Genomic DNA, 57,671 nt, shown 5'->3' on the forward strand with positions numbered 1-57,671 from the left:
GCTTTGGGACAAACAGATTTAAACGCCTTGGAATCCCATGTGGCACCGGTTATTGGGCCAGTGGATGTGGCCACTCTGAACCACCACGGGAATAGGGATTCCCAAAATGCGTTCTTTGTAAAAACAATTAGACCAAGGGTTTGGGTCCAACAGAATTGGTCATCGGACCACCCTGGAGAGGAAGTGCTCAGGAGAATAACATCCAAGGCCCTATATCCCGGAGAGCGCGATCTGTTCTCCACGGTAATGTTACAGGCCAACAAGGATGTGATTGGCGATAAATTGAACCAATATAAAAGTCAAAACGGCCATATTGTAATCCGCGTGTATGACCAGGGAAGCCAATATGACATATACATCCTTAACGACGATACAAAAGAACGGGAAATAATAGCAAAATACGGACCTTATGAAGCAAGATAATTTGGGTATTGTTGCCCAGAACAAAAAAACCGAAGGAGATATTAATTTTACTCCGGCACGTGGGGCATGGATGGATTCGCAGATAAGTGGGGAGACCAGGGAGATTTTAGAAAGGGATGCCAGATATTTTCTGCATCAGTCCTTGTCCACTCCTTGTTTGGATGTGTTACAGGCTTGCGAGGGTCCCTATATTGAAAATATATCAGGAAAAAAATATCTCGATTTCCATGGTAATAATGTACACCAAGTAGGCTATGCCAATCCACAGATTATAGAAAAAATTATTGAGCAATTAAGGGTGTTGCCTTTTTCCCCAAGGAGATATACCAATATTCCGGCCATTGATTTTGCCGAGAAGTTGGCCTCCTTGATGCCATCGGACCTTAATAGGGTACTTCTAACGCCCAACGGAAGTTCTTCCATAGGGATAGCGCTAAAATTGGCCAGGGCCGTTACGGGCAGGTTTAAGGTGGTTTCTTTTTGGGACTCTTTCCATGGGGCCTCCTTGGATGCCATTAGCGTAGGTGGGGAAGCCGTTTTTAGGGAATCTATGGGGCCTTTAATGCCGGGCGTGGAGCGCATTCCTCCTCCAATAACCTATCGCGGAATTTTTGAGGACAATGAGGATAAATGTTTGGAATATTTGGAATATGTGTTTTCCAAGGAAGGTGATATAGGTGCTTTTATTGCGGAGACCATCAGGAATACGGATGTGCAATTGCCTTCCAAAAACTTTTGGAAGAAGGCAAGGGAACTTTGCAACAAATACGGGGTTTTGTTGATTCTTGATGAAATTCCGATAGCCTTGGGAAGAACCGGTAAAATGTTCGTATTTGAACATTATGATATTGAACCTGACATTTTGTGCATAGGAAAAGGTTTGGGCGGGGGAATATTTCCGCAGGCGGCAATTGTCACCAGGGATGGATACAACAAGTTTGGGGATATTTCACTTGGGCACTATACCCATGAAAAAAGTCCGTTGGGTGCTGTAGCGGGTCTGGGCACCATTGCCTTTTTGGAAAATGAAAATATTTTGGAAAAGGTCAAGGAAGATGAGCAGTACCTTAAATCCGCTTTGGCCGCATTGCAATTAAAATACCCCCTTATTGGTGATGTTAGAGGTATGGGGCTATTATGGGGGTTGGAATTGGTGAAGGATAAAAAAACCAAGGAAAAGGCTATTGAAGAGGCAGAAGTGGTCATGTACGAATGTTTAAAGCGTGGCCTTAGCTATAAGGTTTCTGCCGGAAATGTTCTGCAATTGTCACCGGCACTGACCATTAGCAGAAAGGAATTGAAAAAAGCCCTGGACATACTGGATGAGAGTTTGGCCATTGTACATTCGTAATTAAAAAGAGAATGTCAGGTCGAGCGCCCGCCCGTACCGAACGGCCCGTTCGGGCGGGGAGTCGAGATCTTAAGGATATTTAGTAAAATCAATTATGGATGTAATCAACTGAAAAATATAGATCAAAAAATGAAAATTAAGATTAAAGTAGCACTGTTTTTAATCATGGCATTCCATTTAATGGGAGGTGCCCAAAATGTTAAAGAAGAAATTTTAATTCAACCTTATCTACAGGATGCGGAACCCAATTCCATTAAAATTATGTGGGAAACTTCAGCGGGTGAAGAAAGCCTGGTGGAATGGGGATCAACTCCTAAATTGGGTAAGAGGACCAAGGGCATGGCGTATGACATCAATTTTAGTGAATCCCGCATCCATGAGGTTAAATTGGAAGGGCTGCAGCGCTTTACCGAATACTATTACCGTGTAAAAACAGGAAAAATGGTTTCGGATATATTTCAATTTAAGACCCCTCCTTTTGCCAGTGACCATGAGTCTTTCAAAATTGTGGCTATGAGCGATATGCAAATAGACCACAATAATCCCAATAAATTTTCCGAAGTGGTCAATGATGGCATCTTGCAATATTTGGAAAAGGAGTTCGGGGGCAAGCTTCCGAATAATTTGGCCATGGTAATGATCCCGGGCGATTTGGTGGAGAATGGTACCAAATATTACCAGTGGAAAGACCATTTTTTTAATCCGGCCGAAAAATTATTTGCCGAGGTGCCGGTCTACCCTGTATTGGGAAATCACGAAAAGAACTCTGTTTTCTATTTTAAATACTTTAGTCTCCCTGAAAACGGCACGCCTGCATATGCTGAACATTGGTGGTTTAAGGACTATGGCAATACTAGGATTATTGGGCTCAATTCCAACGATGGCTATAATAACAGTAGGGATCAGTATGAGTGGTTGCAAAAGCTTTTGGACGAAACCGCCAAGAGCGAGGAGGTTGATTTTGTTTTTGCACAATTGCACCATCCCCATAAATCGGAACTTTGGATTCCGGGGGAAGAAGATTTTACAGGAAAGGTGGTAGCCCTTTTGGAAGCCTTTACCACCAAGACCGGGAAGCCTAGCATTCATTTTTTTGGGCATACCCACGGCTATTCCAGGGGTCAGTCCAAGGATCACAAACACTTATGGATCAACGTTGCCTCAGCCGGAGGGGCCATTGATAATTGGGGCGAATTTGAAGGCAGGGATTACGATGAATTTACGGTAACCCAGGACGAATATGGTTTTGTGATGGTGGAAGTAGATGGTAGTCAGGAAGACCCTAAGTTTACCATTAAGAGAATTAGCCAGGGGAACGAGGAGTTGGAGCGGAAAAATGAACTTAGGGACAGTATTGTCATTTATAAAAATGAAAGAAAGCCCGGGGCACCCAGTGTTATCTCACCCAATAACGAAACGGTCAATTTTACCGGAACCACCTTAAAAGCAGGCAATTTCAACAGCACCTTTAGCAATGCTTTCCATGCAGCCTCCCATTGGCAGATTGCGGAGAGCAATGACTTTGAAAAACCAATTTTTGACAGCTGGAAACAATATGAAAATTGGTACTACAAGGAAAACAGGCAAAAGCATGATGACCTTACCGATGAAAAAACAAACAGATTAAAACCCAGAACCACCTATTATTGGAGGGTTCGCTACCGGGATCAAAATTTGAATTGGAGCGATTGGTCCCAAACGGCCAGTTTTAAGACAATTAATTAAGCATTAACCTCGAGTTACAACTATGAAGAATTTTAAAAAAAAATTAGTTTTTCTATTGCTCTTGGGGTGTTTTGGCTCCATAATCGCACAAGAAAAAACAACTCCTAATGTAGTCCTTATCACTTTGGACGGTTTTAGGTGGCAGGAACTTTTTAGGGGTGCCGATCCCTTATTGGTCGCAAACAAGGATTATGTTGGGGATACTACGGCATTGAAATCACAATTTTGGAGGGCGACCCTAGAAGAGAAAAGATCGTTATTAATGCCATTTTTTTGGAACGATATTTCCAAGATAGGCCAACTCCATGGCAACAGAGATGCAGGCAGTAAGGTAAATTTAACCAATACCATGTGGTTTTCCTATCCCGGATATAACGAGATCCTAACAGGTGCTGTGGACGATAAGCGCATTACCAGCAATAAGAAAATAAACAATCCCAATACAACCATTTTGGAAAGGGTAAATAATTTACCTAAATACAAAGGTAAAGTGGCCGCTTTTGGCAGCTGGGACGTATTTGCTTTTATTGTAAACGAGGAGCGTTCTGGAGTACCCGTCAATGCTGGTTTTGAGCTTGCCAAAGGGAAAGGCTTAACAGATAGGGAAATATTCCTAAATCGGCTGCAACAGCAAATTCCAAGTCCATGGGAGTCTGTGCGTTTGGATGCATTTACCCACCATTATGCCTTGGAGCATATGAAAAAGGAACATCCGAAATTGGTGTATATAGCCTATGGGGAAACCGATGATTTTGCCCATGACGGGGATTATGGGGCCTACCTAAATTCTGCTCATAACACCGATGGTTTAATCAAGGAGTTATGGCAGTTTGTACAACAGGACGATTTTTATAAGGACAATACCACCTTTATTATTACCACGGACCACGGTAGGGGCACCCAACCCTTGGATACCTGGAAAGGCCATGGCAGTGATATAAAAGGGGCGGATCAAGTATGGTTGGTAGTTTTTGGAAAAGGAATAAGCCCTTTGGGCGAGATTACTTTTCAGGAACAATTACATACCCATCAGGTAGCCCCAACAGTAATAGAGGCCATGAAGGTCCAACTAAAAAATCATGTTTTTGAAGGAGAGCCTATTGTGTTTCCATGAAAAAAGTTACACCTCCGACAAAGAAAGTGCTTCTATCTCTTGTTTAAAGCCTTCCAAGGTTTTTGATGCTTGGGTCAATTCCGCTAGAACGGCCATTTTTATATTTTCAAATGGTCCCCTAAGGTTGCCAAATAGTTGTTGGTAATAGGCAATGCCTCCATTTAAATTGTGGGTAAAGGTCAAGAGGTATTTCTCTTGCTTCTTATTCATGGATTCCCTGGATTCCTCAATTCTATTTTTAAGATAGTCCAAGTAGATACCGAGTTCCTTAATAAACATATGGGGCCTATCGGTTCTCGAAATAACATTGCCACGCCCGTAAATATGGTCTACCATTTCCTTTAAGGCCATTATTTTGGAATAATAGGCCATATTAGGTCCCGGACAGATGGAAACCCCTGGTCCTTCGGTTTTGGTATCCAATCCGTAAGCTATTAGGGCCGAGGTGCCAAGACCTACACAGGTACATGATTTCTCTGTTATTTTATTGAATTTTTCGGCATATTCCTTTTCAGTTAAACCTTGTTCATCCAACTCCTTAATTTTCAAATGTTGGTATTGCCTGGAGGCGGTACAGAGTCCTTTTTCCGAATAGTCCTTGTTCAGGGCCACAAATTTCTTGGGACAGGAACTTCCTGGGCGATTCTTATCTATATTTTTAAACTTTTCCAAATCCTTGGTGTTTCCACGAAGATTATGGAAGGGCACTCCCAATGGGGAGATATCGCTTAAGTACAAATCCTCTTCCTTGGCGGCGACCAATTTCTCCATGGTAGCCCTGTCTACTGTAGTGGCCTCCGGAACCAAGAGAAATGGGGTTCCCCAACCTACAGAATCCACCTTGTAATGATCCATAAGAAATTGGTGTTCCTCAGCGGTACCAACACCTCCCTGGGCGGTTATTTTTAAGGAAAGTTGTTGTCTGGGCACTTCGCGGCCCTTATTGGCAAGTGCCGGAATTAAAATATCATGGATTTCATTGATATAGGCTTGTTTGTTGTCCCTGAACTCCGCCAGAATAGGGCCCATTAAGTAGCCGTCGGTGGCAAAGGCATGTCCCCCGCAATTTAGGCCGGATTCTATCCTATACTCCGATACCCAAATTCCTTTTTTGGCCAAAAACTTTCCTTGTATAAGTGCCGATCTATAATCACTTACCTTTAGGACTATTTTCTTTTTGATATTGCCGTCAGCGTCCGGAAAAAAATCATTAAAACTTTCAAGATAGCTATAAAGTCGGGGGTTCATCCCAGCGGAAAGAATAAGGGAGGAAATTAATTCACTATTGGCATAACCCCGTAAGGCTGCATGGGCATCATTAAATTCAGTAGGTAGTTTAACCTTTTTAATAAAGTTTTCCTTGTCCACTTTGGTCATAATATTGACATCGATGCTGCCCATGGAGAAATTTTCCCTTACCCATTTTTTAATTTCCACAGCACTGAAATCATTGGAAGTCAGTTTTTCAAATTCATCCTTTAGATGGGAGGCATTGGGTAGGAGACTTAAATATTCCTTGATTTCTTTTCCCGTGTTGTGGACAGAATTAATGAGATCTTCAAATTTTTTGTGGGCCAAGTCATTGATCAAGTTGAGGTAACTCGTAATTCTTTTGGCCCTGAAATCTTCCAATTTATCCGAAATTTCCTGATAGGGAAGTTCAAATTTTTCACAGTACATTTTCCTTAATTTTTCAATTAGGATGTCATCGACCAAGGAAATTACCGAATCGATACCGTTATGGGCAACTTTTAGGGGGGTATCTATGGTGAATCCAATTCCCATGACCGGGATATGAAAGTTATGTTTTGTCATTTTTTATTTTTTGCCGGACCTATTCCTATTAAAACCGCTATAAATGCACAAGAAGTTTCCATGTTGTAGGACGGTCCAAATATGGATCGACAAATTTTAGACGAAATAAATTCTTGGAATATGATAATTATCAGGAAATGGATAAAATGTAAGACCGGAGTTTAGGGGGTTGGGAGATACAGCATTTCCTACAGGTCCGAAGCTTTCATTATCTAGCAAAGTTGGCAGTAGCAGTTTACAGTTGGCAAAAAATGGATTTCACTGCCCACGGCACACTGCTCACTGCCAATTTATCATCCGGTTCTTGTCAAGTAATTTCATTCTGTTCCAAAACCCTTGCCTGGCCAGCAAAAGCAGCCCTTCCTTTGTCGGCAGACATGTAATTTTATTGCACAAAAGGAGTAGTTTAGTTTTGGTAATGTTAGCTTATAGTTTAGTTAACCTCGGGACGGTTTATTAATGCGATTTTTGTCTTGAAAAGTTTGAGTTAGTATTAGTTTGAGTTAGTCTAGTTGAAAAGCTGGTGCATAGCACCGGCTTTTTTTGTTTATCTGAAAAGAATCAAAAAAGCACCAATGGCCGTCAGAACCAGAATCATCTTGCGATAGAACTGTTCTTTTATAATTTTCACCAGTCGTACCCCAACAATAATCCCAAGAATAATTCCGGGCACCAATTTTAGATTGATTAACAGGGTTTCTGGAGTGATGGTTTTCCATATAAAAATATGGAAGGGCAGTTTAAAGATGTTTACTATAAAAAATAACCATGCCGCAGTTCCTATAAATTCGTTTTTCGGTAATCTCATAGCCAAAAAATAGATATTGGAAAAGGCTCCGGCCAAATTGCCTATCATGGTAGTAATCCCCGCCATAGTTCCTATAAATCCGGCAAAGGCCCAATGGGTGGGCACGTTTTTGGATTTTTTTCTATCCCACCAATACATCATGATAACCGTTCCCAATATTATGACGGACATGCTGATCTTAAAAGTGGTTTCCGGCAAATCCTTTCCAATGGCCGTCCCAATTAGTACACCCAGGATCATCCAGGGTAAAAATGCCGCTATATACTTCCACTGTGCATGTCTATTGTAATAAATTACGGCAAAGGCATCCCCCAAAACAAGCAGGGGCACGATCAGCCCTGTTGATTCCTTGGCCCCGAAGGCCAATGCCATTAACGTAACATTAATGATAGCGATTCCCTTGATCCCAGCTTTCGAAATCCCTATTACAAATGCGGCGGTTAGGGCAAGTACCCATGCCGTTACGGTTATATCTAGTGTTATTAAGAGTATCATATGTGACATTTGGCGAACAAAGGGCAAAAATATCCCAAAAAAAATTATCTTTAGCTTTCAATTCTCAAACCTAAGCCAAACTGATGGAATTAAGTACCCTCGATTACAGTTTTATTGTCGTTTTTTTCTCGATCGTTTTATTTATAGGAGTTTATGTCTCCAAGAAATCCGGGGCCAGTTCATCGGAATATTTCCTTTCCGGTAGAACCATGCCATGGTGGCTATTGGGGCTTTCCATGGTAGCCACCACCTTTTCTACGGACACGCCCAATCTGGTGACCGATATAGTGCGTACCAATGGAGTTTCAGGAAACTGGGTATGGTGGGCTTTTCTGCTGACCGGGCTACTTACTGTTTTTGTCTATGCCAAACTTTGGAGGAAATCCAATGTCAATACGGATTTGGAATTTTATGAACTTCGCTATGGGGGTAAACCGGCAAGCTTTTTAAGAAAATTCAGGGCGGTTTATTTGGGGGTGATATTTAATGTGATCACCATGTCTGCCGTTACCTTGGCAGCCATTAAGATTGGCGGTATTATGTTGGGTCTGGAACCATGGGTAACCGTGGTGAGTGCAGGTTTGATTACCGTAATTTTTAGTGCTTTGGGCGGATTTAAAGGAGTGGTCTATACAGATTTCTTACTGTTTTTTGTAGCGATGAGCGGTGCCATAGGAGCAGCCTACTATTTGGTGAATATTCCGGAAGTTGGTGGTATAACTGCCCTGATGGCCAATGAACATGTAGTGGATAAACTTTCCATTGTGCCCGACTTTAGCAATACAAATGCTTTAATAACCCTATTTATTATCCCGCTTGCAGTACAATGGTGGAGTTCTTGGTATCCAGGGGCGGAGCCTGGCGGTGGCGGTTATATCGCACAACGTATGTTGGCTGCCAAAAATGAAAATCATGCCATAGGCGCAACTTTCTTCTTCAATATAATGCATTACGCACTACGTCCGTGGCCATGGATTTTGGTTGCCTTGGCCTCTTTGGTCGTTTATCCGGACATAGCTAGTATCCATGAGGCTTTCCCTAACGTGGCAGTAGATAAACTGGGTCATGATCTGGCCTATTCCGCCATGTTGACCAAATTGCCCAGTGGATTATTGGGATTGGTGTTGGCTTCCCTTATTGCGGCTTATATGAGTACTATTTCTACCCAATTGAATTGGGGTTCCTCCTATATTGTATATGACTTCTATAAACAACAGATAAACCCTAACGCTTCCGAGAAAAGATTGGTGGCCGTTGGTAGAATTTCAACGGTTATACTAATGGTATTTAGTGCAGCATTGGCCCTGCTTTTGCAGAATGCCTTGCAATTGTTCGAAGTGTTGTTGGTATTTGGTGCGGGAACCGGACTTATATTTATCTTGAGGTGGTTCTGGTGGAGGATCAATGCATGGAGCGAGATTACGGCCATGTTTGCCTCGGGAATAATCTCCATTATCTTAAAATTAACGGCGGTGGGTCCCTTCTTATTTGCTGCTGAAACCGGTGTTTTCCCAGATTGGGCGGAATATCCTTTTGTAGTTCTGGTTACTACGATTATTTGGTTGACGGCAACCTATATGACCCAGCCAGAATCAAAACAGGTATTACAGGATTTTTATAAAAAAATACAACCCGGAGGGCCAGGATGGTCCAAAGTGATCAAGGAAGCGAAAGACGAAAATGTGGAGATTGTGAACACCAAAGAAAAATGGAGTGTTCCCGCTGGTATCACTGCCATGTTGCTAGGGTGTGTATTAATCTACTCCTGTATGTTTGCCACTGGGTATTGGATATATGGAAAGACTAGCAGTGCACTTGTTCTGACCGTTGTGGCCGTGGTGTCCGGATTCTTATTGTCAAGGGCTTGGAATAAGATGAAGGACCATATCCTTTAGGGGAAGGTCTTATAATAGGAAATTAGGAACATAACCAGGCATGAACATGCAGAATAGAATAGTATCCGTGGATATCTTTAGGGGGCTTACCATTGTCCTTATGATATTGGTAAACACCCCTGGAACCTGGTCCCACGTGTACGCTCCTTTTTTACATGCTCCCTGGCACGGATATACCCCAACCGATCTTGTATTTCCGTTTTTCCTCTTCATAGTGGGCTGTTCCATCGTTTTTTCGTATCAAAATAGGGCAGTGGATTCCGGCACCTATAAAAAAATTACAATAAGGGCCTTAAAATTAATAGGCCTGGGCCTCTTTTTGGGAGCGTTTACCATTTATTTTCCCTTCTTTAAGGATTTTGAAAAAATACGTTTCCCCGGGGTGCTGCAACGTATTGGTGTTGTATTCTTTTTCGCCTCGATTTTATTTATCAATTTTAAATGGAAAGCCTTGGTGGGTATCTGTGCCTTTCTCTTGATAGGGTACTGGTTGCTGATGGGCTATGTGCCGGTCAACGGAGTGGCACCTACCTTTGATCGTGCCCCTAACAACTTGGCCAATTATTTAGATGTACTCGTATTTGGGACACATAGCTATAAAGCAGATTATGACCCTGAGGGCTTATTGAGTACCTTGCCGTCTATTGCTACTGCATTAATGGGCATTTTTACCGGACTTGTGCTGCGCTCCAAAAAGGCAAAAAAGGAATTGTTGCTCTTCGGAATGGGAATTTTAATGTTGGTCGTAGGTCATATCTGGGATTTCGTTTTTCCAATTAACAAGGCGCTATGGAGCAGTAGTTTTGTATTGGTTACTGCAGGATGGGCCAATATGCTCCTGGCATTGATCTATTATCTGTCCGATGTAAAGAAGATCAGGTTCGGTAGTATATTTAAATATGCGGGGGCCAATGCCATAACGGTGTATTTTTTATCCAGTTTTATTTCCAAATTGTTTTATTCCATAAAAGTGGACGGGGAGACTTCGGTGCACGGTTGGTTGTTCAAGACCCTATACGTACACGATTTTATGGCTATGGAAACCTCTTCCTTGCTGTATGGACTTTCCGTAGCGGCGTTCTATGTGCTTTTGGCCTATATCCTGTATAAAAAAGGGATATTTATTAAGGTATAGTCATAGATCTTTGCGCTGTTGGCACCAAAAATGGCTGTTCGGGAAAGTAAATGGGGTCATTATTGAGATAAATGTTCTAATCCGATATGCTGCTGGAATCTTTTTTTTATTGCAAGGGAGGTTCCGGGATCCGGTTTCTTCTTCTTTAACCTCTGATTTCCAATAACCGGGAAACGTACTTGCCTATTACGTCAAACTCTAGATTGACCCGTGTCCCTATAACATAACTTCCAAACCGGGTATGTTCATGGGTGTAGGGGATTATGGCGACACTAAAACTGTTTTTTTGGGAATCCACTACCGTTAAACTGGTACCGTCTATGGTTATGGATCCTTTTTCTATAGTAACGTTATTTTTCATAGGATCATAACGGAAGGTAAAGAACCAACTGCCATCCTTTTCTTTAATATCGGTACATTCCCCCGTTTGGTCTACGTGACCCTGTACAATATGGCCGTCCAACCGGGCTCCCAGTACCATGGCACGCTCCAGGTTTACAAGGTCCCCTTCCTGAAGATCGTTCAAGTTGGTTTTGTCCAGGGTCTCCTCTATGGCGGTTACTGTATAATGGTCAGCGGCAATTTTTACGACTGTGAGACAAACTCCGTTATGTGCAACACTTTGGTCTATTTTTAGTTCTTGGGTAATCTTGGATCTTAAGGTAATATGAAGATTGCCCCCCTCTTTTTCCAATTTTATTATTTCTCCCAAAGTTTCAATAATCCCAGTAAACATGTGTCGTTTTAATTAAGTAGTTTTGTGCTGTAAATTTAAGGGTTTATTTCATATTAAACGAAAAGACAAAATGCAGGAAACCGGACATATAAAATTGGGGATATCCATTGGGGATTTAAATGGGATTGGGTGCGAAGTGGTGCTTAGGACATTTGAGGATTCCCGGATGTTGGATTTCTGCACACCGGTTATTTTTGCATCCAATAAAACGGTCTCCCACCAAAAATCGGAGCTGGGTCTGGAAATAAATTATAATGGCATCCAAGATGCTTCCAAAGCAATAGACGGAAAGATAAATGTAGTGAACGTGTGGAAGGAAACCCCTGTTGTTAATTTTGGGGAGCCAACCCCTGAGAGTGGGAATTATGCCATAGAATCGCTTAAGGCTGCAGTGGCGGCCCTAAAGAGTAATGAGATAGACGTTTTGGTCACTGCACCGATCAACAAGAACAACATACAGGCAGAGGATTTTAAATTTCCCGGACACACGGATTATTTGGCCCAAGAATTGGAAGGGGAAAGCCTAATGTTTATGGTGGCCGATGGGCTAAGGGTTGGGCTGCTTACCGATCATGTTGCGGTAAAGGATGTTGCGGCCAGTATTACCCCGCAGTTGATACGCTCTAAAATCACTACTATTTTGAACTCCTTAAAGATGGATTTTGGAATTGGGAAACCTAAAATTGCACTTTTGGGAATTAATCCCCACAGTGGCGATAATGGGGTAATCGGAAAGGAAGATGACGAGATCCTAAGACCGGCAATCAAAGAAATGTCCGAAAAAGGGCATTTGGTATTTGGACCCTATTCTGCGGATAGCTTTTTTGGGTCTGACAATTATAAAAATTTTGACGCTATTTTGGCCGCCTATCATGATCAGGGGCTAATACCGTTTAAAACCTTATCCTTCGGGAAAGGGGTAAACTTTACCGCAGGACTAAATAAAGTGCGTACTTCCCCAGACCACGGAACGGCATATGAAATTGCGGGGAAAGGGGTTGCAGACAATAGTTCGTTTAAGGAGGCCGTGTTTATGGCGCTACATATATTTAAAAATAGGCAGGAATATAAAGAATTAACAGGGAATCCCTTAAAAAAGCACAAGTTAAAAAGACAGGCTTAGTCTTGCTTCTATAAAGTAGGCTACCGTGCAATGGATCAATGATTTGAGGTAATTTTATTTGGGCTGTATTTATTTCTTTCTATTTATTGGCTTTTTATAAAATAATAGTATCTTTGCACCCGCCTTTATTGCGGCGGGTACGTTAAAACCAGTGTGGATCATGATGCAGCATAAGGAGTTTATTATTCCTTTTTCAGGACTGAAACAGGGAAAACACGAGTTTGAGTATACCATTGAGAATGCGTTCTTTGAGTCTTTTGAGTATGATGAGTTCAACGGTGCGGATATTAAATTAGACGTTACCTTGAATAAAATGAGTACCATGATGGAGTTGGAAATGAAGGCACGGGGAACAGTAAATGTTGCTTGTGACCTTACCAGCGAACCTTATGATCAAAAAATCAAGGCCGATTTGGAATTGGTTGTTAAGTTTGGTGATGAGTACAACAATGACAATGATGAAATATTGATTATTCCCCACAGTGAATACCAAATCAATATTGCACAGTATGTTTATGAAATGCTGGTATTGTCGGTACCCCTTAAAAAGGTTCATCCCGGAGTGTTGGACGGCACCTTGCAATCGGAGGTGTTGGACAAGCTGGAAGAACTTCAACCAAAAGATACAAAGGAAAACAAAGAAGATATTGATCCCAGGTGGGACGCTTTAAAAAAATTATTAACGGATAAATAAGTTTCATAATGGCACATCCTAAAAGAAAAATTTCCAAAACCAGAAGAGACAAGAGGAGAACGCATTACAAGGCGGTAGCTCCTACTGTAGCACAAGATCCAACTACAGGAGAAATGCATTTGTTTCACAGAGCTCATTGGCATGAAGGCAAATTGTACTATCGTGGAGAGGTTTTGATCGACAAAACTGAGGAAGCAGTAGCATAATTTTAGCTAAAACAATATAATTTGGACTCCCACTTCTTAAGAGTGGGAGTTTTTTTATGAAGGCGACGTAAATTTCAAAAACAAGGTATTTTTGAACCTAAAGTCATATAAAATCACTAATTTTCACAAATTTTCAATTGTTTTTGGAGGTTTATTGATAAAAATCAAATTTAGATGAGCAAAACAACAGCTGCAATTACCGCTGTAGGGTCTTATGTGCCAGACTTTGTAATGACGAATAAGATTTTGGAGACCTTGGTAGATACCAATGATGAATGGATTACGACCAGGACGGGCATCAAGGAAAGGAGAATCCTAAAGGGTGAGGGTCTGGGAACATCCTATCTTGCGATTAAAGCCGCGGAGCAACTTCTGGAAAAACGAAAATTGGACCCCAAAGATATCGAGCTCATTATTGTTGCCACTGCAACTCCAGATATGATGGTTGCTGCAACCGCTGCTTACGTGGCATCGGAAATTGGGGCAACCAACGCCTTCGCCTACGACCTGCAAGCTGCATGTTCCAGTTTTTTATATGGGATGTCTACGGCGGCCAGTTATATAGAATCCGGAAGATATAAAAAGGTATTGCTTATCGGGGCCGACAAAATGTCCTCTATAATAGATTATACCGATAGAACTACCTGTATAATTTTTGGGGATGGAGCCGGTGCTGCACTTTTTGAGCCAAATAACGAAGGCTTGGGCCTTCAGGACGAATATTTAAGATCGGATGGCGTGGGAAGGAACTTTCTTAAAATGGATGCCGGTGGCTCCTTGCTTCCCGCTTCGGAGGAAACGGTCAAAAATAGACAACATTTTATATATCAGGATGGGAAGTCGGTCTTCAAATTTGCCGTTACCAATATGGCCGATTCCGCGGCCAAGATTATGGAGCGGAATAATTTGTCGCACGAGGATGTGGATTGGTTAATACCCCATCAGGCCAACAAAAGAATTATCGACGCCACTTCCAATAGAATGGGATTGGACGATTCCAAGGTAATGATGAACATACAGCGGTACGGAAATACCACTTCCGCAACACTCCCTCTTTTGTTGAGCGACTATGAAAGTCAGCTTAAAAAAGGTGATAATTTGGTTTTTGCGGCCTTTGGTGGTGGTTTCACTTGGGGCTCCATATATTTAAAATGGGCCTATAATTCATAAATCTGAAGTAACCTATAAACTAATACGAACTCTATGGATATTAAAGAAATTCAAAGCTTAATTAAATTTGTAGCCAAATCTGGGGCTAGTGAAGTAAAATTGGAGATGGAAGATATAAAGATCACCATCAGAACCGGGGCAGCCGGTCATACGTCAGAACCAACCTATGTTCAACAAATTCCCATGGGAAGCCATATGCCACAACAGATGGCTACAGCACCTACCGGGGCTCCTTCTGTAGAAGTAGAGGTAAAAAAGGAAGCGGATGAAAATTCTAAATATATTACCATAAAATCGCCTATAATCGGAACTTTTTATAGAAAACCTTCGCCGGACAAACCATCCTTTGTTGAGGTTGGGGATACCATTGGCAAAGGGGATGTGCTTTGCGTTATAGAAGCCATGAAACTATTTAATGACATTGAATCGGAAGTTTCGGGTACCATTGTTAAAGTTCTTGTAGATGATAGTTCACCTGTAGAATTTGATCAGCCTTTATTTTTGGTAGATCCATCATAAGAAGTTTTAAATGCTAAATGTAGGATGACGCTTTTATACGGTCATTTCGAATCATTTAAAATTTAGGAGACACAATTTAAAATTTCAAAAGATGTTTAAAAAAATACTTATTGCAAATAGGGGGGAAATAGCGCTGCGTATTATTAGGACCTGTAAGGAAATGGGTATAAAAACGGTGGCGGTATATTCTAAAGCGGATGAGGAAAGCCTACATGTACGTTTTGCGGACGAAGCCGTTTGCATAGGTCCTGCCCCAAGTAGCGAGTCTTATCTAAAAATACCCAATATTATAGCAGCGGCCGAAATTACCAATGCCGATGCCATACATCCAGGATATGGTTTTCTTTCCGAAAATTCCAAGTTCTCCAGAATATGTGCCGAGCACGAGATAAAATTTATCGGGGCCACAGGCGAACATATAGATAAGATGGGGGATAAGGCCACTGCCAAAGAGACCATGAAAAAGGCCGGGGTACCCTGTGTACCGGGATCAGAGGGTTTATTGAAAGATGTGGAGGATGCCAAAAAAGTGGCCAAAAAAATGGGATATCCGGTGATGATCAAAGCTACTGCGGGAGGTGGCGGTAAGGGGATGCGTGCCGTAATGTCCGAAGATAAGATGGAAGATCTTTTCAACAGTGCGGTAAAGGAAGCCACAGCAGCCTTTGGAAATGGAGGCATGTATATGGAAAAGTTGATAGAGGAACCACGTCATATAGAAATCCAGATAGTAGGCGACCAGTATGGTAAGGCATGTCACCTTTCGGAAAGGGATTGCTCTATTCAACGTCGCCATCAAAAATTAACCGAAGAAACCCCTTCACCCTTCATGACCGATAAGTTGAGGGACGATATGGGGAAAGCGGCTGTAAAAGCAGCGGAATATATAAAATATGAAGGAGCGGGTACCATAGAATTCCTAGTGGACAAACACCGCAATTTCTATTTTATGGAAATGAATACCAGGATACAGGTAGAACACCCCATAACAGAACAGGTAATAGATTATGACCTTATTAGGGAACAAATTTTGGTTGCCGGTGGGGTGCCGATCTCGGGAAAAAATTATCTTCCAAAGCTGCACTCCATTGAATGTAGGATAAATGCCGAAGACCCGTATAACGGATTTAGGCCCTCTCCGGGAAAGATTACCACCTTGCATACCCCTGGGGGGCACGGAATTAGGCTGGATACCCATGTTTACAGCGGATATACTATTCCGCCCAATTATGATTCCATGATTGCAAAGCTTATTACCACGGCCCAAACCAGGGAAGAAGCCATCAATAAAATGAAGCGCGCTTTGGATGAGTTTGTTATAGAAGGGATCAAGACCACCATTCCCTTTCACAGACAGCTTATGGACCACCCGGATTACTTGGCCGGGAATTATACAACCAAGTTTATGGAAGACTTTGTAATGGCACCACAACCAGTGGAATAATCGGATTATTTTAATATTTATTGAAAAAAGCGGAGTAAATTGGTGATGAACCATCAGTTTAATCCGCTTTTTTAGTGCTAAGGATTGTTGGATGATCATTAATAACTTTATTCCAGAATTCTTTATTAAAAACACTTCATAACCCAAAGGACCACTATGAACCTAAGCTATTGGGAATATAAGACCTGGTTGTCCAACATTGACTATACTATAGTGGGCAGTGGAATTGTGGGGTTAAATTGTGCCCTGTATTTAAAAAAACAATATCCCAAGGCAAAAATATTGATTTTGGAAAGAGGCCAACTCCCACAAGGGGCCAGTACCAAAAATGCCGGATTCAGCTGTTTTGGCAGTATTTCAGAGGTTTTGTCCGACCTAAAAAAGCATTCCGAGGAAGAAGTCCTTCAATTGGTACAAAAGCGGTGGGAAGGGATACAATTGCTTAGGGAGACGCTGGGGGATAAACCAATGGATTATCAAAACCACGGGGGGCATGAGGTTTTTCTAAAGGAACAGGAAGACCTATATGGTCAATGTCTTGAGAATTTGGATCAGATAAATTCTTTATTGCACCCGGTGTTCGGGACAGACCCCTTTAAAGTACATCCCAATAGTTTTAATTTTAAAGGGGTTAAGGAAAATTATATAACCAATCCTTTCGAAGGCCAGATAGATACTGGTAAAATGATGCAAACCCTACTGGCCAAGGTGCAGAAAAGCGGGGTAAGTATCCTGAATGCGGTTGGTGTTGATAGCTACCAAGAGAATTTGGATCATGTTATTGTAAAGACCGATCAATTTGAATTTAAGACCAACAAACTGTTCATTGCCACCAATGGCTTTGCCTCCCAATTTATTGGCGAAACGGTAAAACCGGCCCGGGCTCAGGTTTTGATCACCAAACCCATCTACAATCTTTCCATAAAGGGTACTTTTCACATGGATGAAGGCTATTATTATTTTAGGAACATTGATAGCAGAATTTTGTTGGGAGGTGGGAGAAATCTGGATTTTAAGGGAGAGGAAACCAGCACCTTTGGGGAGACCGCTTTGATTCAGGATAAGCTGGAGGAGCTAATGTGGACCCATATTTTACCGAATACCCCATTCGAAATAGACCTAAGATGGAGTGGCATTATGGGGATGGGAAATCAGAAGAAACCTATAATAAAGCAATTGGCCAATAATGTGTATTGCGGTCTAAGATTGGGGGGTATGGGCATTGCCATAGGTAGTTCGGTAGGGAAGGAATTGGCTAATTTGGTGAAGTAGATATATAGTATCAATAGAGCTGAAGTTCTAATAATTTAAAAACAATACATTCCGGATGGAGGCATCGGTAAAACAACAATTAAATGAATTTTGTAAATCATTTGTAGAGAACAGGTTCGTGCGCATTAATAGCAATATCGATTCCCTTCAAGAAGCTTTGACGGCCGAGACCAAAAGTAGTGCAGGGGACAAGCATGAAACCGGAAGGGCGATGATCCAGTTGGAGCGCGAAAAATTGGGCCATCAGCTTGCCGAAGTACAGCTACTTCAGGAGCTGTTTAAAAAGATACCCCTTAAAACGGGTTCTTCAAAAGTGGGATTGGGAAGTGTGGTGTATACAGACATGCAAATTTATTATATGGGGGTCAGTGCCGGGGAATTGAAGATAGATGGAGTGCCCTATTTTGCCATTGCGCCCAATACTCCCATAGGGAAATTGCTTTTGGGAAAAGTTGTGGGTGATATAGTTGTTTTTAACACTAGGAAAATTATAATATTGAAAATAGAGTAATTCTGGTATTTAGCTAGATACGCCCAAATCTTAGTAATAATAATTTGGAATTGAATGGCAGGATAGATCTTGATAGTTTGGAATAGGTAATTAAAAGGGATTAATCCAACTTGGGTTTACCCCTGTTCAATTTTTTAAGGGCAGCCTTTTTTTTGCTTTTTAACCGCTTTTCAATGGCCGATCTGGTGGGTTTGGTCTTTCTTCTTCTTTTTGGTACCACCAAATTGGCTTCTAGGGTTTCGAGGAGTTTTTTAATAGCGAGTTCTTTGTTTTTGTGCTGACTCCGGGTTTCCTCGCACTGCATTAAAAGAACGTTTTCCTTGCTTAATTTGGAGGACAATTTTTTGAGAAGTCGATTTTTTTCCAGGTCGGTCAAGGCCATGGAGTTTTCCAGATCAAAGGTCAGTTCAACTTTGGAGGACACCTTGTTTACATGCTGTCCCCCAGCGCCACTACTGCGTACCGCTTTAAATTTTAGTTCCTGTATAATACCTTCCCTGTTCAATGGTGTGTTACGGTTTAAGACGTTGGCTTATGGTTTCCAGCGCAATATTGAGAAATACCTCTTTACCAGGGGTTAGCGCTTCCTCGGAGTGGAACCTTATTAATTGCTCCACGGACATGGCTTCCACCAAAAAATGACTCCCCATAAAGTAACATTTTTCTACCGTAACCGGGATTCCTTTTTTGTTCGAAACCCTAAATTCATGGGCATATACAATGATTTCTCGTTCCAAATCCCCATACGATTTTATTAGGTTTATGGGGATTAGATTGGCCTCCCCGAACATAGTGGCGGTATACATATTTTTTGGGTGGTTGTACAGTTCCCTTGTACCGGTATTGGCCACTATCGACTTTTCCCTTAGAACAATGATCCTATTGGCATAGGGCAAAATGTCCTGGTGGTCATGGGTAGCGGTGATACAGCTGATACCCTCCTTCCTTGAATAGTCAAAGAGATTTCTTCTCAGTTGATTCTTTCTAAAATTGTCTATATGTCCGAAGGGCTCATCTAATAAAAGTAATTCCGGTTTTTGTGCCAGAACCCTGGCCAGGGCAACCCTTTGTTGTTGCCCTCCGCTTAGGTGCTTTACCTTAGTCCCGGCAAAAGACACCATATCTATCATTTCCAACAACTCCATGGTTCTCGCCTGTAATTCCTCAGGATAGAAAACCGATAGAAATTGACTTACGTTTTCGGCCACAGTGGTGAAAGGCATCAAATCAAAATCCTGGGAAAGATATTTCATGTAGGATTCGCCCGGGACCAGGTTAAAATCTGGACCCATCACCTGTTTTTCTCCCCAAAATAGGGTGCCTTGCTGGGGTTGTAAAAGGCCGTAAATAATTTTGAGCAAAGTACTTTTCCCACAACCGCTTTCCCCTACAATTGAAATATGTTCCCCCCTGTCTACCTTAAAGTTGATATCCGTTAGTACCGGAGTTTTATCATAAGCGAACGAAAGGGAATTGACTTGTAACATGGGCTAAAACTAAATATATACTTTGTGTCCAATCAACCCTACTTTAGCCATCCCAAGTCTTGTTCCTTTTCACCTGGTCTTCGTTAAAAAACAGTTCTGTAGCTACGGTTATGCAACATTTTTTTGCCTTGACCAGATAAAAAATAACAGTGACTTAAACGACACAGTAGCATTGACTAGACACTAGAGGGATAAAAAAAGTCCATCTCTAAAGGAAACGGACTTTAGAACAAAATTATCGATTTTTTTTAAACTATTCCTTTTTTGTACATAACAAAAATAGTTTTTCGTCATCGCGAGGTACGAAGCGATCTATTGCCCATTGGGCAGATTGCTTCACTTTGTTCGCAATGACGCATTTTTTATGTTCTAATCGGTTTTTGTCATGTACTGTTCTATTCCTTAAAGTCTTTTAATACTCCCTTGTTAGGGAGCTCTTTAAAGCCCATATTGAAGAGGGTAAATCCGAAAATATCCACATGCTGCGCAATGGTTTTGCTCACAGGAGTTCCGGCACCATGGCCGGCATTTACTTCTATACGTATTAAAGTGGGGTTGCGCCCTGTCTGCTTATCCTGAAGTTCGGCGGCGAACTTAAAACTGTGCGCCGGCACCACCCTGTCGTCATGATCGCCAGTAGTGATCAAGGTGGCCGGATATTGCACTCCTTCCTGAACATTGTGCACAGGGGAATAGCCCCTGAGGTAATGGAACATTTCCGAATTGTCTTCTGCAGTTCCATAATCATAGGCCCAACCGGCACCGGCGGTAAAGGTATGGTACCGGAGCATATCCAGTACGCCTACGGCGGGCAGGGCTACCTTCATTAAATCCGGCCTTTGGGTCATGGTGGCACCAACCAGGAGTCCACCATTGCTGGCTCCCTTTATGGCCAGATAGTCCGAAGAGGTATATTTTTCGGATATTAAGTATTCGGCGGCGGCTATAAAATCGTCAAAGACATTCTGTTTTTGGGTTTTGGTACCAGCGTCATGCCATTGTTTGCCATATTCCCCACCTCCTCTAAGGTTGGGTACTGCGTAAATGCCACCTTGCTCCAACCACACTGCATTTATAATGCTAAAAGTAGGTGTAAGGCTTATATTAAAACCTCCATAGCCATATAAAATAGTCGGATTTTGACCGTTTAACTGTAAACCCTTTTTATGGGTAACCATCATTGGGATTCTGGTTCCGTCCTTGGAAGTATAAAAGACCTGTGCGGAGACGAAATCTTCCGGAACAAAATCTATTTCCGGTTTCCAATAAACGGTGTACTCCCCTGTTTTTAAATCCAATTTATAAATAGATTCCGGGGTATTGTAATTGGTGAAAGTAAAATAAAGCTCCGTTTCCTTCTTTTTTCCACCAAAGCCACCGGCACTTCCGGGTCCTGGAAGTACTATTTCGCGTATCATTTTGCCGTCGTTGTCATATTGATACACCTTGGAAATGGCGTCTACCATGTATTCAGCAAAGAAATAACCTCCACCGGTACCCACGGAAAGTACGTTTTCTGTTTCTGGAATCAGATCTTTCCAATTTTTGGGAGTAGGATTTTCGGCATCCACGGTCACCACTTTTTTGTTGGGGGCATTTCTATTGGTCAATAGGAATAGTTTGGAACCCACATTGTCTATGACTTGGCTATCACTTTCAGTGGAATCCAATATAGTCATCAATTTACCGTCCGGCTGGGTCAGGTCTTTTATGAATAATTTGTTCCCGGAAGTAGAAACAGCGGCCGAAATAATAAGATATCTGTCGTCTTCGGTGACATGGCCCCCAACATACCTATGTTTTTCCGATGGAATACTGCCAAATACTACTTCATCGCTATCTTGGGGAGTGCCCAGTTGGTGATAGTAAAGTTTATGTTGATCGGTTTTGGCAGATAGTTCGCTTCCTTCAGGTTTGTCATAACTGGAGTAGAAGAAACCTTCGTTCCCCTTCCAGGAAATACCACTAAATTTTATGTCTACCAGCGTATCCTCAACGATCGACCTATTTTCGGCATTGATTACGATTACTTTTCGCCAATCGCTTCCACCTTCGGATATGGCATAGGCTGCAATGGAGCCATCCCTAGAAAAATTTATACCGGCCAACGAAGTGGTGGCGTCATCCGAAAACGAATTGGGATCCAAAAATACTTCCGCCTGTGTTTCATCCCCTTTTTTACGGTACAGTACATTCTGATTTTGCAAGCCATCGTTCTTAAAAAAATAGGTATATTCTCCTTCTTTGAACGGAGACCCTAACTTTTCAAAATCCCACAATTGTTCCAAACGTTTTTTTAGCTCTTTTCTATATGGAATTTTCTCCAAGTATTTAAAGGTTGTCTCATTTTGTTGCTTTACCCAATTTTCGGTTTCTGGGCTTCGGTCATCTTCCAACCAACGGAACGGATCTTGTATTTTTATTCCGAAATAAGTGTCTACGGAATCAACTTTTTTTGTGTTTGGATAATTCAAAATTAGGGTATCTTTTTTTTTGGGGGTCTCACAGGCCAACATTAGTATGGTGGCCAGGGGGATAAATATTAATTGTTTCATTCCTCTATAATCTTAAACCAAAATTAGCATAAAAAAAACCTTTGCAAATGGAGCTTACAAAGGTTTTAACATCTTTTTCTGCCTTATTATCGGCTTATAAATTAGAAAGTGTGGTCTATACCAATTGGTTTTGTACCAAATATTCGGCAATTTGCACTGCATTGGTAGCTGCTCCCTTCCTTAAATTGTCCGCAACGATCCACATGTTCAAGGTGTTGGGCTGTGTTTCGTCCCTTCTAATGCGTCCTACAAATACATCGTCCTTACCGTGGGCATATATCGGCATAGGGTAGGTATTGGTATCCGTATTGTCCTGTACAACGATTCCTGGGGTTTCGCTCAACAACCTTCTAACCTCTGAAAGATCAAAATCATTTTCAAATTCCACATTTACGGACTCGGAATGCCCTCCGGATGTAGGGATACGAACCGCTGTTGCCGTTACCGAGAAGGAATTGTCGCCGAATATTTTTTGAGGCTCTTTGGCCAATTTCATTTCTTCTTTGGTATATCCATTTTCCAAGAATACATCGCAATGGGGCAATGCATTTTTTCCTATGGGATAAGGATATGCCATTTCTCCCTGTATTCCTGCAATTTCGTTTTCCAACTGCTGAACGGCTTTTACCCCTGTTCCGGAAACCGATTGGTAGGTGGAGACGACCACCCTTTTCATTTTGTATTTCCTATGCAGGGAAGATAGGGCCAATACCATCTGTATGGTGGAACAGTTGGGGTTGGCTATAATCTTGTCCTCTTTGGTCAGCTCCGAGGCGTTTATTTCGGGAACCACCAATTTTTTGGTAGGGTCCATACGCCAAGCCGAAGAATTGTCTATGACCGTAGTGCCAACAGCAGCAAATTTTGGTGCCCATTCCAGGGAAGTATCCCCTCCGGCCGAAAAAATGGCAATGTCCGGTTTGGCGGCAACCGCAGTTTCCAATCCGATCAGGGTATATTCCCTGCCTTGGAAACTCAATTTTTTGCCTACAGATCTTTCCGAGGCCACTACCAATAATTCGGTTACAGGAAAGTTACGTTCTGCCAATACTTTTAGCATTACCTCCCCTACCATTCCCGTTGCACCAACTACAGCTACTTTCATTATGATCAATTTAAAATTTCAGTTGGCAAATGTACTGATTATAGGGTACTAAACAATACATACAATAGAATATATTAAAAATATAACAAATTGTTACAAAAATAACATTATTATAAAAAAGAACCGTCAACTTGGATAGCGCATCCTAGCTGACGGTTTTTGTTGGTTAGTTGGTAGTGTAGCGGTGTGGTACTTTGCTTTTAAAACAAAGTACATTATGTTTTAAAAAATTATTTCTTTAACAAATCCCTGATCTGGGTCAAAAGCTCTTCTTGACTTGGACCTTTTGGGGTTTCGGGAGCTGCTTCCTTCGGTTTTTTAGTTTTGTTGTACGCTTTAACTATAACGAACAAAACAAACCCAACAATAATTAAGTTAATGAGAGTATTTATCCACGCCCCATAACGGATGGCACTGGCAGGTTTTTCCACCGTTCCGTCTGCGGCTACAATTGCCTCTGAAAGCACGATCTGCATATCGGAGAAATCCACTCCACCGGTAAAATATCCCACAATCGGCATCATGATATCGTTGACAAATCCACTGACGACCAAGCCTGCAGCGCCGGCCATTAAAACGGCGACCGCCAAATCAATGACATTGCCGGTCATAATAAAATTCTTAAATTCTTTAAGCATAATTAGTGTTTTATTGGGTTAATACAACTGCAATTTAATTCAAATAGACATCTTAACAAAACGTTAAATTAAAAAGAATAACGGATTTATCCTTTAAATAGAGGTAATGGCTTGGGGCCAATTATTCTTTTAAAATTTTAACCTAAACAATTCTCCAAAGCCCTTACGAGCCTTTCGGATGGGCCTGCCTTTGCCCGTAGGCAGGGTTGGAACTGCCTTTTCGGGCAGTTCCGGGTGAGGTTGAATAAAAAATTTCTTGAAATTTTTTATTCAATATATTTTCTTTTAACCCGTTGCGAAATTCCGGTGAGCAGCTCATAGGTAATGGTCTTGGCGGAAGAGGCAAGAACTTCGGCACTATGTTCCTTGCCAAAAACAATGACCTCGTCACCTTCCTTACAATCAATTCCTGTGATATCTACCATAATCATATCCATACAAACATTGCCAATAATCGGGGCCGGATTTCCGTGTATGTATACCTGCCCAATACGGTTACTATATTGTCGGCCAATGCCGTCCGCATGGCCCAAAGGCAGTGTTGCGGTTACCTTATCGGTATTGGAAATAAAGGCCCTGTTATAACCCACGCTTTCACGGGGCGCTATCTTGTGGATCTGTGATATAATTGTTTTAAGGGTGGCGACAGGAATTAATCTTTCATCTTCTGCGGCTTCGTTGCCATAGCCATAAAGACCAATGCCGCTTCTTACCATATCATACTGTGCCTTTGGATAATTGATTATTCCAGAGGTATTCAATATATGCCTATTGGGGAGGTATTTTAATTTGGAGATGATATCCAAACTTATTTTTTCGAATTGCCCGATCTGCGAAATCGTAAAATCCTTTTCGTTCATATCCTCTGAAGCGGCCAAATGAGAAAATAGGGAGCTTATTTTTATAGCATCTACCCCTTCCAGGGATGCTACAATAAAATCCAAATCCCTTTCCCCAAACCCCAACCGGTTGAGACCGGTGTTGAATTTTAAATGAACGGGGTAATCTTTTTGTCCCCGTTCTTTGGCCATTTTTATAAAGGAGGTTAAAATAGTGGGCGAATATAGGCTGGGCTCCAGGTATTTTTCTATCATCTTGGCAAAACTTACCTCTTGGGGGTGCAGTATCAAGACGGGCAATTCAATACCTGCATCCCTTAAGGCCACCCCTTCCGAAGTATAGGCCACTGCCAAATAATCCGCACCTAGGGATTCCAATTTCTTGGCAATGGCAATGGAATCGCTTCCATAGGCGAAAGCTTTTACTACTCCAAGAAATTTGGTTTTGGGATCAATTTTGGATCTTAAATAATGATAATTGTGTTCCAGCGCCCCAAGGTCTATTTCCAGAACGGTTTCTCCAACCTTAGTCATTCCATTTTTTTTGGGGAGGTAATACCTCCTCGGATGTAACTTCTATAGCGTTTACTTTTTCTTTTAACATAGCTTTGTAGTATGCGGCCCTACTTAGGGGTTCATATTCTTCCGTTTCTCCCAGAAAGACCAATTTATTGTTGTTGGCCTTTCTAAAACTATAATTGGCAAGGTTGCCTGTTCGGGTACAAACCGCATGAACTTTTGTGACGTATTCGGCTGTGGCCATCAAAGCCGGCATTGGCCCAAAAGGATTGCCCTTGAAATCCATGTCCAATCCTGCCACCACCACTCGGATACCCTTGTTGGCCAGATCATTGCATACGGTAACAATTTCGTCATCGAAGAATTGGGCCTCATCGATTCCTACCACATCACAGTCATCCGCCAAAAGCCGAATATTGGCAGCTGCCGGAACAGGTGTAGACCTAATTTCATTGGCATCGTGGGAGACTACCATTTCCTCGTGGTATCTTTTATCTACCATAGGCTTGAAAATTTCTACTTTTTGCTTGGCAAATTTGGCTCTTTTCAACCTTCGGATCAGTTCCTCGGTCTTGCCAGAGAACATGGAACCGCAGATTACTTCGATCCAACCGAATTGTTCCTTAGGGTTAACAGTATTTTCGAGAAACATTTTGTAATTTTAGACGAAAGTAATTTGTTTTCCGTTTTTTATTTAGGAGGCATAAAATTATTAAAAAAATAATCCTTCCGGTGATAATGTTGGTAAAAGTTGGTAATCTTTTACTGGTTCTTGAACAACCCATTTATTACCTGCAAGGAAATGCTATATTGGTGCTGCAATTGGGCTCCTAACTAATTTAAAAATATAAACGTATGAAAAAGAGACTAAAGGAGGAATTGAGAAAATTATCGACCGAAATAATAACTTCGAGAAATTTAAACGATTACTCGGCCCTATATAAAACGGCCAGGGAATTATATGAAAAGTTGGCAGTTCTTAAATATATTGAGGAAAAATTGAATGAGGTGGAGATAGATGTTTCCAAAAATGCCATTGCCTCAAAATTTGAATCTATGGCCAACTCCGTGCTGAACGCCAATTCTTCGGTACCGGAAAGCAATCCTCATGAAGAGGATATAATTATCCCAGGTATAGATACGATAAAGGATATGGTGTCCGAGATGCCTGGGGCCACCACCATAGACGAGGTTTTATCACAGTTTACCAACAAACCGGATCTTATCAAAAACGACAAGGATCTATTTATGCCCAAGGAAGTGAAAACGGTAAAAGCCGTCGGTACGGCCCAATCGATAGAAAATAGTACAAAAAAGGTATTGAAAGTAGATTTAAACGATCGGTTGGCTTTTGTAAAGCATCTGTTCAACAATAATATGGAAGATTACAACCGGGTGTTGTCCCAATTAAGTACCATAGATAGTGAAGAAAGGTCTATTTCATTTATTACGAACATGGTAAAACCGGATTATAATAATTGGGAAGGAAAGGACGATTACGAACAAAGATTTATGAATGTAATTGCCCGCAAATTTGCCTAAGGAGACTTAATGGAAAGTATTGAAAATAATCCTTTTTGTTTTTATTAATTTTGCCACTTTCCAACTGCCATGGTACAAATAGCCGGTGTTTAATAAAATAGATGGGGAAACTATATATAGTACCTACTCCTATTGGTAACTTAGAGGATATAACTTTGCGCGCTATACGGGTGTTAAAGGAGGTAGACCTTATTTTAGCGGAAGATACCCGTACCAGTGGAAAATTATTACAGCATTACAACATTGATACGCCCATGCAAAGTCACCATATGCACAACGAGCATAGAACGGTGGAAGGGGTGGTAAGGCGCTTGCAATCCGGGGAGAATGTGGCACTGATTTCCGATGCAGGAACCCCGGCCATTTCCGATCCCGGGTTTTTGCTTACCCGTGCCTGTGTAGAAAATAATTTAGAAGTAGACTGCCTACCCGGGGCTACCGCTTTTGTACCTGCTTTGGTAAATAGCGGTCTGCCAAATGATAAATTTGTTTTCGAGGGCTTCCTGCCAGTGAAAAAGGGGAGACAAACCAGATTGACCTTATTGGCGGAAGAGACCAGAACCATTATATTTTACGAATCGCCCCATAAATTGATCAAGACCTTGACCCATTTTCAAACCTATTTTGGTCCGGATAGATTGGTTTCCGTTTCGCGGGAGTTGTCCAAAATGTATGAGGAGACTATAAGGGGTACGGTACAGGAGGTCTTGCAACATTACACGGACAACCCCCCCAAGGGAGAGATCGTTATTGTAGTGGCGGGAAATAAATAGTTGGCAGTTGCAGTTTAGAGTCGGCAAAAATGGATTTCACTGCATACAGATTAGCGCTTACAGCTAATTTATCATCCCCGTCCTTGCCAAGGAATTTAATTCCGTTCCGGCAGGTATTTCATTTCATAGTTTGGTTCATCCATGGACTTTCGGATCAAGAACAATTCTTGTGTTTTTTTTAGAAGGAACAATGGAGTGGAACTTATGATCTAATTATTCTTTCATTTTACTCAATTGGTTTCTATTGTTTTTTAACGGTTTTCGTGAATCTTCGATTTCTTTGCTTGTCCAAAGAAACCGACGCAGGAGGTTCATGAGTACCTTATTATAAAATAGACAGGCAATGAATAAAACGAAACAAAAGAAAAGACCCTTCTTCACTAGGTGGTCCCTAAAATCTCGGGATTTTAAGGACCGATGCCATGGCCTAAATTATTTCCAAGGCTTCAATAATTCTTTACGGCCATGACATCTCCACTACGGAAGAAGATAGACCCAACCTCGGGCCATGAAGGCAATTTTCAAAAGGAATATCATAACGGCCAAGGGTTGACGGATCCAAGGATAGGCCTATTTTCAATTTACTCAAGTGGTTATTATTGCCTGCCTGTTCGGCAGACAGGTTTTTTATAGGTTTTCGTGAATCTTCGATTTTGTCTTAAATCAAGTGGTTTCCACATTGGGCAATGGAAGGCGTCCAAAGAGCATTTCACCCAAGTGAAAGCGGTCTGGACGGTGCGGCTGTGGAAAGTGCGTGGATTTAAAGAAATTTAAAATCAGGCTAGCGTTTTTTGGGCGATGCAAAAAATGAACAGAAGATGATTTTGGGCTGGCAAATTCTATCTTTTTCCAATTCACACACAACTTTTGAGATTGATCCGGACTTTCTCATCAGAATGGTACTCCAAAAAGTATTTCATCCTATAATTGGGGCGTTTATCTAAAACCTTTTTTAGGCCACTGCTTTTAATTTACTTTTGGGGGACCATAGCATAAGTAGGTTAAGTTCATGGTAAGATTTGGGGAAAAAAGGCGGAGCTCAGCTCCGCCTTTTTTATTGCTGAAAATCAGTATTTTAACCTAGTTTTAGCTTTTTTTAACGATAATTGTGGACCAATATCAAAAAATAGCGTAGATAAAAAGGCATAATTATTTTTGTTATTTCTCACAATACCAGTATTTTAGTATCGCCATAGCATAAGTAGGTTAAGTTTATGGTAAGATTTGGGACGAAAAGGGTGGAGGCTACTCCGCCCTTTTCTATTTTTTGGACACAAAAAAGTCCGCACGTCAAAAATTTTTGACGAGCGGACTTTAGTAACTCAAGATGGGTTTTTGCTAAATCCATGGACTGCTTTTAAAAAGCATCCGAAAATAATCCCTAGTGCCAATGGAAGCCTTTGCTTATTGGTTAAGGATTTCCCAAGTCCTAGTTAAAAGTAACCCTTATTTGTTTGCCTTGAACGAAGCAGCTACCTTATCCCAATTAACTACATTAAAAAATGCGTTGATGTAGTCTGGTCTTCTATTCTGATAATTTAGGTAATAGGCATGCTCCCATACGTCCAAGCCCAAAATTGGGAAACCGTCACATCCTGTTCCGGGCATAATTGGATTGTCCTGGTTTGGAGTGGAGCATATTTCCAGTTTTCCTCCTTTATGCACACATAACCAAGCCCAACCAGAACCGAATCTTGTTGCTGCCGCTTTAGAAAAAGCATCCTTAAAGGATTCGAAAGAACCAAAAGCCGATTTAATGGCATCGGCAAGCTCCCCAGAAGGTGCTCCACCTCCATTTGGAGACATTATCTCCCAAAACAAAGAGTGGTTAAAGAACCCTCCTCCATTGTTTCTTACTGCGCCATTGGACATGTCCAGATTGGTCAGAATATCCAGAATGGATTTCTTGGCCAAATCCGTTCCTTCAATAGCGTTATTTAAATTGGTAGTATACCCATTGTGATGCTTGGTGTGGTGTATTTCCATGGTCCTGGCATCAATATGTGGTTCCAAAGCGTCATACGCATAAGGTAATTTAGGTAATTCAAAAGCCATAATGTTTATGTTTTTTATGTTAAAAAATGTTGTTTCCCAAAATTACGGTTTTATGATATAAATTCAACTAATTATTTGTTAAGAACTCTTTAATATTGCTTATTTTGCAGCTAAAATACCGTGCAGGACGCCCCTTACAAAATATATAATGCCTCTGCTGGGTCTGGCAAGACCTATACACTTGCAAAAGAGTATTTAAAAATTATCCTTTCTTCGGATTTTAATAAGAACTATCGCAGTATTCTGGCCATTACGTTTACCAACAAAGCGGTAAACGAAATGAAGCAACGAATTTTGGGCAGTTTATTTGCCTTTGGTAAAATATCCGATGAAACTAATGTTCCTTCCATGTTGGCAGATATATCCCAAGAATTGGGAATCGATACAAAAACGCTGCGAAATAGATCCAAAAAAGTGCTGAAGGAAATTTTGCACAATTATGCATTTTTTGATGTTTCCACTATTGATAAATTTACCCATAGGCTTATAAGGACCTTTGCAAAGGATCTAAAATTGCCCCAAAATTTTGAGGTGGTATTGGACACCAAATTACTACTGGATGAGGCTATTGCCAAACTGATCAATAAGGCGGGTGCCGATAAGCAATTGACCAAGGTATTGATAGACTTTGCCCTGGAAAAAATTGACGGCGACAAAAGTTGGGACATCTCTTTGGATCTACAAAAGATCGGGATTTTATTGTTCAATGAGAATCAGGCACCCCATCTTAAAAAGCTGGAGGACAAGGGTATCGATGATTTTTTGGATTTGAAGAAGGAATTGCTGCTTCAAATACAGTCCCATGAAACAAAGATAGTGGCCTTGGCAACCGAAATCCTTGCCATAATTGAGGAAAGCCAATTGGAATTCAATAATTTTAAATCCGGCTACTTTCCAAAGTTTATTGCCAAAATTGCTTCCGGAGATCTAAGTATGGATTTCAATGCCGGCTGGAAACAAAATTTTGAAACCGAGTCCTTGTACACCAAGTCCTGCCCCGAAGGAATTAAAGGTACCTTGGACGGACTACACCCTAGGTTTATAGATCTGTTCAATGGGATAAAGGAACACCATAGTGCATTGTCCTTGGTTAGGAACGGGTACAGCAATATAGTGCCCCTTACCGTTCTCAGTGCCATACAACATGAAATAAAGACCTTGGAACGGGAACGGGATCTTTTGCCCATCTCCTCTTTCAATAGTATTATTTCCAAAGAAATAAAAGATCAGCCGGCACCTTTTATTTATGAACGTATCGGGGAAAAGTACCGCCATTATTTTGTGGATGAATTTCAGGACACTTCCGAAATGCAATGGAACAACCTAATACCTCTTATAGGGAATGCCTTGGAGAGCCAGGACGATCAGGGAAATATAGGTTCCCTGCTTTTGGTAGGCGATGCCAAACAGGCTATATATCGTTGGCGGGGGGGCAAGGCGGAACAGTTCCTGAACCTTATCGATCTTAAGGAAAATCCGTTTGTGTTTCAACCATACACGGCAAATCTTCCTGCAAATTACAGGAGCCATGAGGAGGTTATAAAATTTAACAACGATTTTTTTACGGTTACTAGTCCCTTTTTGGCGAATACGGTATACAATAAGTTGTTTGTGGAAGGCAATAGTCAAAACTACAACAATAAAAAAGGGGGCTTGGTGCAACTTTCCTTTATCGATGCCGAGGAATCCCATGAGGAAGACGGGGAATACTGTAATTTGGTAATGGAAATCTTGGAAGAGGTTTTACAAAAGAAGTATTCCCTAAAGGATATTTGTATCCTTACCCGTAAGAAGAAACATGGTATCCTGTTGGCAGATTTTCTAATGCATAACAATATCCCCATCATCTCATCGGAAACATTGTTGCTGAATAGTAACCCCAAGGTAAGGTTCCTGGTTAATTTATTGCATTATAGCTTTCAGCCTAGGGAAATGGAAAGGTGTTATGAAATACTGAGCTTCCTTTCTGGAAATCTTGAAAATAGGCATCCATTTATACATGGCAATATGAATAAAGTTTCCCGGCTACTAATGGAGAACTACGGCTTTGATGTGGATGTTATTGGACAATCTTCGGTTTATGATGGCCTGGAGTATGCCATAAAAAAGTTCGGAATGGCAGACACCTCGGATGCCTATATCACCTATTTCTTGGATGTGGTTTTGGAGGTGGAACAAAAGGAAGGGGCGAACACTCAGGCATTTTTGGCCTACTGGGATAAGAAAAAGGAGAGTTTAAGCATTACTGCACCGGAGAATGTGGATGCCGTTCAAATAATGACCGTACATAAATCCAAGGGATTGGAGTTTCCTATTGTAATCTTCCCCTATGCCAATACCTATATATATGAAGAAAGGGATGCCAAACTATGGCTGCCGGTAAATCCTATTTCCTTCAAGGGATTTGAGGAAATTTTAATCAACAAGAAACAGGAAGTGGTAGGTTATGGCCCTCTTGCTGAAGAAATTTATAACACCGAACAATATAAATTGGAATTGGATGCCTTTAATCTGTTGTACGTAGCCTTGACCAGGGCCGTTAAGGGACTCTATGTTATTTCCAAAAAAGATCTTACCCTAAAGGGAGAGCACAAGCCCAATTACTACTCCGGATTATTCATTCACTATTTAAAGGAAAGGCAGCTTTGGGAAGAGACCAAGAACTGTTATGGATTCGGGAATCTTGAAATGCAGGTGGGTCCCTTCCAGCAAGGGGGGCAACAGGAAAAGATAACCCATTTGTATACGTATAAATCGCGACCAGGATTTAGGATACTGACCAAAGCGGGCGCCCTTTGGGACACGCAGAGGGGAACCGCGCTCAGCAAGGGAAATCTGCTCCATTATGTGATGGGGCTAATTGAGACCGATGAAGATATTGATAACGCCATTGACCAGCTTGTTAGAAACGGCGATATTTCGCAGGGCGATTTCCTAGGGATGAAGAAAAGGATAAAAGCCATTGCCGACCATCCTAAATTATCCGTCCACTTTCAAAAGGGAAACCTAATAAAGAACGAACAGGACATCCTTACCAAAAATGGAAAAGTACTTCGGCCGGACAGGTTGGTCATTAAGGATAAAAGGGCAACCATTATTGATTATAAGACTGGGAAAAGGAATCCGGCCTACCATGAGCAAATCTATTCCTATGCAGATGCCTTGGAAGCAATGGGATATGAAATTGAAAACAAAATCATTGTCTATATCAATGAGGATATCACACCAGATTTTATCTAGATATTATTAAGTTCTTCATCTTCAAAGCACAAAACCAAGATTAGGGGAGGCCATATTTTGTCTTTTCGTAGGTATTGGGTACGAAAAAACCTTCGGCCGGAAACATAATTCTTAATTCCCGCCCGTACCGTATCGGGCGGGTTCGCTTAAATTTGACAACTAAAGATGAGTTCCGTGCAAGAAGTGGCCTACAAGGCCTTATAGGTAACGTCTTTTTGGGTCTAGGTGGTGCAATAACTAGTTTTTCAAGGAGGGGAATGTCACCAAATATCGTTCAAATGCGTCTTTTTTGCTATGAAATACGTTAAAAAAATTGAAAGAATGATTTTGTTAATAATTTTTAACAACTTACATTTGCAGCTAATAAACACTTAAACTTAAAAAATTGAACATGAAACATCTTAGCAAATTATTGGTTGTTGCCTTACTTATTGTAGGTTTTAACAACGTACAAGCGCAAGACGAGAATAATCCATGGCAAGTAAGTTTCGGAGCTAACGCAATAGACGTTTACCCTACCGAAGATTACAGCACTTTTGGGAATGAATTCTTTAATGCAACAGATCACTGGAACATACTTCCATCTATTTCCTATGTTGGAGTTTCCAAGTACGTAGGTAGCGGCTTCTCAATTGGGGCAAGAGGTTCATTGAACCGTATTGACAAATTAGGGGATACCAGCGTTGACGATTTGTCGCACTATGCAGTTGATGGTACAATAAAATATAATTTCTTACAAAATACAGTAATCGACCCATTCATCGAAATTGGTGGTGGTTATACTTGGATAGACGAAATTGGTGCCGGTACCGTAAATGGTGGTGTTGGTCTTAATATTTGGTTTACCGAGAACATTGGTCTTACATTACAGTCTAGCTACAAGCATGCTTTTGAAGACTATTTGGCCAAACATTTCCAACATATGGCCGGTATTGCCATCAAATTTGGTGGAACCGACACAGATGGTGATGGAATCTACGACAAGGATGATGCCTGTCCCGAGGTTGCCGGTTTGGAGATCTTCAACGGATGTCCAGATGCTGACGGTGATGGTATCGAAGATAGCAAAGATGCTTGTCCTAACGAAGCTGGTTCCAAAGAAATGAACGGATGTCCAGATGCTGACGGTGACGGTGTTGCCGATAAGGATGATGCTTGTCCCAACGAGGCTGGTCTTGCTGCTTTGAACGGATGTCCAGATGCTGACGGTGACGGTGTTGCCGATAAGGATGACGATTGTCCTAACGAAGCTGGTCCTTCCGCCAACAAAGGATGTCCTTACCAAGATAAAGATGGTGACGGTGTATTGGATAAGGATGATATGTGTCCAGATGTTGCCGGAACTGTAGCTAACCAAGGTTGTCCTGAAGTTACTGAAGAAGTTCAGAAGCAATTGAACGAATACGCTAGAACAATCTTGTTCGATACTGGTAAATCTTCCATCAAAGCTGAGTCTACCTCTGTAATGGTCGATATTATCACTATCCTTAAAGAGTATCCTACTGCTAAATTTACCGTAGAAGGTCATACTGACAGTGTAGGTAGTAACTCCTTGAACCAAAAATTATCCGAGTCAAGAGCACTATCCGTTAAAACTTTCTTAGTAGAAAAAGGTATTGAAGAGTTTAGGTTATCTGCCGTAGGTTACGGTGAGGATAAGCCTATCGCTACCAACAATACAGCTAGTGGTAGAACTCAAAACAGAAGGGTTGAAATTAACTTGGTAAAGTAATTTCCAATTCGTTTTAAATCTATAATTAAGAGCCCCGCAATCGCGGGGCTTTTTTTTGTCCCTGTTTTAAATGAGCTTGGATAAATTTCAAAAATGTATTCCTTGGCCGTAAATAATTGTATTTTTCAAGGGTATGCCCTCGTTCAGTTTTTTATAATTAAATTACCCCTATAATTGCGGGCAGCCATATTGCTAAAGGGGCCCCTCTAAAAACGGGAAATCTCTTGGCAGAGGCGGAAATGGTGGGGCTTTTGTAGAAGTGGTTTAGACTTTTTGGATTGAAGCGAAAATTGATGGGTTTGGATCCATATGAAGGCTTTTTTGAGCTGTATAGCTGGGCTACGGAGCGTATAAAAATAACCCATAGGGTTATTTTAGCGAACGGGCCGGTTGGCGAAAGGACGAAAAACGGCTATTTTTTAGCCAATTCGAAAAAGTTTAAATCACTTCAATAACAATTGCTAGATAGTCTGCCCATGAACTTAATATAAAACAGAATCAGTTGAAAAGTTTTCTCCAACAGGTAGTTGATGATCTATTAGAGGCCCATAACTCCCTGGACGACCTCATCTTAATACTGCCCAGTAAAAGGGCGGGAACAATTTTAAGGACAACATTGGCCAATACCGCCGATAAAACCATTTTTTCACCAAAAATATACAGTATTGAAAGCTTTGTAGAGCAAATATCCAAGCTGCAGACAGCTTCCAATATGGAACAACTTTTTATACTTTATGAAGCGTATGCGTCCATGGAGTATGGAGAAAAGGATAACTTTTACACATTCTCCAAATGGGGACAGACCTTGTTGCAGGATTTTAATGAAATAGATAGATACCTAATAGATACTAAAGACATATTTTCCTATCTGGCCAATATTCAAGAAATAAACCATTGGTCTCTACAGAAAGAAAAATCTGAGATAATATCGAATTATATTAAATTCTGGAATAATCTAGAACCGCTCTACAACACTTTCAACAATTTGCTAACAGCCAAAAACTTAGGACATCAGGGGCTAATTTATCGTACGGCCTGTGAACGGTTGAAGGATTATTTGGACTTTAACAAGAGCAAGACGCACATATTCATTGGTTTTAATGCCTTAAATACGGCCGAATCATACATTATTCAGGAGATACTTGCCAAAACCAAAGCGGACATTTTTTGGGATGGGGACACCTATTTTGTAGAGGACCCCATTCATGACGCAGGGTACTTTTTAAGACAACATTTAAATACATGGCCCTGGCTAAAAGGGAAATCCCTAAAGGGAGTGGAAAGCAACTATTTATCCCATAAGAATATTAAAATAATAGGCGTCCCAAAAAACGTTTCCCAAGCAAAGTACGTAGGAAACCTTTTATTACAACTAAATAAGGAGGACAATACTATCCTTAGGAATACGGCAATAGTTTTGGGCGATGAAACTTTGTTGAACCCACTTTTAAATTCTATCCCTTCCGAGTTGGATGCGGTGAACATTACAATGGGGTATCCATTAAAGAATACTCCCTTGGCCAGTTTATTTTCGCAATATTTTTCCATACATATAAGAAAGGATTCCCAAGGCTGGTATTTTCAGGAGGTGTTGGACTTTTTATCACATCCTTACATTCAGCTTTTATGTACCGAGGACCAACAAAATAAGGCCACTCGGATAAGTGAGGCTATCAGGACAAAGAATTGGGCATTTATAAGCTCGGACAATTTAAGGTCTTTAGGGGAAGGAAGCGAAGATTTGCTATGTTTGCTTTTTTTTAACGAGGAGGTCTCGGCAACCACTTTTTTAAGTAAATGTCATCAAATTATTCAAATTCTTAGGGAAAGGTTTGCCCTGTCCAAGGATGCCCTGGGATTGGAGTACTTATATAAGTTTTACTCCCTGTTCAATCAGCTTCAGGATAAGGTGGAACAATATTCATTTGCCAATGACCTTAAATCTTTGGAAAGCCTTTATTTGGAAATTATAAGGAACGAAACCTTGGATTTTCAAGGAGAACCCTTGGAAGGATTGCAAATAATGGGAATGCTGGAAAGTAGGGTGCTCGATTTTGAAACCTTAATTCTTACTTCCGTTAACGAGGGAATACTCCCTTCCGGGAAGTCCAATAATTCCTTTATCCCCTTCGATCTTAAAAAATACTACAAACTCCCTACCTATAAGGAAAAGGATGCCATTTATACCTATCATTTTTATCGGTTATTGCAAAGGGCAAAAAACGTATACTTGTTGTACAATACCGAACCGGATGTTCTAGAGGGAGGGGAGAAGAGTAGGTTGCTGACCCAAATGCTAACGGATGAAAATAAATTACCGGATATCGACGAGATCATAGCGGCACCAGATATTAGTCCTTCCATTAAGGTGGTACAGACCATAGCCAAGGATGCTGGACTTATGGAAATGATCAGGGCACATGCCTCAAAGGGATTTTCCCCTACTTCCCTGAGCAACTATATTAGGAATCCAATAGATTTTTACAAGAGAAACCTTTTGGGGATAGACGATATCCTGGAGGTGGAGGAAACCGTTGCCAACAATACCTTTGGAACCATTGTACACGATACTTTGGAGGATCTCTATAAGCCGTATTTAAATACCTTTTTGGAGGAGTCCGTGCTTCAGGAAATGAAAAGGCAAGTAAGGCCCCTTGTTATAGGCCACTTCGCAAAAAGCTTTGCCGATGGCGATATTTCCCGGGGAAAAAACCTCATTGCATATAATGTGGTGGTGAGGTATCTGGAAAATTTTATAAATCTGGAATTGGCAGAAGTGGGGCAACATCAAATAAAGATATTAGGGATTGAAGAAAAACTTCACATGGACATTCATGTTCCTGGGTTGGATTTTCCTGTAGTCCTAAAAGGGAAATTGGATCGGATCGATGAAAAAGATGGGGTCATCAGAATAATCGACTATAAAACAGGAAGTGTAACCAGTTCCCAAGTAGAAATTGTAGACTGGGAAGATGTGATTAGGGACTACAACTACAGCAAAGCCTTTCAATTATTGTGTTATGCCCTTATGTATGACCACATAAAACCGATAGCTTCCTTGGAAGCGGGAATAATTTCATTTAAAAATTTAGGCTCCGGGCTCCTGAAATATGGCCTAAAGGAAAAAAAGGGCAGTAGAATCAAGGATAATTCCATTACCCAGGAGACTATTGCCCATTTTATGGGATCAATCAAGACTTTAATTTATGAAATAGGCGATCCCCAAGTACCCTTTATTGAAAAGGTGGTATAGCCTTATTTTTTATCGGGTCGTGTAGGTCTTACCTCAATCTTGCTGGGCAAGGTCCTTGGGTTCATATTCAGGAGGTCTAGGACCAACTCTCCAATATCTTCAGGTTGTATTTTCCAGGCATCCTCTTTGGAAGGTTCATGACCATTAAAATTAGTGGCAACAGACCCTGGCATTATGGTAGACACTTTAATGTCATACGGTCTTAGGTCCAACATGGCAGCCTGGGTAAAACCTACTACCCCAAACTTGGTGGCATTATAGCCCGCCCCATTTGCAAAGAAATTGGTTCCGGCCAAACTTGCCACAGTAATATAATACCCCTTGGATTTCTTAAGGGCATCTACCGAAGCTTTTAGAGAATGAAACACTCCGTTTAGGTTGGTGTTTACCATCTCATGCCATAGCGTATCGGATATTTGATCTATGGGGGCAAAATGTCCAACTCCTGCATTGGCTACCATCACATCCAATTTTCCCCACTTGTCCAAAATCTTTTTGACCGCCGCTTGTTCGTCCTCAAGTTTTGAAACATCCGAGACAACGGCAAGCACCATGTTTTCAGGGCCAAGTTCTTTGGCCGCTTTTTGGGCATTCTCCAATAGCCTGCTACTAATGGCCACTTTCATTCCCGCTTTCAATAATGTGGATGCTATACCAAATCCTATTCCCTTGGAGCCACCACTAATATAGGCTACTTTATTTTTTAGATTATTCATGCTTTTTAGTTTTTAGTGAAATTATAATTATAAGGGCAGAAAATAAAGAAGTAGACGTTATAGTTTTCTTAAACCCCAATATTAAAGGCCTTTTAGAGAAACCTTTATATAATTTAGCATATATGTCGCAAAATACATGCTAACTGATCTGTATCATTTTGAAGGACAATTTTCAGCTGTATTTTAGTATTGATAGGAATCTATAATAATCCTAACTTCATGAAAGCTATAGCAAAAATGGGCAATCTAATTTCTAATAATGATAAGACGATGATTCTTCGTAATCTTAGTCGCATTATGGATATTAGGGTAATAGACCTTGAGGTCGACACAGGAAGACTTATTTTTCTATACTATAGCCCAATAGCTTTGGAACAGGTTAAACAAGAACTTTGGAGAATTGGTTATCCCATCAGGTACATTAAATTCCTTTCCCCCTTAAGTCCCAATTTGCAAGGGGATGGTGGTGGTGAAACCGCCTTTGCCTAATTATTCCTTATTTATTTTTAAAAGCAAAACTGAATGTCTAAAAGTTTGAGAATTATGTATTCCTTTATGCTTTGCACCTTAAACGGATGTGCCGGAACATCATCCCAAACCTTTCCATTTTAGTATTAATATTGTAATGCCTAAATTTAATTTTGTATGAAATCCAAAACACAATTGTTCCTTGATATGTGGGAAGAGGCTAGAACTCGGTTCACCAACCAATTATCCAATATAACGCAGGGAGATCTAAGCAAGAAATTATTGCCGGCACCCAACAGTATAGGCTTTCTTATTAGGCATATTGGCGATGTGGAATTACTTTTTGCCAAGAACGTTTTTGGTGTACGGGAGGTAAAGGTAATTGCAAAAACGGTCATTGCGCAAAAGGATACAGGGGAGTGGACCAATCTTGCCGAACTATTGGAATATGTAGAGTATTCTTATCAAACACTTAGGTCCGTAATAGAAAAACAACAAGAAGAAGATTGGGAGGCTACGGTTACCACCAAAGAATTCGGTACCAGGACAAAGGCGGAGGCATTTGGAAGAATTGTATCGCACACCATACACCATTCCGGGCAAATGGTCATCATAAAAAAGTATGGGGCTTAACGATCAATGGATCTTTTCTACCACTCTTTTTAATTTCTGGCCTACTTCATCCGCAATATTCATTAAATCCAAATTAATTACCGCTTGCATGGACGCCATAGGGTTTACAGCAGCAATTTCCACAAGACCGGGTTCCTTTTCCATTACTATTACATTGCAGGGCAACATGGTGCCAATTTTATCTTCGGCCTGTAAGGCCTTATGTGCAAAGGGGGCGTTGCAGGCACCCAAAACCATATAATTATAGAAATCTACACCCAATTTCTTCTTTAGGGTAGCTTTCATATCTATTTCCGTCAGAACTCCAAAGCCCTCTTCCTGCAGTGCCAATTTAGTTTTTTCAATGGCTTTGTCGAAAGATATATTTCCTATTGTTTTATTAAAATAGTATTCCATATAAAATTATTAATGTGTTTTTAGTTTCTTACAAGGGAAGCCATATTGCCATGTTGCCTTTTCGGTTCTTTATCCTTTGCTCTGGCCCTCAACCATTGAGGTCGGGGGTTCTAATAATTCAAAGAATTGATCCAGTTTGGGTAAAATAATAATTTCTGTCCTGCGGTTAATTGCTCGGCCTTCTGCGATTGTATTGGCTGCCTTGGGAAGGTATTCGGATCTTCCCCCAGCGGTCATTCTTATGGGTAGAACGGCAAATTTAGTTTGCATTAACCTAACAATTGAGGTTGCTCTTTTTACACTTAAATCCCAGTTATCCGTAATACAGTCCGTAGAAATGGGGACATTATCGGTATGTCCCTCTACTAAAATATCCAGTTCCTTATGGTCATTGATGATCTTGGCAATTTTACCAATGACTTCTTCTGCCCTATTGCTTATGTTGTAACTTCCAGAACGGAAAAGCATCTTGTCCGAAATAGAGACATAGACCACTCCCTTTTTCACTTCAATGTTTATGTCCTCGTCCTCAAAATTGTCCAAGGATCGTTTTAGGTTCATGACCAATACTAGATTTATAGAGTCTTTCCGCTGTATGGAGCTGGTAAGGTCCTTTATATATTTATTCTGCTCGTTTAGGGCTTCCAAAGATTTTTTAATACTTTCCGCTCCCGATTTACTTACTACGGACAAATCGGAAAGTCGGGCCAAAAGATCCGTATTGGTACTTTTGAAGTATTCCATTTGTTGCTCCAAGGATTTCGATCTGTTTTTCTCATTGGCCAATCCTACTTCCAGTAAATTAATTTGGTTCTTACTGCTATTCAATTCATTTTCACAATTTACCGCGCGGCCCTGCATAGCGGTATATTTTTTTTGGCCTACACAGGAAGTAAGAAGTGTAAGCACCAATATATAAAGATAATGTGTCCTCATGCTACAATGTTTATTATATTATATTAGTTGCTCCATAAAGAAAGGCATAATTAGGAAGGTGCCCAATGATAAATATCATGAAGGGCGGCACCTTTAAATTTTTGGATATGGGTATCCCTTCTACACCTACTCGAGCTACTTTTTTTGATTTATATTATTTTGGTTGATCTCATAACTGACAATGGTCATAGTGTGGTATACGGTTAAGGTATAGTTTTATAGTCCTTATAGGGAATTATAAGTGTTGTCCACAAAGCAAGACAGGACACAAGGGATATATGGACTTGTATTTTCCTTTCCTACCGGCAGTAATTTAAAAGAGGGGATTCTATGAAAAAGTTTAAAAAGATACTTCTTGTGTTTTTATCGATTGTAGTGGCCTTATTGGTGTTTATGCTTTGGTATCAAAATGAATTTGCGATGGACAATGTCCAGGAGTACGAGGTAAATTCCTCTAGGGAAAACTCCAAATTGCTTTTGGCCACACAGGGAAGTGAATTTAAAAATAGGATCACTACCGCCATTGTGGATTATTACAAGAAGGAGTCGGTATATATCAAGGTAGTGGATGTATCCGCACTGGTGGATGTAGACCCTGGTAATTACGATGCTTTATTGATAATCCACACTTGGGAAAATTGGAAGCCACCTTCAGTGGTTAAATCGTTTATGGACAGGACCATTGAATATAGGGACAAGATGGTTGTCCTGACTACATCAGGGGAAGGCTCCTACAAAATGGAGGGAGTGGATGCTTTTACCGGAGAATCTATTTTGGACGAGACTCCCAAGTATGTGGGGAAAATAATTAAAAAATTGAACCCGTTATTAAAGTTATAAATGTTGGGATAGGGTTTATGATCATAGGATATGAAATGCTGATGAATAGTTATGTATAATTTTAAAAACTTTAATATTGCCGACTGGTTTTCCTTTTATCGAATTATGGCCGTACCCTTATTACTTGGTCTAATTTGGTACGGGGAACGCGAATGGTTTAGTTGGATGCTCCTTATAAGTTATGCTACCGATGCCATAGACGGGTTTTTGGCAAGAAGGTTAAAAATTTCAAGTGCCAGGGGATCTCAATTGGATTCTATAGGGGATCAATTGACCCTTATTATTGGGTTGATAGGTCTGTTCTTTTTTGAAAATACTTTTATTAGGGATAACCTTATTCTTATTATTATTGCCTTTGTCCCTTACTCGATTCAGATGTCCATTGCTTTTGCCAAATATGGTAAAGCAACGGCCTTTCACACCTATTTGGCCAAACTATCTGCCGTTGCCCAGGGGATATTTGTTTTATGGTTGTTATTTTTTGGACCGGTATATTGGTTGTTTTATACAATGATCGTTTTGGGAGTTTTGGAAACAGTTGAAGAAATTACACTTATCTTTATGTATGATAACTGGGTAGAGGATGTAAAAGGTTATTTCTGGGCGTTAAAGGATAAAAGACGGCTTGTGAATAACAATGACCAGTAGCAAAAACCCCTGTAATGCGAACCTACACTTTTTTTGCCATAGTCCTTTTATGTTTGGCCATTTTATTTATAGATTCCTTGGCCTTCTATTGGCTTACATCTATCATGGAGCCTATTGCCTCTTCCAATATTAAGAACATTATTTATGTCGCTTTTTGGTTTTTTACCATTGGACTCATTATTTCTATTATGGTGCTGAAGATTAGATTGGAAAGCATATCGCCCTATAGAAAGCAACTACTTATTTCTTCCTTATATGGATTAACGGTTTCTTCATTTATTCCCAAACTGATCTTTGTAGTAGTTGTTTCCATACTTTATTTCTCAAATTTTTTGATCAGAGGTGAGAAATCCTTATTGATCATTCCTTTAGTGGGCGTTTTTTTTGGGTTTTTACCATTTTTCGTTATTGTGTATGCCGTATTTAGGGCAGTTTACAGATTTAAGGTACATCAAGTTGTTATAAAATCCGATTTGCTTCCCCAAAATTTTAACGGATTGCGCCTAGTTCAAATATCCGATCTTCATCTGGGCAGTTTCAATTATCGCTATCATATATTAGAGCGTGCCATCAAAACCATAAATAGTTTAAACCCCGATTTTATTTTTTTTACCGGCGATTTGGTCAATAATTATGCATGGGAATTAAATGGCTGGGGGGATGTGCTTAAGACCCTGACCGCCCAACAGGGAAAATATTCGGTTTTGGGAAATCATGATTATGGGGATTACAGTAAATGGGAATCGGAAGAAGAGAGAAAGGGCAATTTTGAGGAGATTAAAGATTTTCATGCCCAAATAGGGTTTAAGCTTTTGTTGAATGAAGCTGAATGTATTGAAATAAATGGTGATAAAATTGCCATTGTGGGAGTGGAAAACTGGGGGAACCCACCTTTTAAGCAATATGGGGACCTTCAAAAATCCCTACAGGAAGTGGATGGTATCGGGTTTAAAATTTTATTGTCGCACGATCCCTCGCATTGGAAGGAGGAAGTGGTGCACAAGACCAATATAGCCCTTACGCTCTCAGGGCATACCCATGGAATGCAGGCGGGGATCAACATTAAGAATAAGGCATGGAGTCCCATAAAATATAAATACGAACATTGGGCAGGATTATACCAGGTGGGCCTACAATATCTTTATGTAACCAGAGGATTAGGGTGGATGGGATTTCCAGGCCGCTTGGGCATGCGTCCGGAAATTACCTTAATAGCACTTGAAAATGAATAGGGAACCATTTTTTATCTATGCCCAGGCCATAACTGGTTTTAAGGGGTTTGTTCATCAATTTTTTCCAACTCCATTTTTTTCTCTTTTTCCTTCTTTTTGAAGTAGCGGCGGGTGAGGAAATTATGTTTTAAGGCTTCCGTCACTTCATTGAAATTTTTTACTCCTTCCGTAACGTTTTCCATACTGGTTTCCAGCTGCCGTACCAGTACGGTGTCTGTGGCCAAATAGTTAATGGCCCCCTTCCCTGTTTTAATATCCCCGATGACCGCATTTAAGTTCATGGACATTTTTTCGATCTCAAGGCTGGAGTTTTCTAGATGCGAAATTACATTCCTCATTTTATTGCCGGAAATAGAGTCCTTTAGGAGAACTCCTGTAGCGCTATTCTCAAAATCGAGCTGTTTTACAATTTGGTTTATTTGAACGATCATTTTGTTGGCTTCACTACTGGTATGTTTCAGATTCGCAATGGTTTGGTGCAGATCCTTGGCCATTAGGGAGTCGTTCAGCAATCTGCCAAAAGTGCCTTTGCCCTGGGTCAACGATCTTGTTACCTTTAGCAGGTCCTGTGTCAACAAAGCCGCATTTTCATTGGTTTGGTTAAGGGTGTTCAGCATATCTTGGGTAGCCACCCGGCTAAAGGATTGTAATTCGTCGCCTAGCTCAATGTGGGCGGATTTTCCTTCACCCGGAACAATATTGATGAGCATACTGCCCACCAGGCCATCGGAACCTATAGTGGCAACGGCATCTTTTTTAATGTGATTTTTCACTTTTTCCTCTATGATCATATGCACACGAATGGTAGTATCGTTGATCATTTCAATTTTGTTCACTGTGCCTACTTTTATACCTGAAAAGCGAACATTATTCCCATTTTGAAGTCCGTTGGCATTCTTAAAGATGGCACTTATGGGTATGGTCTTTCCAAACATATTCTGTCTGTTTCCTATTAGATAGGTCGCTACCACAAGTAGGGCCGTACCGAGGACGACGAATATTCCGAGTTTCAAATTTTCTAATTTTGTCTTTGCCATAATATTATTTTTTAAAAAACGCCTCCACTTTTGGATCGGTAGATTGTGATAATTGCGAATAGGTGCCTTCGGCATAATTTATGCCGTCTACCAAGAGTATCATCCGTTCGGAAATTACTCGGGCACAATCCACATCATGGGTTATGATCAGTGAAGATGTGCCGTATTTTTTTTGTATGGAACGCATAAGTTCTATAATCTCTTTGGAAGTAATGGGGTCCAGGCCGCTGGTAGGTTCGTCATAGAGGATTACCTTTGGTTTTAGTATTAGGGTACGTGCCAGGGCTACCCTTCTTTTCATACCCCCGGACAATTCTTCAGGCATTAGATCTATGGTGTGTGCCAAGCCAACATTTTCTAGGGCTTCCCGTACCAGCGGTTCGGTATTTGTAACCTCTCCCAATTTTTCTTTGTGCCTTCGCATGGGAAATTCCAAATTTTCGCGTACCGTCATGGAATCGTATAGCGCGCTACCCTGAAAAAGAAATCCGATATCCGAACGCAGTTCGTCCAGTGTTTGTTGGTCCAAGGAGTTGATTTCCTTGCCCAGAACCTTAACCGTTCCGCTATCGGGCTTTTCCAAGCCAACAAGGCATTTGATCATTACGGATTTCCCGGAGCCCGATTTCCCCATGACCACCAGATTTTCCCCTTCCTGCAGTGTCATGTTGAATCCGTTTAGGACAAGGTTGTCCCCAAAACTTTTATAAAGGTCTTTGATTTCTATTACCGCCTTCCCGTGTTGGGCATATTCGCTGAAATTTGTTATTTGGTCCGGGTCTGTCATATTAAAGCTCATAAAAAATATCGGATATAAATACGGCTATAAAATCTATTACAAACAGAAGTAAGGATGCCATTACTACTGCGGTATTGGCGGCCACCCCTACACCCGCAGTTCCTTTTTTTGAATAATAGCCTTTATAGCAGCCTACCAATCCTATTGCAAAGCCAAAAAAGAACGATTTTATGGTGGCCGGTACCAGGTCACTAAAGGACAAGGCATCGAAGACCGTATTAAAGTAAAGTTGAAAGGAAACACCTCCTTTTAGATTCTCTACCAGTGCCGATCCATAAAGAGCGACCAAATCCCCATATATTACCAAAATAGGGAGCATTAAAGTGGTCGCCATTATCCGGGTTATTACCAAATACTTAAAGGGGTTGGTCCCGGAGACTTCCATGGCATCAATTTGTTCAGTAACCCGCATGGATCCTAATTCGGCCCCTATCCCCGATGCAATTCGGCCTGCACAGATCAGGGCCGTAATTACAGGCCCTATTTCCCTTACAATGGATATTCCGACCATGTTGGGCATCCAGGAGACTGCTCCAAATTGAATCAGGGTGGGCCTGGATTGCAAGGTAAGCACCAGGCCAATGATAAAGCCGGTTACCGTTACCAGTGTCAGGGACCTATTTCCCATTTGATAACATTGGCGCATTAGTTCCTTAAACTCGAATGGAGGTTTTAAGACTTCCTTAAAAAATCGGGCAGCAAAATGGGAGAGATCCCCAATCTCCATAAAAAATTCTTTCATCCCTTTAAATAATGTAGATGTGTTGCCCATACCCATATCCCTTTGAAAGGGACTATTTCATCAAAGATAGCATGAATGAAAAGGGTCTAAAATGAGGAATGTCATATGGAAGGGTGTGACCATAGTTGGCATAGGGCAGGGGGCAGTGAAATCCTATTTGTGCCAATTGCTTACTGCTCAAAGCCAACCCATCTCAAGTCCCTGCCCTGCCACTTCCTTTATTGTAAAATAGCCTTAATTAACCTTGTTAGGAGGGGGTTACGATTTTTGGATCTTTTCTCCGTAGAAAAAGAGGGAATGTTTATCTATTTTTATATTGAACACATCTTCAATGGTCTCCTTGATGGATTCGATACGCGGGTCACTAAATTCTAGTATCTCACCGGTATCCGTTAATATAACATGATCGTGCCCGCTCTTAAAAAGGGATTTTTCGTAATAGGCCACCTTGTTGCCAAACTGATGTTTGCGTACCAAACGGCATTCCAATAGAAGCTCCATGGTGTTGTAAAGGGTGGCCCGACTTACCCTATAATTCTTATTTTTCATTAAAATATAGAGGGAATCAATATCCAAATGTCGGTCTGCATTATAGACTTCTTCCAGAATGGCATATCGCTCTGGAGTTTTTCGGTGACCATTTTCTTCAAGAAATGCCTTGAAAACTCCTTTGGTAATTATTAGACTACTTTCACAGGCCATGGCTTATTGTTTTGGATTATTATTTTTATAAAACTTTATATTTTTTGTAAATGTGGACTGGTGTTATGTTAAGGATGTTTTGTCATTTCACGGTTAACTTAACACTAATTTAAATAGGTATTATAATCTATTTCCGATACGGAAATGGGGATATTTGGTTTTGGGGCATGCTGAAAGATAATGTCTTTTAGTGAGTTTAACTCTTGTTGGTCGAACATTAGCACCAAATTTTGTTGTACGGTCTGTATCGGGATTTTGCGTTTATGGTAGGCCCTTCCACAACATGCTTTCCAGTATTCTATATCAATTTCAACAACAAATTTTTGAAAGGCCTTTAATTCCCGCTGCGTAAATTCAATATAAATATTATTGAAGTGTAACTGAAAAACATTGCAATGGGAGCAATAATCCAGTTGTCCGTGGCAATTTTTAGATAAGGTATTGATATTGTGACACATAGTTTCATTAGTTTTGGTAGCCGTCCATCAAGGGGCGGTCAAATACTTCAGTCTTCATTTCATCAAGGGTCTTAAGAACAAGCTGTTTCCTTTTTAGGGAGGCGCACCGCATAATAATAAGGTAGTTAACCTATACTGCTACTGGGGCATCATTCTAATATAGCGTATCCATCCCTTGCCCTCTATTTGGGCCTTTAGGTTTTCTGTTGTCAGGTCGATCTGGGCATCTATCTTATAATATTCCTGGTCCTCTACGGCGGTTTCAAACCGGAGCCCATATCCCCTATCTATTTTATGGGTAGGAATATTGATGATACTCAAGGAACGTTCCCCACCGGAAATGGTCTCGCCGGAAATGGCATCGATATTGGGCCTTCGCCTACCATAAAACTGCCACCAGCCGCTAATCTCGCTATACCATTGCGGGTCCTTGCCCTGTACATAAAGCGTTTCCTCATAATCCCCGGCAGGATTAATAAGCGAAACGACCAGATAGGCTCCTTCCCCGGTATAATTTACCATTTGGATCATGCATTTTACCGGGGTCCTTTCATTTATAGTTGTAAAAGCGAATAGGCTTAACATAATGGTTATGGCCAGGGCAGGGAATAGGATCGGATTTCTATTAAATGGCATCTTAAGGCTTTATTACAAAGGACTCGATGATGGGATCTATCTCTTGGGCCTGGGTAATGGTATCATCAAATAAGTGCTTGTACAGTACTTTATTATCTACCTTTTCCTTTAACGCCAAATCTTTCTTTCGGGCAAAGACCTCTTCCCATTTGTTGCGAACGGTTGCCCATTTTGCTTGGTGTTCCTTCCACCAATCTGCCGCGGCCTGGCAACGGACATCGTCCACACGTTTGTATACGTTGTATCCTTTTTCTTTGGCCAACAGGAAATCTTCGGCATTTTTGGTACGTACCAGTTTGTCGTTATCCTGGTCATGAATCCATCCAAATTCGGTAATTTCATGTCTATTGCCGCGCACCAGAACATTGTAATCGCTACGGGTAGTATATTCACGACGGGCCAAGGGAGCCGGGGTAGTGTTTTCCCAATAGCTTTTCCCATCTACGTGTACCCAACTGGCAGAGCCTTCATATCTGGGGCTGTCATCTACCTGGTACACTTTTTGTGTCCATTGTCCCTCTACTTCCTTTTTCGGTTTTTGCACGTAATCCCATTGGTTATCCCCTTGGTATATATACAAATCCTGGTTCCCATATAACCAATCCTGGCGCCAGTGCTTTACAATATAAGGTTCTGCCGGATTTCCCACTTGTAGAATATGCTGTATGACCACTTTATTTTTTTCATCGGTAACCAGTTGGGCCCATTCAAGGCCTTTGTCCAATTTGGTTTCTGAAGGTTTGTATAGTGAATCCTGACTATAATTAAAGGTTTCGGCAAAATTGAAGGTCACTTCAAAGCAGCCACACATTTTCTTAATGGCTTCGGCATCCTGTGTTTTTTTGTTCTGGGCAGAAAGAAGGCCCGCTATGAGGAAGGGTAGTATGTAAATGGTGTTTTTCATTATGTAGGTGTTAGATTAATTTTTTACAAAAATAGTATTTTTATTTAGATTGATTAAAAATAAGAAATATATTTGTCCATAATTTATTCTTAATGAATCTAAATAAAAATAATGTAACCGTCTATTTGTTCCTTTTTTTAGGGGTGACCCTTATGGGTCAAGAAGTGGACAGGGAGTTGCAAGACTCTATAGCGGTAAGGAAATTGGACGAAGTGGTGGTCACGGCCCAGATCAATAAAAAGAGCGTTGACAAGTCTGTGTTCGAGGTAAAGGTAATTTCTCAGGAAACGATAAAATTATTGGCCGGGAACACCTTGGCGGATGTGTTGAACCAATCCCTGAACATTAACATACAGCCCAATCCTTCCTCTGGAAAAAGTAATGTCAAGCTTTTTGGCTTGGATGGACAGTATTTTAAGATTCTTGTAGACAATATTCCTCTAATAAACGATGAGGGGCTAGGGAACAATACGGATCTTACCCAAATAAACCTTGACGACATTGAACAGATAGAAATCGTGGAAGGGGCTATGGGGGTACAATACGGATCCGATGCGGTTTCCGGCATCATCAATATCATTACCAAAAAAAATACCGACCATAAATGGGAGATTACCCCCTACTTGCAAGAAGAGACCATTGGTAAGGAATATGGCCTTTTTGATCAGGGAAGACATATACAATCGTTACATCTGGCCCATCGAATAACTCCCAAGTGGTATATTGGCGGGGGGTTTACAAGCAATGATTTTACAGGGCATCTAATCGATAAAGAGGGGAGGTACTATGAGCTGAACGATGGTAAACGGGGCTTTGAATGGTTGCCTAAGCAACAATATTCGGGCAAGGCCCTTTTACGATACCATTCCGATAATTTTCAAGCTTTTTACCGATTTGAATACTTTGATGAACGTATAGAACGGTACGACTCCATAGTACGCGAGAACTATAATTCCTCTACCCAGACCACCAACCCTACTGCGACCGATGAAATCTTTACTTCTAACCGCTTATACCATCATTTAAATTTTGCTGGCACACTTTTTAAGAAAATCGATTACGACATTTCCGCTTCGCACCAACAGCAGAAACGAAACATAGAACAATACAATTACCGTATAAAAAACAGGGAAAAGTTTGATGTGGACAAGCAGGAATACGAATCCAGAAAAGGGTTCTATTCCAGAGGTACGTTCACTAATTTTTTTAACACGAAGAATATTGATTTTCAATTAGGATACGAAATTAGCAATATCAATGGCCATGCCTCCAACCTTGCCGGGTCCTTTGACGGGAACCCCATAGAGCGGCGCCTGGAATCCTATGATGTTTTTACGACGGCAGAAATCGCCTTTGGGCCTAAATTTTCCTTCCAACCAGGCAGCAGGGTTTTGTTTTCTTCCCATTTTGACCCCCAAGCGAGCTACTCCTTAAGCACCCGATATGTTTTTGATGGCGGATACCAACTAAGGGCGGTAGTGGGCACATCGCCTAGAAACCCTAATTACGATGAGCTTTTCACCTATTTCGTGGATGTTAACCACGACCTTCGTGGAAACAGTAACATTAAGCCCGAAAGAGGCTTTTCTACCTTTCTACATCTTAAAAAATCGTTCTGGCTCCATAATGATTCATCTAGAATGGACAGCAAGTTTTCTACATGGTTTCTGAATGTAGACGACAGAATTGAAGTTACCGTAGTAAACCAAAGCCCGTTAGCCTATCAGTACAACAATATAGATGCCTATAGCACTTGGGGGCTTTCGTTTTCCAATTCCCTTACACACCAAAATCTACAATTGAACCTAGGCCTGTCCTTCTCCGGTCAGAGCAAGGTAATGGAAAGTCAAGGTGCCTATGACGACGACTATTTGTATGCGATCCAGGCCAACACCAGCGTGGCGTATTCTTTTCCTAAAATCAATACCACCTTATCCTTGTTCTACAAATATATTGGCCCGGAATACCAGTTTCAATTGGATAATACCCAAGAGGAAACCACTTTTATGCGGATTAAACAAGAGGGTTATGGATGGATGGATGCCTCTGTTAAAAAAACATTCTTAAACCAAAAAATCCATCTCACCCTAGGGGCCAGAAATCTACTCAACGTTACCCGTCTCCATACCCAGGCCAGTGGCGGCACTGGAGTCCATACAAATGCCAACAATGGCATTCTCCTTGGCTATGGCAAATCTTTTTTTCTAAAACTATTATATCATCTAACAATTTAAAAAAATCATTTTTATGAAAAATCCTATTATTTATGTATTGATGGCCTCCCTATTTGTTGCCACAAGTTGCAGCAGTGATGACGACGGAGCAGTTCCTGAGAATTTTGTAGTGGCCTTTGAAAATCCGTCACTCAGCTTTTCCACTATTGAATCGGAAAAACAAATTAAACTTGTCTTCTCAACGGTTGCGCCCGAGGATGGTACCGTACATATTACCTACACTACCGAAAATGCAGATTACGGAACCGATGGAGATTTTACCACCGCACCTTCGGGCGAATCCGGTTCCCTAACGGTAGCTTTTACCAAAGGCGTCCCAAATGCATCCTTTACCTTCCACAAATTACAGGATGCCATTGAAGGGGCTCCAAAAGCGGTAAATTTTTCCATATCCGCCATTAGTGTTCCGAATGCTGTTGCAAGCGGCAATACGACCTCCAAAGTTAGCTTTACGGAATCTGCTGCGGTCATGGGCAGCATTTCCCCCGAAGTAGGTGGCCCTAACCAGGACAACCAAGTTTTTGTTGACCTTAGCTCCCTGTCCCAAACCGCTTCGAATAGGGCAAGTTGGGATTTGGGCTTTTACAATGGGGATGATTTTAAGGTTATCATTAATGGTTCCATATTTATGGCCGTAGCCGAATTGGACGCTACCGACATAGATGCCGTAACCTCTGCAGATGTGGTAGAACTACAGCCCCAGGTTGCAGTGGGCACCTTTGACCCTGCCAATACGGCATATATAGATGGTGTTGCTGGCGATCTGGGAAATACCGCTATCGCACAGATTTCCGCTACTGCTGGGGAGAACAACGTTTACTTGGCAAATTTAGGATTTGAGGTTGGTACCGAAACCCCGACTACTGGAAGTGTTTCATTAAGTGGATCGGCTAGGGGATGGAAAAAAATAAGGATTTTGAGAAGTGGAAACGACTACCTAGTACAATATGCCGATTTAGATGCCACGGAACACACTGAGGTAACTATTTCAAAATCAGCGGATGCAGCGCATTTCAATTTCCTAAATTTAGTGACCGGCGAAACGGCCACAGTACAGCCCAATAGCGATAAATGGGATTTGAACTTCACTGTATTTACCAACGAAATCCCTGGAAATGGTTCTTACGGCTATGCCGACTTTATTACGACCAACCATCTTTCCGGTGTTGAGGCCTATATGGTAGAAACAAGTACAAAAACATATGCCGATTTTACGGTGGCCGATGTTGATGAGGTCTCCTTTTCAAGTGATCAACGTGCCATTGGCAGTGGCTGGCGAAACGGTGGCGGTCCAAGTACATTGCCTTCCTTAAAAGATGGAGTATTCTATATTTTAAAGGATACGGACGGGAATATTTACAAAATTAGGTTTACTGCGCTTCTCAATGAAAGTGGTGTAAGAGGGTTTCCCAAATTTGAATTTGAGCTTTTATAAAATAAGGGCCATTGCCGAAATTTTACAACCAATATAATTTTTGAGTTTGATAGGGGGTATTTTCTAAGAGAGAGTATCCCTTTTTTTTCAAAAAACCTGTAATTCCATTTTCTATTGTTAATCAATAACAAGATTGCTTTAGTCCCGCCCATGGCGGGACGGAGGGTTCAGGGAACGAGTTTACAAAAAAATCCTTTTGGCGTGGGCCTGCCTTTGCATATATTGATCAAAAACCGTTGCGCAAAGTCTCCAGCCTTTGCGCTCACCAAACCCTAATCTAATGCGGATCAGGAATAATTGTTGTGTGTGAATAGGAAAAAGATGGAATCTTGTATCCCAAATTCGTGTCCTGTTCATTTTTTGCATCGCCCAAAAAACGAACCAAAAAACGCTAGGCTGATTTTAAATTTCTTTAAATCCACGCACTTTCCACGGCCACACCGTCCAGACCGCTTTCACTTGGGTGAAATGCTCTTTGGACGGCTACCCCTGGCCAATGTGGAAACCACTTGATTTAAGACGAAATTGAAAATAGGCCGTTCCTTGGTTCCGTCAACCTTTGGCCGTTATCATATTCCTTTTGAAAATTGCCTGCAAGGCCCGATGTTGGGTTGTTCTTCTTCCGTATTGGAGAAGAAGGGTCTTTTCTCCCGCCTACCGGCCGGCAGGTTTGTTTAGCTCATCGTTGGTTATTTTCATAAATATGAATTCATGAACCTGCGGTTTCGTTTTATTCATTGTCTGTCTAATTTATAATAAGGTATTCATGAACCTCCTACGTCGGTTTCTTTGGACTAGCAAAGAAATCGAGGATTCACGAAAACCGATAAAAAACAATAAAAACCAATTGAGTAAAATGAAAGAATAATTTGATCATAAGTTCCACTCCATTGTTTCCAAAAAAACACAAGAATTATTCTTGATCCGTAAAAAGTGCCTTGAAACGGAGCTATTTTAGTGCGCCAAAAAGGGGTGGATCTTGCCTATTTTCATATGTAGATATTTATTGTTTTTTAGCGGTCATATGTAATTCGCATATCTTCATTTGAGTTTGCGACCAAATTTTGGTCATGCTCATTTCATATATGGACTAACTATGGACTATCTATGGAGTATCTATGGACCATCTATGGACTATCTATGGAGTATCTATGGAGTATCTATGGAGTAACTATGGAGTAACTATGGAGTAACTATGGAGTATCTATGGAGTAACTATGGACCATCTATGGACTATCTATGGACCATCTATGGACTATCTATGGAGTATCTATGGACCATCTATGGAGTAACTATGGATTACCCACCCCTCAATCCCCTCCAAGGAGGGGAGGAGACCCTCCTAAAATAGCTATACAGGTTATTACCTAAATCCTTACTTAGCTAAGGCTATGTGCGTTTTTTGCGCCTTGACCAGATAAAAAATAACCGTTGCGCAAAGTCTCCCGCCTTTGCGCTCACCAAACCCTAACCAAAACACACACACACAATCCGCCATAAGGCAGTCTCAAATGCCACTCTTGTTCCAAGACTTTGCATATATTAACCAAAAATCCCTAAATTGGTAAGAAATAAAAAGGATCCAAAATAAATAGTTAGTGTCCAGTCAAGCCTAAACCTACGGGTAATTTAATGTGTCTCTTGAGCCGCTCCTGCGTTGCAAAAATCCTTACGTAGCTACGGCTATGTGCGTTTTTTGCGCCTTGGCCCAGCTCAAGATCCATCATTCCTTACCCGTCATTTAAACGTTGACTTGACACTAGGGTAGCTCGAAACCTAGACCAACACCGTCATTTCCTCCAGACGTTGTATAATAGGTATCGTACAATTCCAGCTCTAGTTAAACAACAAAATTTATTTGTTACATTGGACCTATATAAAAGATATATGATCAATGATCATATTCAATTGGTTGTAGCACATTTACCAAAACCAACTAAATGCTTGAATTAATACTTTCGACTTTAGCAGAATTCGGACTAATTCGTGAGGATTATAAACATCGAAAACGAATAAGTAAAAAAGAGAAAGAAGACGGTACGAAAAGACCTATTCAAAAATACCTCCTGCAACCGAGTTCCATAATGGTCATTTCGCTTTTAGTAGTTATAAGTATAAGCTCATTTGTGTTTTTTGGTTATCAAAGAAAATCTATCTACCCTGATAAAACTAAAAAAGAAATAGCTGAAATAAGCGATAGAATGGAGAATTGGAATCAAAAGTTCGGAAAATACCCAACAGAACTGAATGATTTAATTGGAAATAGTCCTTTAAGACAAGGTTGGAAAAAAGACGCTTGGAATAGAGAATATGAATTTAAGATAACGGAAAACGGAAAAGGATTTTTAATAACGTCTGCTGGTTCTGACGGGAAATTTAAAACGGAGGATGACATTAAATCGAAATAACAGAAATTTTAAGATTGTAAGACTATATCTAATTAGTTTAGTCTGTATTGTCTGTTATTTCGTAATGGAAAATTATAACGTAATAAATGAACTATTTAAAAAATCGAGAAATTTTCGCTACCATGGATTTATTACACTTGTTTTTACAGGATTACTGCAATACGGATTATTGACAGTCGGGATATGCATTTTTATATTTCTGAGTTTTATGCTAATTAGAGAGAAAATAAAAAACGATTGAATAAATAAAAACGTGCTACAACAACTCCTATAATTAATTGCGGACGGATTTCCCTTCGGAAAATCCGCGCATATTTAGTATGTTTAGTGTGCGGGCCGAAATCCTGTCGGATTTCACACCGCAACTAATCATAGCTTAACCGTTGTACAACATACGAATGAACAAACTGCTAACATTAAATATTCTGATTTTATTACTCGTTTCTTGCGTTAGTAAAGAAAAAAAAGAGGCGGAATTTTATGTAGAAACTCAAACTTCATTTTTCGGATTAAATCACTCTGATTGGACAAAAAGTAAATGGATAAGGAAACCTGAAAATCTAAAAATGATTCACGAAACATTTAAGAAATTTGGTTACGAAAAACTTGAGAACGGAATTTATAAAAGTGAGAATTTATTCATAGCTAATGGAATTTATATTAAACGGAATTTTGAGAATGTTTTGGATAGCTTACAACTGACTTATAACAAACCCGAAATGCAAACCAAATATTACGCTGAATTCTGGAATCGCAGAAAAGCGGAGAAAAATGACTCAATCGTTTATGTAATAATCCGAGAATTTAACTCTTTCAAATCGGACAAAAAACGACTGAATTATGAAAATCAGTTTGTAAATGACACTTTGATCGACTTATTGAAAATTGAATTTGACAATGACAATCTGAATTCGAAGAAAGCGAAATCGGATTTTTATACATTAAAGAAATACGGACTTCATCAATCAGCTTATAACCTACTCTATGAACGAGCAGAATATTCTGAATTGGAATTAGACCGAGAAAAATTAAAAAAGGAATTAGCAAAAGCAACGGAATTTACTTATCCTTGGTTAATAGACACGGAAAAGTAAGTACTCTGTACAACATCGGCTATAGCAAATACGAGCTGACTGCTAAAAATGAAGATATTACATTTAAATATTTACGGTTGGTTTACAAGAAAGCGACTTATAATTCCCGCACTTGCCATAGCCAGGGCCGTTAGCCACACATTTGAGAAATGACGACATTTTCAGTTATAATAACAATTTTTTTAGGAATTAGTTTAGTGCTGATTTTGACAAAACCTGACTTTCCTAAATTGGAAAGGGTTATTAAAAAAGTTTCGTTTTACTCTTTAATCGGAATTTTAATCTGTGTTTTACTTTTGATTTTCGATTTCAGGCTAAAAGGAAAATATACATCTACAATAATCGGACTGACTTTCTTACTGTCGACAATATTACTTTTCGGGTTGACTAAAAAAAATCTAACCAAAATTTTGAGCGGGATTTTGACAATACCAGTGTTTGTTTTTGGAATTTTAAGTCTGGTTTGGGAAATGGGATTTGTCTTTTTTTATTTAATAGCTCTTCCTTTTCAACCACCAATGGCAAAGTCTGAAATTAATGAAAAATACAACGTGGAAGTCCGAGTTGGCGGATTTTTTGCTTGTGGAGAAAGTTTAGTGATTACAAAATCAGAATTCGGAATTTTGGACAAACTACAATACGTTGGAAATAACTCTTGCGTGACTGGAATCAATAAAATTGAGACGTTAGAATTTAAAGAAAATAAAGTGGAGTTTTTAATATATCACGATGGAAAAACTGAATTTGAAAACCCATATAAATATCAACCGGATGTAGGCTTACCCTTTTTTTAGGCTTACACGGGAGCCAAACATGAAGACCGTGTTGACTAAACCCGGATCCCATTTTCCCATTACATGTGGACTGCCAATTCATAATCTATTCCGGTTATTAATGCCACCCTGCCCGTTTTAATCTGTGCCACATCAGGAAAAAAATAAAATCCTCCAGCACTAACCAAAAATCCCTAAATTGGAAGAAATAAAAAGGATCCAAAATAAATAGTTAGTGTCCAGTCAAGCCTAAACCTACGGGTAATTTAAAGTGTCTCTTGAGCCGCTCCTGCGTTGCAAAAATCCTTACGTAGCTACGGCTATGCTCGTTTTTTGCGCCTTGGCCCAACTCAAGACCCATCATTCCTTACCCGTCATTTAAACGTTGACTAGACACTTGGGTAGT

At 40.6% G+C, this 57,671-nt stretch carries 51 protein-coding genes (1 of these 51 running past the window's edge); 30 read left to right on the forward strand and 21 right to left on the reverse strand.

Going from position 1 to position 57,671, the window contains the following annotated elements; genetic code table 11:
* From D0S24_RS17885 to D0S24_RS17900, 4 genes are all read left to right on the forward strand, one after another.
* Positions 1-423 carry the final stretch of a hypothetical protein gene (locus tag D0S24_RS17885; protein WP_147321477.1) on the forward strand. The gene continues 834 nt to the left of window position 1, outside the view, so only the last 423 of its 1,257 coding nucleotides appear in the window; its start codon lies beyond the left edge, outside the window; it ends in the stop codon at positions 421-423.
* Entirely contained in the window at positions 410-1,774 is a 1,365-nt protein-coding gene (locus tag D0S24_RS17890; protein ID WP_117021191.1) for an aspartate aminotransferase family protein, read from the forward strand. Before D0S24_RS17885 ends, D0S24_RS17890 begins: the two co-directional genes overlap by 14 nt.
* A 129-nt stretch (positions 1,775-1,903) precedes the next feature.
* The gene (locus D0S24_RS17895; protein WP_251795825.1) at positions 1,904-3,499 is read left to right on the forward strand and encodes a fibronectin type III domain-containing protein; all 1,596 of its coding nucleotides are present in this window, start codon (positions 1,904-1,906) and stop codon (positions 3,497-3,499) included.
* A gap of 22 nt (positions 3,500-3,521) precedes the next feature.
* On the forward strand, positions 3,522-4,613 hold the full coding sequence (locus D0S24_RS17900; protein WP_117021192.1) for an alkaline phosphatase family protein: 1,092 nt from the start codon (positions 3,522-3,524) through the stop codon (positions 4,611-4,613).
* A gap of 6 nt (positions 4,614-4,619) precedes the next feature.
* Here D0S24_RS17900 and D0S24_RS17905 read toward each other — a convergent pair whose 3' ends face one another.
* On the reverse strand, positions 4,620-6,428 hold the full coding sequence (locus tag D0S24_RS17905) for a hypothetical protein (protein WP_117021193.1): 1,809 nt from the start codon (positions 6,426-6,428) through the stop codon (positions 4,620-4,622).
* A 547-nt stretch (positions 6,429-6,975) separates the two neighbouring features.
* On the reverse strand, positions 6,976-7,731 hold the full coding sequence (locus tag D0S24_RS17910; protein WP_117021194.1) for a sulfite exporter TauE/SafE family protein: 756 nt from the start codon (positions 7,729-7,731) through the stop codon (positions 6,976-6,978).
* 83 nt (positions 7,732-7,814) lie between these two features.
* Between D0S24_RS17910 and D0S24_RS17915 the strand changes: the two genes are divergently transcribed.
* Both D0S24_RS17915 and D0S24_RS17920 read left to right on the forward strand, forming a co-directional pair.
* Positions 7,815-9,626 carry a sodium:solute symporter family protein gene (locus D0S24_RS17915; RefSeq protein ID WP_117021195.1) on the forward strand — a complete coding sequence of 604 codons (1,812 nt, stop codon included), beginning with the start codon at positions 7,815-7,817 and terminating at the stop codon, positions 9,624-9,626.
* Between the two features lie 46 nt (positions 9,627-9,672).
* Positions 9,673-10,761, forward strand: a complete 1,089-nt coding sequence (locus D0S24_RS17920) for an acyltransferase family protein (protein WP_117021196.1) — start codon at positions 9,673-9,675, stop codon at positions 10,759-10,761.
* Positions 10,762-10,906: 145 nt separating this feature from the next.
* Here the strand turns inward: D0S24_RS17920 and D0S24_RS17925 are convergent, their stop codons facing one another.
* Entirely contained in the window at positions 10,907-11,497 is a 591-nt protein-coding gene (locus D0S24_RS17925; protein ID WP_117021197.1) for a riboflavin synthase, read from the reverse strand.
* A gap of 70 nt (positions 11,498-11,567) precedes the next feature.
* On the opposite strand from D0S24_RS17925, the gene pdxA reads away from it, so the two are divergent.
* From pdxA to D0S24_RS17965, 8 genes are all read left to right on the forward strand, one after another.
* The gene (gene pdxA, locus D0S24_RS17930) at positions 11,568-12,620 is read left to right on the forward strand and encodes a 4-hydroxythreonine-4-phosphate dehydrogenase PdxA (RefSeq protein ID WP_117021198.1); all 1,053 of its coding nucleotides are present in this window, start codon (positions 11,568-11,570) and stop codon (positions 12,618-12,620) included.
* Between the two features lie 160 nt (positions 12,621-12,780).
* Positions 12,781-13,314, forward strand: a complete 534-nt coding sequence (locus D0S24_RS17935) for a DUF177 domain-containing protein (RefSeq protein WP_117021199.1) — start codon at positions 12,781-12,783, stop codon at positions 13,312-13,314.
* An 8-nt stretch (positions 13,315-13,322) separates the two neighbouring features.
* Positions 13,323-13,520 (forward strand): 50S ribosomal protein L32, encoded by a 198-nt coding sequence (rpmF, locus tag D0S24_RS17940; RefSeq protein WP_031445940.1) that lies wholly within the window; start codon positions 13,323-13,325, stop codon positions 13,518-13,520.
* Between the two features lie 174 nt (positions 13,521-13,694).
* Entirely contained in the window at positions 13,695-14,690 is a 996-nt protein-coding gene (locus D0S24_RS17945) for a beta-ketoacyl-ACP synthase III (RefSeq protein ID WP_117021200.1), read from the forward strand.
* Positions 14,691-14,723: 33 nt separating this feature from the next.
* A complete protein-coding gene (accB, locus tag D0S24_RS17950; protein WP_117021201.1) occupies positions 14,724-15,209 on the forward strand; it encodes an acetyl-CoA carboxylase biotin carboxyl carrier protein in 486 nt (161 codons plus the stop codon).
* 91 nt (positions 15,210-15,300) lie between these two features.
* Positions 15,301-16,653, forward strand: a complete 1,353-nt coding sequence (gene accC / locus D0S24_RS17955; protein WP_117021202.1) for an acetyl-CoA carboxylase biotin carboxylase subunit — start codon at positions 15,301-15,303, stop codon at positions 16,651-16,653.
* Between the two features lie 156 nt (positions 16,654-16,809).
* Positions 16,810-17,925, forward strand: coding sequence for an FAD-binding oxidoreductase (locus D0S24_RS17960; RefSeq protein ID WP_117021203.1), 1,116 nt, complete (start codon positions 16,810-16,812; stop codon positions 17,923-17,925).
* A gap of 55 nt (positions 17,926-17,980) precedes the next feature.
* Positions 17,981-18,436 (forward strand): 3-oxoacyl-ACP synthase, encoded by a 456-nt coding sequence (locus tag D0S24_RS17965; RefSeq protein WP_117021204.1) that lies wholly within the window; start codon positions 17,981-17,983, stop codon positions 18,434-18,436.
* A 100-nt stretch (positions 18,437-18,536) separates the two neighbouring features.
* On the opposite strand, the gene arfB is transcribed toward D0S24_RS17965, so the two are convergent.
* From arfB to D0S24_RS18000, 7 genes are all read right to left on the reverse strand, one after another.
* The gene (gene arfB / locus D0S24_RS17970) at positions 18,537-18,941 is read right to left on the reverse strand and encodes an alternative ribosome rescue aminoacyl-tRNA hydrolase ArfB (protein ID WP_117021205.1); all 405 of its coding nucleotides are present in this window, start codon (positions 18,939-18,941) and stop codon (positions 18,537-18,539) included.
* A 7-nt stretch (positions 18,942-18,948) separates the two neighbouring features.
* Positions 18,949-19,923, reverse strand: coding sequence for an ABC transporter ATP-binding protein (locus tag D0S24_RS17975; protein WP_117021206.1), 975 nt, complete (start codon positions 19,921-19,923; stop codon positions 18,949-18,951).
* A gap of 395 nt (positions 19,924-20,318) precedes the next feature.
* Positions 20,319-22,478, reverse strand: a complete 2,160-nt coding sequence (locus tag D0S24_RS17980) for a prolyl oligopeptidase family protein (protein WP_117021207.1) — start codon at positions 22,476-22,478, stop codon at positions 20,319-20,321.
* 115 nt (positions 22,479-22,593) lie between these two features.
* Positions 22,594-23,583: an aspartate-semialdehyde dehydrogenase gene (locus tag D0S24_RS17985; RefSeq protein ID WP_117021208.1), complete on the reverse strand. Its 990-nt coding sequence runs from the start codon at positions 23,581-23,583 to the stop codon at positions 22,594-22,596.
* Between the two features lie 230 nt (positions 23,584-23,813).
* Complete coding sequence (mscL, locus tag D0S24_RS17990) at positions 23,814-24,221, reverse strand: large conductance mechanosensitive channel protein MscL (RefSeq protein ID WP_117021209.1); 408 nt, start codon at positions 24,219-24,221, stop codon at positions 23,814-23,816.
* A 266-nt stretch (positions 24,222-24,487) separates the two neighbouring features.
* Complete coding sequence (gene alr, locus D0S24_RS17995) at positions 24,488-25,594, reverse strand: alanine racemase (protein WP_117021210.1); 1,107 nt, start codon at positions 25,592-25,594, stop codon at positions 24,488-24,490.
* Positions 25,587-26,231, reverse strand: coding sequence for a thymidine kinase (locus D0S24_RS18000; protein WP_117021211.1), 645 nt, complete (start codon positions 26,229-26,231; stop codon positions 25,587-25,589). Before D0S24_RS18000 ends, alr begins: the two co-directional genes overlap by 8 nt.
* Positions 26,232-26,434: 203 nt before the next feature.
* Between D0S24_RS18000 and D0S24_RS18005 the strand changes: the two genes are divergently transcribed.
* Positions 26,435-27,121, forward strand: a complete 687-nt coding sequence (locus tag D0S24_RS18005; RefSeq protein ID WP_117021212.1) for a hypothetical protein — start codon at positions 26,435-26,437, stop codon at positions 27,119-27,121.
* A 101-nt stretch (positions 27,122-27,222) separates the two neighbouring features.
* Positions 27,223-27,894 (forward strand): 16S rRNA (cytidine(1402)-2'-O)-methyltransferase, encoded by a 672-nt coding sequence (gene rsmI, locus D0S24_RS18010; RefSeq protein ID WP_117021213.1) that lies wholly within the window; start codon positions 27,223-27,225, stop codon positions 27,892-27,894.
* Between the two features lie 1,446 nt (positions 27,895-29,340).
* On the opposite strand, the gene D0S24_RS18015 is transcribed toward rsmI, so the two are convergent.
* Positions 29,341-29,949: a superoxide dismutase gene (locus tag D0S24_RS18015; RefSeq protein WP_117021214.1), complete on the reverse strand. Its 609-nt coding sequence runs from the start codon at positions 29,947-29,949 to the stop codon at positions 29,341-29,343.
* Between the two features lie 120 nt (positions 29,950-30,069).
* Between D0S24_RS18015 and D0S24_RS18020 the strand changes: the two genes are divergently transcribed.
* The 3 genes from D0S24_RS18020 to D0S24_RS18030 all read left to right on the forward strand — a co-directional run bounded on the left by D0S24_RS18020 (position 30,070) and on the right by D0S24_RS18030 (position 38,174).
* Positions 30,070-33,189 carry an exodeoxyribonuclease V subunit beta gene (locus D0S24_RS18020; protein ID WP_117021215.1) on the forward strand — a complete coding sequence of 1,040 codons (3,120 nt, stop codon included), beginning with the start codon at positions 30,070-30,072 and terminating at the stop codon, positions 33,187-33,189.
* A 391-nt stretch (positions 33,190-33,580) separates the two neighbouring features.
* Positions 33,581-34,921 (forward strand): OmpA family protein, encoded by a 1,341-nt coding sequence (locus tag D0S24_RS18025; RefSeq protein WP_117021216.1) that lies wholly within the window; start codon positions 33,581-33,583, stop codon positions 34,919-34,921.
* A gap of 502 nt (positions 34,922-35,423) precedes the next feature.
* Complete coding sequence (locus D0S24_RS18030) at positions 35,424-38,174, forward strand: PD-(D/E)XK nuclease family protein (protein ID WP_117021217.1); 2,751 nt, start codon at positions 35,424-35,426, stop codon at positions 38,172-38,174.
* Between the two features lie 2 nt (positions 38,175-38,176).
* On the opposite strand, the gene D0S24_RS18035 is transcribed toward D0S24_RS18030, so the two are convergent.
* A complete protein-coding gene (locus D0S24_RS18035) occupies positions 38,177-38,890 on the reverse strand; it encodes an SDR family oxidoreductase (protein ID WP_117021218.1) in 714 nt (237 codons plus the stop codon).
* A 219-nt stretch (positions 38,891-39,109) separates the two neighbouring features.
* Here D0S24_RS18035 and D0S24_RS18040 point away from each other — a divergent pair, with 219 nt between their 5' ends.
* The gene (locus D0S24_RS18040) at positions 39,110-39,379 is read left to right on the forward strand and encodes a hypothetical protein (RefSeq protein ID WP_117021219.1); all 270 of its coding nucleotides are present in this window, start codon (positions 39,110-39,112) and stop codon (positions 39,377-39,379) included.
* 156 nt (positions 39,380-39,535) lie between these two features.
* Complete coding sequence (locus D0S24_RS18045; protein ID WP_117021220.1) at positions 39,536-39,991, forward strand: DinB family protein; 456 nt, start codon at positions 39,536-39,538, stop codon at positions 39,989-39,991.
* 3 nt (positions 39,992-39,994) lie between these two features.
* On the opposite strand, the gene D0S24_RS18050 is transcribed toward D0S24_RS18045, so the two are convergent.
* Both D0S24_RS18050 and D0S24_RS18055 read right to left on the reverse strand, forming a co-directional pair.
* The gene (locus D0S24_RS18050) at positions 39,995-40,387 is read right to left on the reverse strand and encodes a DUF302 domain-containing protein (RefSeq protein ID WP_117021221.1); all 393 of its coding nucleotides are present in this window, start codon (positions 40,385-40,387) and stop codon (positions 39,995-39,997) included.
* Positions 40,388-40,456: 69 nt separating this feature from the next.
* Positions 40,457-41,323 carry an OmpA family protein gene (locus D0S24_RS18055; RefSeq protein WP_117021222.1) on the reverse strand — a complete coding sequence of 289 codons (867 nt, stop codon included), beginning with the start codon at positions 41,321-41,323 and terminating at the stop codon, positions 40,457-40,459.
* Between the two features lie 330 nt (positions 41,324-41,653).
* On the opposite strand from D0S24_RS18055, the gene D0S24_RS18060 reads away from it, so the two are divergent.
* From D0S24_RS18060 to D0S24_RS18070, 3 genes are read left to right on the forward strand one after another with little or no spacing between them, the layout of a single operon-like run.
* Complete coding sequence (locus tag D0S24_RS18060) at positions 41,654-42,163, forward strand: hypothetical protein (RefSeq protein WP_117021223.1); 510 nt, start codon at positions 41,654-41,656, stop codon at positions 42,161-42,163.
* Between the two features lie 51 nt (positions 42,164-42,214).
* Positions 42,215-42,811 carry a CDP-alcohol phosphatidyltransferase family protein gene (locus tag D0S24_RS18065; RefSeq protein WP_117021224.1) on the forward strand — a complete coding sequence of 199 codons (597 nt, stop codon included), beginning with the start codon at positions 42,215-42,217 and terminating at the stop codon, positions 42,809-42,811.
* Between the two features lie 14 nt (positions 42,812-42,825).
* A complete protein-coding gene (locus D0S24_RS18070) occupies positions 42,826-44,043 on the forward strand; it encodes a metallophosphoesterase (protein ID WP_117021225.1) in 1,218 nt (405 codons plus the stop codon).
* A 38-nt stretch (positions 44,044-44,081) separates the two neighbouring features.
* Here D0S24_RS18070 and D0S24_RS18075 read toward each other — a convergent pair whose 3' ends face one another.
* From D0S24_RS18075 to D0S24_RS18105, 7 genes are all read right to left on the reverse strand, one after another.
* Complete coding sequence (locus D0S24_RS18075; protein ID WP_117021226.1) at positions 44,082-45,080, reverse strand: MlaD family protein; 999 nt, start codon at positions 45,078-45,080, stop codon at positions 44,082-44,084.
* A gap of 4 nt (positions 45,081-45,084) precedes the next feature.
* Complete coding sequence (locus D0S24_RS18080) at positions 45,085-45,867, reverse strand: ABC transporter ATP-binding protein (RefSeq protein ID WP_117021253.1); 783 nt, start codon at positions 45,865-45,867, stop codon at positions 45,085-45,087.
* Between the two features lies 1 nt (position 45,868).
* The gene (locus tag D0S24_RS18085) at positions 45,869-46,621 is read right to left on the reverse strand and encodes an MlaE family ABC transporter permease (RefSeq protein WP_408912551.1); all 753 of its coding nucleotides are present in this window, start codon (positions 46,619-46,621) and stop codon (positions 45,869-45,871) included.
* 258 nt (positions 46,622-46,879) lie between these two features.
* Positions 46,880-47,323 (reverse strand): Fur family transcriptional regulator, encoded by a 444-nt coding sequence (locus D0S24_RS18090; protein WP_117021227.1) that lies wholly within the window; start codon positions 47,321-47,323, stop codon positions 46,880-46,882.
* A gap of 104 nt (positions 47,324-47,427) precedes the next feature.
* Positions 47,428-47,781, reverse strand: a complete 354-nt coding sequence (locus D0S24_RS18095) for a DUF6686 family protein (protein WP_117021228.1) — start codon at positions 47,779-47,781, stop codon at positions 47,428-47,430.
* Positions 47,782-47,919: 138 nt separating this feature from the next.
* Positions 47,920-48,417: a DUF2271 domain-containing protein gene (locus D0S24_RS18100; RefSeq protein WP_181938132.1), complete on the reverse strand. Its 498-nt coding sequence runs from the start codon at positions 48,415-48,417 to the stop codon at positions 47,920-47,922.
* 1 nt (position 48,418) lies between these two features.
* A complete protein-coding gene (locus D0S24_RS18105) occupies positions 48,419-49,321 on the reverse strand; it encodes a DUF6607 family protein (protein WP_117021229.1) in 903 nt (300 codons plus the stop codon).
* A 92-nt stretch (positions 49,322-49,413) separates the two neighbouring features.
* Here D0S24_RS18105 and D0S24_RS18110 point away from each other — a divergent pair, with 92 nt between their 5' ends.
* From D0S24_RS18110 to D0S24_RS18140, 6 genes are all read left to right on the forward strand, one after another.
* Positions 49,414-51,555, forward strand: coding sequence for a TonB-dependent siderophore receptor (locus tag D0S24_RS18110; protein WP_117021230.1), 2,142 nt, complete (start codon positions 49,414-49,416; stop codon positions 51,553-51,555).
* Positions 51,556-51,568: 13 nt separating this feature from the next.
* Positions 51,569-52,990 carry an HmuY family protein gene (locus D0S24_RS18115; protein ID WP_117021231.1) on the forward strand — a complete coding sequence of 474 codons (1,422 nt, stop codon included), beginning with the start codon at positions 51,569-51,571 and terminating at the stop codon, positions 52,988-52,990.
* Positions 52,991-54,185: 1,195 nt separating this feature from the next.
* Positions 54,186-54,341: a hypothetical protein gene (locus D0S24_RS21190; RefSeq protein WP_181938133.1), complete on the forward strand. Its 156-nt coding sequence runs from the start codon at positions 54,186-54,188 to the stop codon at positions 54,339-54,341.
* A 589-nt stretch (positions 54,342-54,930) separates the two neighbouring features.
* Positions 54,931-55,398, forward strand: a complete 468-nt coding sequence (locus D0S24_RS18125; RefSeq protein WP_117021233.1) for a type II secretion system protein GspG — start codon at positions 54,931-54,933, stop codon at positions 55,396-55,398.
* A gap of 398 nt (positions 55,399-55,796) precedes the next feature.
* A complete protein-coding gene (locus D0S24_RS18135; RefSeq protein ID WP_117021235.1) occupies positions 55,797-56,492 on the forward strand; it encodes a hypothetical protein in 696 nt (231 codons plus the stop codon).
* Positions 56,493-56,641: 149 nt separating this feature from the next.
* Entirely contained in the window at positions 56,642-57,286 is a 645-nt protein-coding gene (locus D0S24_RS18140; protein ID WP_117021236.1) for a hypothetical protein, read from the forward strand.
* Positions 57,287-57,671 lie beyond the last annotated feature (385 nt).

The organism is Arenibacter sp. P308M17 (genome assembly GCF_003426735.1).
GTDB lineage: Bacteria > Bacteroidota > Bacteroidia > Flavobacteriales > Flavobacteriaceae > Arenibacter.

Coding starts and splice junctions, on each gene's coding strand:
- D0S24_RS17945 (WP_117021200.1), top strand. CDS start 13,695: ATGAGCAAAACAACAGCTGCAATTACCGCTGTAGGGTCTTATGTGCCA.
- accB (WP_117021201.1), top strand. CDS start 14,724: ATGGATATTAAAGAAATTCAAAGCTTAATTAAATTTGTAGCCAAATCT.
- D0S24_RS18025 (WP_117021216.1), top strand. CDS start 33,581: ATGAAACATCTTAGCAAATTATTGGTTGTTGCCTTACTTATTGTAGGT.
- D0S24_RS17965 (WP_117021204.1), top strand. CDS start 17,981: ATGGAGGCATCGGTAAAACAACAATTAAATGAATTTTGTAAATCATTT.
- D0S24_RS17960 (WP_117021203.1), top strand. CDS start 16,810: ATGAACCTAAGCTATTGGGAATATAAGACCTGGTTGTCCAACATTGAC.
- D0S24_RS18045 (WP_117021220.1), top strand. CDS start 39,536: ATGAAATCCAAAACACAATTGTTCCTTGATATGTGGGAAGAGGCTAGA.
- D0S24_RS18050 (WP_117021221.1), bottom strand. CDS start 40,387: ATGGAATACTATTTTAATAAAACAATAGGAAATATATCTTTCGACAAA.
- D0S24_RS17925 (WP_117021197.1), bottom strand. CDS start 11,497: ATGTTTACTGGGATTATTGAAACTTTGGGAGAAATAATAAAATTGGAA.
- D0S24_RS18070 (WP_117021225.1), top strand. CDS start 42,826: ATGCGAACCTACACTTTTTTTGCCATAGTCCTTTTATGTTTGGCCATT.
- rpmF (WP_031445940.1), top strand. CDS start 13,323: ATGGCACATCCTAAAAGAAAAATTTCCAAAACCAGAAGAGACAAGAGG.
- D0S24_RS17905 (WP_117021193.1), bottom strand. CDS start 6,428: ATGACAAAACATAACTTTCATATCCCGGTCATGGGAATTGGATTCACC.
- D0S24_RS18035 (WP_117021218.1), bottom strand. CDS start 38,890: ATGAATAATCTAAAAAATAAAGTAGCCTATATTAGTGGTGGCTCCAAG.
- D0S24_RS17935 (WP_117021199.1), top strand. CDS start 12,781: ATGATGCAGCATAAGGAGTTTATTATTCCTTTTTCAGGACTGAAACAG.
- D0S24_RS18095 (WP_117021228.1), bottom strand. CDS start 47,781: ATGTGTCACAATATCAATACCTTATCTAAAAATTGCCACGGACAACTG.
- D0S24_RS18110 (WP_117021230.1), top strand. CDS start 49,414: ATGAATCTAAATAAAAATAATGTAACCGTCTATTTGTTCCTTTTTTTA.
- D0S24_RS18000 (WP_117021211.1), bottom strand. CDS start 26,231: ATGTTTCTCGAAAATACTGTTAACCCTAAGGAACAATTCGGTTGGATC.
- alr (WP_117021210.1), bottom strand. CDS start 25,594: ATGACTAAGGTTGGAGAAACCGTTCTGGAAATAGACCTTGGGGCGCTG.
- D0S24_RS17895 (WP_251795825.1), top strand. CDS start 1,904: ATGAAAATTAAGATTAAAGTAGCACTGTTTTTAATCATGGCATTCCAT.
- D0S24_RS18060 (WP_117021223.1), top strand. CDS start 41,654: ATGAAAAAGTTTAAAAAGATACTTCTTGTGTTTTTATCGATTGTAGTG.
- rsmI (WP_117021213.1), top strand. CDS start 27,223: ATGGGGAAACTATATATAGTACCTACTCCTATTGGTAACTTAGAGGAT.
- D0S24_RS18105 (WP_117021229.1), bottom strand. CDS start 49,321: ATGAAAAACACCATTTACATACTACCCTTCCTCATAGCGGGCCTTCTT.
- D0S24_RS17890 (WP_117021191.1), top strand. CDS start 410: ATGAAGCAAGATAATTTGGGTATTGTTGCCCAGAACAAAAAAACCGAA.
- D0S24_RS18080 (WP_117021253.1), bottom strand. CDS start 45,867: ATGACAGACCCGGACCAAATAACAAATTTCAGCGAATATGCCCAACAC.
- mscL (WP_117021209.1), bottom strand. CDS start 24,221: ATGCTTAAAGAATTTAAGAATTTTATTATGACCGGCAATGTCATTGAT.
- D0S24_RS17985 (WP_117021208.1), bottom strand. CDS start 23,583: ATGAAAGTAGCTGTAGTTGGTGCAACGGGAATGGTAGGGGAGGTAATG.
- D0S24_RS18075 (WP_117021226.1), bottom strand. CDS start 45,080: ATGGCAAAGACAAAATTAGAAAATTTGAAACTCGGAATATTCGTCGTC.
- D0S24_RS17980 (WP_117021207.1), bottom strand. CDS start 22,478: ATGAAACAATTAATATTTATCCCCCTGGCCACCATACTAATGTTGGCC.
- D0S24_RS18015 (WP_117021214.1), bottom strand. CDS start 29,949: ATGGCTTTTGAATTACCTAAATTACCTTATGCGTATGACGCTTTGGAA.
- D0S24_RS18135 (WP_117021235.1), top strand. CDS start 55,797: ATGAACAAACTGCTAACATTAAATATTCTGATTTTATTACTCGTTTCT.
- D0S24_RS17915 (WP_117021195.1), top strand. CDS start 7,815: ATGGAATTAAGTACCCTCGATTACAGTTTTATTGTCGTTTTTTTCTCG.
- D0S24_RS18125 (WP_117021233.1), top strand. CDS start 54,931: ATGCTTGAATTAATACTTTCGACTTTAGCAGAATTCGGACTAATTCGT.
- D0S24_RS17900 (WP_117021192.1), top strand. CDS start 3,522: ATGAAGAATTTTAAAAAAAAATTAGTTTTTCTATTGCTCTTGGGGTGT.
- pdxA (WP_117021198.1), top strand. CDS start 11,568: ATGCAGGAAACCGGACATATAAAATTGGGGATATCCATTGGGGATTTA.
- D0S24_RS18065 (WP_117021224.1), top strand. CDS start 42,215: ATGTATAATTTTAAAAACTTTAATATTGCCGACTGGTTTTCCTTTTAT.
- D0S24_RS18090 (WP_117021227.1), bottom strand. CDS start 47,323: ATGGCCTGTGAAAGTAGTCTAATAATTACCAAAGGAGTTTTCAAGGCA.
- D0S24_RS21190 (WP_181938133.1), top strand. CDS start 54,186: ATGGAGTATCTATGGAGTAACTATGGACCATCTATGGACTATCTATGG.
- D0S24_RS18005 (WP_117021212.1), top strand. CDS start 26,435: ATGAAAAAGAGACTAAAGGAGGAATTGAGAAAATTATCGACCGAAATA.
- D0S24_RS18040 (WP_117021219.1), top strand. CDS start 39,110: ATGAAAGCTATAGCAAAAATGGGCAATCTAATTTCTAATAATGATAAG.
- D0S24_RS18115 (WP_117021231.1), top strand. CDS start 51,569: ATGAAAAATCCTATTATTTATGTATTGATGGCCTCCCTATTTGTTGCC.
- D0S24_RS18100 (WP_181938132.1), bottom strand. CDS start 48,417: ATGCCATTTAATAGAAATCCGATCCTATTCCCTGCCCTGGCCATAACC.
- D0S24_RS17975 (WP_117021206.1), bottom strand. CDS start 19,923: ATGTTACAAGTCAATTCCCTTTCGTTCGCTTATGATAAAACTCCGGTA.
- D0S24_RS18055 (WP_117021222.1), bottom strand. CDS start 41,323: ATGAGGACACATTATCTTTATATATTGGTGCTTACACTTCTTACTTCC.
- D0S24_RS17910 (WP_117021194.1), bottom strand. CDS start 7,731: ATGATACTCTTAATAACACTAGATATAACCGTAACGGCATGGGTACTT.
- accC (WP_117021202.1), top strand. CDS start 15,301: ATGTTTAAAAAAATACTTATTGCAAATAGGGGGGAAATAGCGCTGCGT.
- D0S24_RS18085 (WP_408912551.1), bottom strand. CDS start 46,621: ATGAAAGAATTTTTTATGGAGATTGGGGATCTCTCCCATTTTGCTGCC.
- D0S24_RS17920 (WP_117021196.1), top strand. CDS start 9,673: ATGCAGAATAGAATAGTATCCGTGGATATCTTTAGGGGGCTTACCATT.
- D0S24_RS18140 (WP_117021236.1), top strand. CDS start 56,642: ATGACGACATTTTCAGTTATAATAACAATTTTTTTAGGAATTAGTTTA.